The sequence below is a fragment of the Streptomyces sp. NPDC052020 genome, from assembly GCF_040680575.1.
GTDB lineage: Bacteria > Actinomycetota > Actinomycetes > Streptomycetales > Streptomycetaceae > Streptomyces.
Map to the genome: position 1 here is coordinate 1 of NZ_JBFAWY010000013.1, position 55,565 is coordinate 55,565.

General features: G+C 74.5%; 53 protein-coding genes (1 of these 53 running past the window's edge). 13 read left to right on the plus strand and 40 right to left on the minus strand.

Features of this window, described 5'->3' with window-relative positions:
* Positions 1–79: 79 nt before the first annotated feature.
* From AB0L74_RS15765 to AB0L74_RS15800, 8 genes are all read right to left on the minus strand, one after another.
* The gene (locus tag AB0L74_RS15765; protein WP_365651220.1) at positions 80–823 is read right to left on the minus strand and encodes a PIG-L deacetylase family protein; all 744 of its coding nucleotides are present in this window, start codon (positions 821–823) and stop codon (positions 80–82) included.
* Positions 824–889: 66 nt separating this feature from the next.
* Positions 890–2,194, minus strand: coding sequence for an alpha/beta fold hydrolase (locus AB0L74_RS15770; RefSeq protein ID WP_365651223.1), 1,305 nt, complete (start codon positions 2,192–2,194; stop codon positions 890–892).
* A 97-nt stretch (positions 2,195–2,291) separates the two neighbouring features.
* Positions 2,292–3,317 carry a LacI family DNA-binding transcriptional regulator gene (locus AB0L74_RS15775; protein ID WP_365651226.1) on the minus strand — a complete coding sequence of 342 codons (1,026 nt, stop codon included), beginning with the start codon at positions 3,315–3,317 and terminating at the stop codon, positions 2,292–2,294.
* A 143-nt stretch (positions 3,318–3,460) separates the two neighbouring features.
* Entirely contained in the window at positions 3,461–3,781 is a 321-nt protein-coding gene (locus AB0L74_RS15780) for an L-rhamnose mutarotase (protein ID WP_365651231.1), read from the minus strand.
* Positions 3,782–3,798: 17 nt separating this feature from the next.
* A complete protein-coding gene (rhaS, locus tag AB0L74_RS15785) occupies positions 3,799–4,884 on the minus strand; it encodes a rhamnose ABC transporter substrate-binding protein (protein WP_365651234.1) in 1,086 nt (361 codons plus the stop codon).
* 40 nt (positions 4,885–4,924) lie between these two features.
* Positions 4,925–5,929, minus strand: coding sequence for an ABC transporter permease (locus AB0L74_RS15790; RefSeq protein WP_365651237.1), 1,005 nt, complete (start codon positions 5,927–5,929; stop codon positions 4,925–4,927).
* On the minus strand, positions 5,922–6,956 hold the full coding sequence (locus AB0L74_RS15795; protein WP_365651240.1) for an ABC transporter permease: 1,035 nt from the start codon (positions 6,954–6,956) through the stop codon (positions 5,922–5,924). Before AB0L74_RS15795 ends, AB0L74_RS15790 begins: the two co-directional genes overlap by 8 nt.
* 145 nt (positions 6,957–7,101) lie before the next feature.
* Positions 7,102–8,616, minus strand: coding sequence for a sugar ABC transporter ATP-binding protein (locus AB0L74_RS15800; RefSeq protein WP_365651242.1), 1,515 nt, complete (start codon positions 8,614–8,616; stop codon positions 7,102–7,104).
* A 342-nt stretch (positions 8,617–8,958) separates the two neighbouring features.
* Here AB0L74_RS15800 and rhaI point away from each other — a divergent pair, with 342 nt between their 5' ends.
* The 6 genes from rhaI to AB0L74_RS15830 all read left to right on the plus strand — a co-directional run bounded on the left by rhaI (position 8,959) and on the right by AB0L74_RS15830 (position 16,703).
* Positions 8,959–10,119 carry an L-rhamnose isomerase gene (gene rhaI, locus AB0L74_RS15805; protein ID WP_365651245.1) on the plus strand — a complete coding sequence of 387 codons (1,161 nt, stop codon included), beginning with the start codon at positions 8,959–8,961 and terminating at the stop codon, positions 10,117–10,119.
* Positions 10,120–10,262: 143 nt separating this feature from the next.
* Complete coding sequence (locus tag AB0L74_RS15810) at positions 10,263–12,302, plus strand: bifunctional aldolase/short-chain dehydrogenase (protein ID WP_365651249.1); 2,040 nt, start codon at positions 10,263–10,265, stop codon at positions 12,300–12,302.
* A complete protein-coding gene (locus AB0L74_RS15815; RefSeq protein WP_365651252.1) occupies positions 12,299–13,762 on the plus strand; it encodes a rhamnulokinase family protein in 1,464 nt (487 codons plus the stop codon). Before AB0L74_RS15810 ends, AB0L74_RS15815 begins: the two co-directional genes overlap by 4 nt.
* A gap of 72 nt (positions 13,763–13,834) precedes the next feature.
* Complete coding sequence (locus AB0L74_RS15820) at positions 13,835–14,590, plus strand: (Fe-S)-binding protein (RefSeq protein ID WP_365651255.1); 756 nt, start codon at positions 13,835–13,837, stop codon at positions 14,588–14,590.
* Positions 14,587–16,065, plus strand: a complete 1,479-nt coding sequence (locus tag AB0L74_RS15825) for a LutB/LldF family L-lactate oxidation iron-sulfur protein (RefSeq protein ID WP_365651258.1) — start codon at positions 14,587–14,589, stop codon at positions 16,063–16,065. The genes AB0L74_RS15820 and AB0L74_RS15825 overlap by 4 nt, the downstream gene beginning before the upstream one ends.
* Positions 16,062–16,703 carry an LUD domain-containing protein gene (locus AB0L74_RS15830; protein ID WP_365651261.1) on the plus strand — a complete coding sequence of 214 codons (642 nt, stop codon included), beginning with the start codon at positions 16,062–16,064 and terminating at the stop codon, positions 16,701–16,703. The genes AB0L74_RS15825 and AB0L74_RS15830 overlap by 4 nt, the downstream gene beginning before the upstream one ends.
* A 109-nt stretch (positions 16,704–16,812) precedes the next feature.
* Here the strand turns inward: AB0L74_RS15830 and AB0L74_RS15835 are convergent, their stop codons facing one another.
* The 3 genes from AB0L74_RS15835 to AB0L74_RS15845 form a co-directional block, all read right to left on the minus strand.
* The gene (locus AB0L74_RS15835; protein ID WP_365651264.1) at positions 16,813–17,790 is read right to left on the minus strand and encodes a pyridoxal-phosphate dependent enzyme; all 978 of its coding nucleotides are present in this window, start codon (positions 17,788–17,790) and stop codon (positions 16,813–16,815) included.
* A 529-nt stretch (positions 17,791–18,319) separates the two neighbouring features.
* Positions 18,320–18,598 carry an FAD-dependent monooxygenase gene (locus AB0L74_RS15840; RefSeq protein WP_365651267.1) on the minus strand — a complete coding sequence of 93 codons (279 nt, stop codon included), beginning with the start codon at positions 18,596–18,598 and terminating at the stop codon, positions 18,320–18,322.
* Between the two features lie 70 nt (positions 18,599–18,668).
* Entirely contained in the window at positions 18,669–18,974 is a 306-nt protein-coding gene (locus AB0L74_RS15845) for a hypothetical protein (protein WP_365651657.1), read from the minus strand.
* A gap of 207 nt (positions 18,975–19,181) precedes the next feature.
* On the opposite strand from AB0L74_RS15845, the gene AB0L74_RS15850 reads away from it, so the two are divergent.
* A complete protein-coding gene (locus AB0L74_RS15850) occupies positions 19,182–20,846 on the plus strand; it encodes an alkaline phosphatase D family protein (protein ID WP_365651270.1) in 1,665 nt (554 codons plus the stop codon).
* Positions 20,847–21,019: 173 nt separating this feature from the next.
* Complete coding sequence (locus AB0L74_RS15855; protein ID WP_365651273.1) at positions 21,020–22,399, plus strand: alpha-lytic protease prodomain-containing protein; 1,380 nt, start codon at positions 21,020–21,022, stop codon at positions 22,397–22,399.
* 89 nt (positions 22,400–22,488) lie between these two features.
* Here the strand turns inward: AB0L74_RS15855 and AB0L74_RS15860 are convergent, their stop codons facing one another.
* From AB0L74_RS15860 to AB0L74_RS15885, 6 genes are all read right to left on the minus strand, one after another.
* Positions 22,489–23,583 carry a serine hydrolase domain-containing protein gene (locus AB0L74_RS15860; RefSeq protein ID WP_365651276.1) on the minus strand — a complete coding sequence of 365 codons (1,095 nt, stop codon included), beginning with the start codon at positions 23,581–23,583 and terminating at the stop codon, positions 22,489–22,491.
* Positions 23,580–24,503, minus strand: coding sequence for a hypothetical protein (locus AB0L74_RS15865; RefSeq protein WP_365651279.1), 924 nt, complete (start codon positions 24,501–24,503; stop codon positions 23,580–23,582). The genes AB0L74_RS15860 and AB0L74_RS15865 overlap by 4 nt, the downstream gene beginning before the upstream one ends.
* Positions 24,500–25,552: a hypothetical protein gene (locus AB0L74_RS15870; protein ID WP_365651282.1), complete on the minus strand. Its 1,053-nt coding sequence runs from the start codon at positions 25,550–25,552 to the stop codon at positions 24,500–24,502. Before AB0L74_RS15870 ends, AB0L74_RS15865 begins: the two co-directional genes overlap by 4 nt.
* On the minus strand, positions 25,549–26,274 hold the full coding sequence (locus tag AB0L74_RS15875; RefSeq protein ID WP_365651285.1) for a hypothetical protein: 726 nt from the start codon (positions 26,272–26,274) through the stop codon (positions 25,549–25,551). Before AB0L74_RS15875 ends, AB0L74_RS15870 begins: the two co-directional genes overlap by 4 nt.
* A gap of 22 nt (positions 26,275–26,296) precedes the next feature.
* Complete coding sequence (locus AB0L74_RS15880) at positions 26,297–26,485, minus strand: hypothetical protein (RefSeq protein WP_365651288.1); 189 nt, start codon at positions 26,483–26,485, stop codon at positions 26,297–26,299.
* A 204-nt stretch (positions 26,486–26,689) separates the two neighbouring features.
* A complete protein-coding gene (locus tag AB0L74_RS15885; RefSeq protein ID WP_365651291.1) occupies positions 26,690–28,153 on the minus strand; it encodes an ornithine decarboxylase in 1,464 nt (487 codons plus the stop codon).
* 192 nt (positions 28,154–28,345) lie between these two features.
* Here AB0L74_RS15885 and AB0L74_RS15890 point away from each other — a divergent pair, with 192 nt between their 5' ends.
* Entirely contained in the window at positions 28,346–29,536 is a 1,191-nt protein-coding gene (locus AB0L74_RS15890; protein ID WP_365651294.1) for an amidohydrolase, read from the plus strand.
* A gap of 60 nt (positions 29,537–29,596) precedes the next feature.
* Here the strand turns inward: AB0L74_RS15890 and AB0L74_RS15895 are convergent, their stop codons facing one another.
* Together AB0L74_RS15895 and AB0L74_RS15900 are read right to left on the minus strand one after the other, a co-directional pair.
* Positions 29,597–29,884: a hypothetical protein gene (locus AB0L74_RS15895; protein WP_365651296.1), complete on the minus strand. Its 288-nt coding sequence runs from the start codon at positions 29,882–29,884 to the stop codon at positions 29,597–29,599.
* Positions 29,885–30,036: 152 nt separating this feature from the next.
* Positions 30,037–31,752 carry a RecQ family ATP-dependent DNA helicase gene (locus tag AB0L74_RS15900; protein WP_365651299.1) on the minus strand — a complete coding sequence of 572 codons (1,716 nt, stop codon included), beginning with the start codon at positions 31,750–31,752 and terminating at the stop codon, positions 30,037–30,039.
* A gap of 270 nt (positions 31,753–32,022) precedes the next feature.
* Between AB0L74_RS15900 and AB0L74_RS15905 the strand changes: the two genes are divergently transcribed.
* Positions 32,023–32,760, plus strand: coding sequence for a D-Ala-D-Ala carboxypeptidase family metallohydrolase (locus AB0L74_RS15905; RefSeq protein ID WP_365651302.1), 738 nt, complete (start codon positions 32,023–32,025; stop codon positions 32,758–32,760).
* Positions 32,761–32,773: 13 nt separating this feature from the next.
* Here AB0L74_RS15905 and AB0L74_RS15910 read toward each other — a convergent pair whose 3' ends face one another.
* From AB0L74_RS15910 to AB0L74_RS15945, 8 genes are all read right to left on the minus strand, one after another.
* The gene (locus tag AB0L74_RS15910; protein ID WP_365651305.1) at positions 32,774–33,412 is read right to left on the minus strand and encodes a class I SAM-dependent methyltransferase; all 639 of its coding nucleotides are present in this window, start codon (positions 33,410–33,412) and stop codon (positions 32,774–32,776) included.
* A gap of 150 nt (positions 33,413–33,562) precedes the next feature.
* Positions 33,563–34,612 carry an LLM class flavin-dependent oxidoreductase gene (locus AB0L74_RS15915; RefSeq protein ID WP_365651308.1) on the minus strand — a complete coding sequence of 350 codons (1,050 nt, stop codon included), beginning with the start codon at positions 34,610–34,612 and terminating at the stop codon, positions 33,563–33,565.
* A gap of 130 nt (positions 34,613–34,742) precedes the next feature.
* Complete coding sequence (locus AB0L74_RS15920; protein WP_365651311.1) at positions 34,743–35,453, minus strand: ATP-binding cassette domain-containing protein; 711 nt, start codon at positions 35,451–35,453, stop codon at positions 34,743–34,745.
* Positions 35,446–36,480 carry an ABC transporter ATP-binding protein gene (locus AB0L74_RS15925; RefSeq protein WP_365651315.1) on the minus strand — a complete coding sequence of 345 codons (1,035 nt, stop codon included), beginning with the start codon at positions 36,478–36,480 and terminating at the stop codon, positions 35,446–35,448. The genes AB0L74_RS15920 and AB0L74_RS15925 overlap by 8 nt, the downstream gene beginning before the upstream one ends.
* Positions 36,477–37,376, minus strand: coding sequence for an ABC transporter permease (locus tag AB0L74_RS15930; RefSeq protein WP_365651318.1), 900 nt, complete (start codon positions 37,374–37,376; stop codon positions 36,477–36,479). Before AB0L74_RS15930 ends, AB0L74_RS15925 begins: the two co-directional genes overlap by 4 nt.
* A complete protein-coding gene (locus tag AB0L74_RS15935; protein ID WP_365651660.1) occupies positions 37,366–38,334 on the minus strand; it encodes an ABC transporter permease in 969 nt (322 codons plus the stop codon). The genes AB0L74_RS15930 and AB0L74_RS15935 overlap by 11 nt, the downstream gene beginning before the upstream one ends.
* Positions 38,335–38,366: 32 nt before the next feature.
* Complete coding sequence (locus tag AB0L74_RS15940; RefSeq protein ID WP_365651321.1) at positions 38,367–39,956, minus strand: ABC transporter substrate-binding protein; 1,590 nt, start codon at positions 39,954–39,956, stop codon at positions 38,367–38,369.
* Positions 39,957–40,116: 160 nt separating this feature from the next.
* Positions 40,117–40,614 (minus strand): GtrA family protein, encoded by a 498-nt coding sequence (locus AB0L74_RS15945; RefSeq protein ID WP_365651324.1) that lies wholly within the window; start codon positions 40,612–40,614, stop codon positions 40,117–40,119.
* Positions 40,615–40,703: 89 nt separating this feature from the next.
* Between AB0L74_RS15945 and AB0L74_RS15950 the strand changes: the two genes are divergently transcribed.
* On the plus strand, positions 40,704–41,069 hold the full coding sequence (locus tag AB0L74_RS15950) for a hypothetical protein (protein WP_365651327.1): 366 nt from the start codon (positions 40,704–40,706) through the stop codon (positions 41,067–41,069).
* A gap of 236 nt (positions 41,070–41,305) precedes the next feature.
* Positions 41,306–41,923 carry a MarR family transcriptional regulator gene (locus AB0L74_RS15955; RefSeq protein WP_365651330.1) on the plus strand — a complete coding sequence of 206 codons (618 nt, stop codon included), beginning with the start codon at positions 41,306–41,308 and terminating at the stop codon, positions 41,921–41,923.
* 30 nt (positions 41,924–41,953) lie between these two features.
* Here AB0L74_RS15955 and AB0L74_RS15960 read toward each other — a convergent pair whose 3' ends face one another.
* From AB0L74_RS15960 to AB0L74_RS16010, 11 genes are read right to left on the minus strand one after another with little or no spacing between them, the layout of a single operon-like run.
* On the minus strand, positions 41,954–42,985 hold the full coding sequence (locus AB0L74_RS15960) for an aromatic ring-hydroxylating dioxygenase subunit alpha (RefSeq protein WP_365651333.1): 1,032 nt from the start codon (positions 42,983–42,985) through the stop codon (positions 41,954–41,956).
* A gap of 1 nt (position 42,986) precedes the next feature.
* Positions 42,987–43,211 carry a recombinase-like helix-turn-helix domain-containing protein gene (locus AB0L74_RS15965; protein ID WP_365651336.1) on the minus strand — a complete coding sequence of 75 codons (225 nt, stop codon included), beginning with the start codon at positions 43,209–43,211 and terminating at the stop codon, positions 42,987–42,989.
* A 30-nt stretch (positions 43,212–43,241) separates the two neighbouring features.
* Positions 43,242–44,189: a PDR/VanB family oxidoreductase gene (locus tag AB0L74_RS15970; protein ID WP_365651339.1), complete on the minus strand. Its 948-nt coding sequence runs from the start codon at positions 44,187–44,189 to the stop codon at positions 43,242–43,244.
* A gap of 12 nt (positions 44,190–44,201) precedes the next feature.
* Positions 44,202–45,827, minus strand: coding sequence for a thiamine pyrophosphate-binding protein (locus tag AB0L74_RS15975; RefSeq protein WP_365651342.1), 1,626 nt, complete (start codon positions 45,825–45,827; stop codon positions 44,202–44,204).
* Positions 45,828–45,839: 12 nt separating this feature from the next.
* A complete protein-coding gene (locus AB0L74_RS15980) occupies positions 45,840–46,625 on the minus strand; it encodes an SDR family oxidoreductase (RefSeq protein ID WP_365651345.1) in 786 nt (261 codons plus the stop codon).
* Positions 46,626–46,642: 17 nt separating this feature from the next.
* Positions 46,643–47,386 (minus strand): SDR family oxidoreductase, encoded by a 744-nt coding sequence (locus AB0L74_RS15985; protein ID WP_365651348.1) that lies wholly within the window; start codon positions 47,384–47,386, stop codon positions 46,643–46,645.
* Positions 47,379–47,900, minus strand: a complete 522-nt coding sequence (locus AB0L74_RS15990; RefSeq protein ID WP_365651351.1) for a cupin domain-containing protein — start codon at positions 47,898–47,900, stop codon at positions 47,379–47,381. The genes AB0L74_RS15985 and AB0L74_RS15990 overlap by 8 nt, the downstream gene beginning before the upstream one ends.
* 4 nt (positions 47,901–47,904) lie before the next feature.
* Complete coding sequence (locus AB0L74_RS15995; RefSeq protein WP_365651354.1) at positions 47,905–48,711, minus strand: alpha/beta fold hydrolase; 807 nt, start codon at positions 48,709–48,711, stop codon at positions 47,905–47,907.
* Positions 48,708–49,511 carry an aspartate dehydrogenase domain-containing protein gene (locus tag AB0L74_RS16000; protein ID WP_365651357.1) on the minus strand — a complete coding sequence of 268 codons (804 nt, stop codon included), beginning with the start codon at positions 49,509–49,511 and terminating at the stop codon, positions 48,708–48,710. The genes AB0L74_RS15995 and AB0L74_RS16000 overlap by 4 nt, the downstream gene beginning before the upstream one ends.
* On the minus strand, positions 49,508–50,479 hold the full coding sequence (locus AB0L74_RS16005; protein ID WP_365651360.1) for a VOC family protein: 972 nt from the start codon (positions 50,477–50,479) through the stop codon (positions 49,508–49,510). The genes AB0L74_RS16000 and AB0L74_RS16005 overlap by 4 nt, the downstream gene beginning before the upstream one ends.
* Before the next feature lie 17 nt (positions 50,480–50,496).
* The gene (locus tag AB0L74_RS16010; protein WP_365651363.1) at positions 50,497–51,984 is read right to left on the minus strand and encodes an aldehyde dehydrogenase; all 1,488 of its coding nucleotides are present in this window, start codon (positions 51,982–51,984) and stop codon (positions 50,497–50,499) included.
* Positions 51,985–52,258: 274 nt separating this feature from the next.
* Here AB0L74_RS16010 and AB0L74_RS16015 point away from each other — a divergent pair, with 274 nt between their 5' ends.
* Positions 52,259–53,641, plus strand: coding sequence for an MFS transporter (locus tag AB0L74_RS16015; protein ID WP_365651366.1), 1,383 nt, complete (start codon positions 52,259–52,261; stop codon positions 53,639–53,641).
* 66 nt (positions 53,642–53,707) lie between these two features.
* Here AB0L74_RS16015 and AB0L74_RS16020 read toward each other — a convergent pair whose 3' ends face one another.
* Both AB0L74_RS16020 and AB0L74_RS16025 read right to left on the minus strand, forming a co-directional pair.
* Positions 53,708–54,976, minus strand: a complete 1,269-nt coding sequence (locus AB0L74_RS16020) for an amidohydrolase (RefSeq protein ID WP_365651369.1) — start codon at positions 54,974–54,976, stop codon at positions 53,708–53,710.
* A 146-nt stretch (positions 54,977–55,122) separates the two neighbouring features.
* A protein-coding gene (locus AB0L74_RS16025) for a glutathione S-transferase C-terminal domain-containing protein (RefSeq protein ID WP_365651372.1) crosses the window boundary here: on the minus strand, positions 55,123–55,565 show its 3' portion. The gene runs 451 nt beyond the window's last position; 443 of the gene's 894 nt are visible here — the last part of the coding sequence; the start codon falls outside the window, past its right edge — the gene reads right to left on this strand; its stop codon occupies positions 55,123–55,125.

Consider the following 55,565-nt stretch of genomic DNA (forward strand, 5'->3'; position numbering starts at 1 on the left):
TCTGGCCGGTGGACGCCAACCTCCGCCCCGAGGGCCGGAACGGCCCGCTGGTGCGCACCCTCAGCAGCCACGTCGCCTACTACCAGCGCTGGGGCTCGAAGGCCACCGCGGGGCGGCCCCCGAACCTCTCCCCCATGGCCTTGGCGCCCTCGGTGAGGAGGGTGCGGGCGTACGTCTCGGGGTCCTCGTCGGTCAGCGCCTCGATGTAGGCGCGGTGTTCCAGCAGGGAGCGGACCGCGCGCTCCAGGCCCGGGGCGGCGTCCACGGCGTGCGTGGGCGTGCCGGATCCGGCGACGGCGACCCACCGCACGCCGTCCCAGGGCTCAAGACCCCGCTCGGTGAGCTCGGGGAAGATCCAGCGGTTTCCGGCGTCGGCCGCCGCGTCGAGGGTGGCGCGGCCGACGGCCACGTGGTCCGGGGTGTTCCAGGCGACGCCGCCCCAGGTGTCCCGGTGGTTGAGGGTGATCACCAGCTCGGGCCGGTGGCGGCGGATGGCGGCGGCGATGTCGCGGCGCAGGGCGACGCCGTACTCGACGACGCCGTCCTTGTGGTCGAGGAACTCCACCCGGGACACGCCGACCACGGCGGCGCTCGCCCGCTGCTCCCGCTCCCGCAGGGAGGCGCACTCGGCGGGCGCCAGCGTGTCGATGCCCGCCTCGCCCCGGGTGGCGAGCAGGTAGGCGACCTCGCGGCCCTCGTCGGTCCAGGCCGCGACCGCCGCGGAGCAGCCGTACTCCAGGTCGTCCGGGTGGGCCACCACGGCGAGGGCGCGCTGCCAGTCGCCGGGCATGGGCTCCAGCGGTGTGATCGTCGGCTCGGTCATGTCCGCAGACTAGCCCGCGCCCCCGGGCTCGCACCTCCGGGTTTCCCCCGCCGTGCCCCCTTCCCCTCAGATCTCGTCGCGGGCGAGCGCCAGCAGCCGGTCCAGGACGCGGGGGCCCGCGACGCGGACGCCGTCGTGCTCGAACTCGTCGGTCACCCAGGTGCGCAGGCCCCGGATCGCGCGGGCCGTCCGCAGGGAGTGGGCGGTGTCGACGTACATGTCGTCGTGGTAGACGGCCGCCGCGACCGGCACCTCGTTGGCGGCGAGGCGGTCGGGGTCGTACAGGGGCCGCCAGCCGGTGCGGGCGGCGAGGAGCTCGGCGGTCTCGCGCAGCGGGCGCAGCGCCGGGTCGCAGTCGAACATCCACGGGTGGACCGACTCGCCGGTGAACAGCAGCGGGGCGTCGCCCGCCAGGCTCCGGGCGGCGTCGAACCGCGGGAACTCGGCGCGGACCCGCTCGGCCGACCAGGCGGTGGGGCGGTCGCCCTGGCCGTAGATGGACTCGTGGACCAGCGCGTAAAGGGGCCGGCCCGCGTACGACAGCAGGTTCTGCGCCTGCTCCTGGAACGCGTCGGACAGCTCCACGCCCCGCGGGGTGCGGACGAAGGCGTCCGCCAGGAGGTGGTGCAGGCGGTGGCTGCCGTCGCCGGTGCCCAGCAGGATGCCGAGGGACTGGAACGCCTCCACGGTGAGGCGGTAGCCGCCGGGCAGGGTCACGTCGTGGGTGAGCAGGTGGCCGGCGATGCGGCGGGCGCGTTCGACGTCCTGCGGGTAGCGGGCGTAGTGGGCGGCGACCTTGCGCTCGACGCGGGGGTAGGCCGCCCGGTAGACGTCGTCGGCGTGGGCGTCGAGCGAGGGCAGGCCGCCGGTGATCAGGGCGGTCTCCAGCCCCTCGGGGGCGAGGGACAGGTAGGTGACGACGCAGAAGCCGCCGAAGCTCTGGCCGTGGACGGTCCAGGGGGCGCCGCCGGTGACCTCGCGCCGGATCGCCTCGCAGTCCCGGACGATGGAGTCGGCGCGGAAGTGCGTGAGGTACTCGGCCTGGGCGGCGGGGCCGCCGCGCAGCGGGAGCGTCTGCCGGCTGGCGGGGGCGGAGGCGCCGGTGCCGCGCTGGTCGAGGAGGAGGACGCGGTACTCGCGCAGGGCGCGGTCGAGCCATGCCTGCCTGCCGACGGGCCGCATCGCCCCGAAGCCGGGGCCGCCGGTGAGGTGGACCAGCCAGGGCAGGTCGTCCCGGTGCGCCTGGTCGCTCGCGACGACCTCGCGCGCGTACAGCTCGATCGTCTCCCCCGCGGGGTCGTCGTGGTCGAGGGGCACGGTGAAGCGGCGGTCGGTGAGGACGACGCCGGGCTGGCGGTAGGTGACGCTCAACGGGGCTCCCGGAACGGATGGATCTTTCGGGCCGGGTCCCAGTTCAGCACACGGCCCCGCGGCCGCCCGCTCCGGGCCCGCGCGGGCGGGCGGCGGATCAGCGGGCGGCCAGGCTGGAGCGCCGCACCACCAGCTCCGGCTGGAGGACGACCCGGCGGTGCTCGTGGGCGCGGCCGGCGCCGCGCGACTCGGTCTCCTCCAGCAGCAGCCCGGCGGCGAGCGCGCCCATGGCGACGGCGGGCTGGCGTACGGAGGTGAGCGGGACGGCCGCCGCGGCGGCGAACTCGATGTCGTCGTATCCGACGATCGCCAGATCGTCGGGGACGCCGACCCCGGCGGCGTACATGGCTTGCAGGACACCGAGGGCGAGCAGGTCGTTGGCGCAGAAGACGGCGGTCGGCCGGTCGGCCAGGCCCAGCAGACGGGCGCCGGCGTCGCGGCCCGCGGCCACGTCGAGCCGTTCGGTGGGCAGCTCGCGCAGCGCCTCGGGTCCGAGGCCGGCCTCGGCGAGCGCGTTCAGGGCGCCGGTGCGGCGGTCGCGTACCTGGTTGAGGCCGGGCGGGCCGCTGACGTACGCGAAGGAGCGGTGCCCGGCGTCCACCAGGTGCCGTACCGCGAGGGCGCCGCCCGCCACGTCGTCGACGGAGACCGAGCACTCGGTGGCGCCCTCGGCGACCCGGTCGACGAGCACGAAGGGGATGCCGTGGCGCCGGAAGCCCTCGATGTTGCGGCCGGTCGCGTCGGCCGGGGTGAGCAGCACGCCCCGTACCCGCTGCTCGGCGAAGAGCGACAGGTACTCGGCCTCCTCGCCCGGGCTCTGGGCGCTGTTGCAGACCATCACGCCGAGCCCGGCCTCGCGCGCGGCCCGCTCGGCGCCGCGGGCCACGTCGACGAAGAACGGGTTGCCCATGTCGAGCACGAGCAGCCCCATGATCCGGCTGCGGCCCGCGCGGAGCTGGCGCGCGGACTCGCTGCGGACATAGCCGAGCCGGTCGATCGCGGACAGTACCCGCGCGCGGGTCTCGGTGGCGACCGTCTCCGGCCGGTTGATGACGTTCGAGACCGTGCCGACGGAGACTCCGGCGGCGCGGGCCACGTCCTTGATACCCACCGACTGGGCCATCGGGCAGGGACCTCCAGGGGTCGGGCTAGGGGGGGGCGGGCGACGGGCGGCGGCGCGGCCGGAAGACCTTCACATTACCGTCGTTCCGCCCCACCACGGCCAGGTGGTGCCTGACCGCCCCCGAGGGGACGGGTGCCCGCCGGTCAGGCGAGGTGGAAGACCTCGGTGAGGGGCTTCATCGCCTCGTCGGGTCGGGCTCCGTCGAGGGATTCGAAGAAGGGAGCCATCTCGGCCTGCCAGCGGGCGTTCACCTCGGTGGCCTCCATGCCGGCCTTGGCGGCCTCGAAGTCCTCGGTCTCCAGGTAGCCGACGAGCAGCCCGTCGTCGCGCAGGAAGAGCGAGTAGTTGTGCCAGCCGGTGGCCGTGAGCGCCTCGCGCATCTCGGGCCACACGGCGGCGTGCCGGGCCCGGTACTCGGCGATCCGGTCCTGGCGGACCTTGAGGAGGAAACAGACGCGCTGCATGACGTACCGCCCGATGGCTAGAAGTGGAACCGGTCGATGTTTCCGGCGTCGAACACGGTCGGCTTGCCCAGGTCGATCACGCCGTCCTCGCCGAGGGTGTACTCGCCCATCGCGCCGGCCCGGAAGGTCTCGCCCGCCTTGCCGGTGATCTGGCCGGAGGCGAGGGCGACGGCGGTGCGCGCGGCCAGCTCGCCGAGCCTGGCGGGGTCCCACAGGGCGAACGCCTCGACGGTGCCGTTCTTGACGTAGGTGCGCATGTCGTTGGGGGTGCCGAGGCCGGTCAGCCTGACCTCGCCCTTGTAGCGGGAGCCGGACAGGTACTGGGCGGCGGCCTTGATGCCGACGGTGGTCGGGGAGATGATCCCCTTCAGGTCGGGGTGCTCCTGGAGCAGGCCCTGGGTCTGCTGGAAGGACTGCTGGGCGTCGTCGTTGCCGTAGGCGATCTCGACGAGCTTCATGTCCTTGTACGCGGGCTTCCTCAGCTCGTCCTTCATGTAGCCGATCCAGGTGTTCTGGTTCGTCGCCGTCTGCGCCGCGGAGAGGATGGCGATCTCGCCCTTGTGGCCGATCTGGCCGGCGAGCAGCTGGACCTGGGTGCGTCCCAGATCCTCGGCGGATGCCTGCGAGACGAAGGCGTTGCGGCACTCGGGCCTGGTGTCGGAGTCGTAGGTGACGACCTTGACGCCGTTCCTCATGGCCTGCTTGAGCGCGGTGCACAGGGCGCCGGGGTCCTGCGCGGAGACGGCCATGGCGTCGACCTGCTGCTGGGTGAGGGTGTTGACGTAGGAGACCTGGCCGGAGGTGTCGGTGGCGCTGGAGGGTCCGGTCTCCTTGTAGTGCGACCCGAGTTCCTTCAGGGCCTTCTCCCCGCCCTTGTCGGCGACGGTGAAGTAGGGGTTGTTGACCTGCTTGGGCAGGAAGCCGACGGTCAGGCCCTTCTTGAGCGCGGCGTCCGGGTCGGCCTTGCCGGCGCCGGCGGCGGAGCCGCCCTCGTTCCTCACGTCCTCCTTGGTGGTGCCGCCGCAGGCGGTGGCGGCCAGGGCGAGACAGGTGGCGGCGGCGAGGGCCGCGCCGGTGCGGCGGCGGATCGACGGCTTGCGCATGGCGGATCGTCCTTACGGGTGGGCGGAAGGGGCTGGGGGCTCAGGGCACGGGTGTGGGCGGCGGGGCCGGGGCGGCCCGGCGCCCGGCCCGCGCGGCAAAGATCTGCCGTGCGAGGCGGGGACCGAGCACGGAGACGACGAGCAGGACGCCGGTGACGACGGTCTGCGACTGCGCGGAGACATCGAGCAGGCTCATCACGTTGTGCAGGGTGCCGAGCAGGAAGACCCCCGCGATCGCGCCGCCGAGCGTGCCCTTGCCGCCGTCGAAGTCGATCCCGCCGAGCAGGACGGCGGCCACGACGGACAGTTCCAGGCCGGTGGCGTTGTCGTAGCGGGCGCTGGCGTAGTGCAGGGCCCAGAAGACGCCGGTGAGGGAGGCCATCAGGCCGGTCACCGTGAACAGGACCAGCTTCTGCCGCCTGACGCGGATGCCGGCGAACCGGGCGGCCTCCGCCCCGGCGCCGATCGCGAACAGCGACCGCCCGAACGGGGTGGCGTGCAGCGTGATCACGGCGATGGCGAGCAGCGCGAGGAAGGGCACGAAGGCGTACGGGACGAAGGTGCCGCCGATGCGTCCGGCCGCGAAGTCCAGGTACGCGGCGGGGAAGTCGGTCACCGCGTCGGAGCCGAGCACGATCTGCGCGATGCCCCGGTAGGCGGCGAGGGTGCCGATGGTGACGGCGAGGGAGGGCAGCCCGAGGCGGGTCACCAGCAGTCCGTTGACCAGGCCGCAGACCGCGCCGAGCAGCAGGCAGAGCGGGATGATCGTCTCGATGGCCATGCCCTGGTTCCACAGGGCGCCCATCACCGCGCCGGACAGTCCGGCCGTGGAGGCCACCGAGAGGTCGATCTCGCCGGTGACCACCAGCAGGGTCATCGGCAGGGCGATCAGCGCGATGGGCAGGGTGTTGCCGAGGAGGAAGGACAGGTTGAGGGCGTTGCCGAAGCCGTCGACGAAGCCGAAGGAGAGCAGCAGGACGACGAGGAGGAGGGCCCCGACGACGGTGTCCCAGCGGATGGCGCGGGTGAGGGAGACATCAGCCATGGCGGGCGTTCCTCTTCTTCAGTGCGGTCGCCACGCGCAGCGCGACGATCCGGTCGGCCGCGATGGCGAGGAGGAGCAGGACGCCGTTGACGGCGAGCACCCAGACGGAGCTGACGCCGAGGGCGGGCAGCGCGCTGTTGACGGAGGTCAGCAGCAGCGCGCCGAGCGCGGCGCCGTAGACGCTGCCGGAGCCGCCGGTGAAGACCACTCCGCCGACCACCACGGCGCTGACGACGGTGAGTTCGTAGCCGGTGCCGGTACCGGAGTCGACGTTGCCGAAGCGGGCCAGGTACAGCGCGCCGGCGAGCCCGGCCAGCGCACCGCAGACGGTGTACGCGGTGAGGATCCGCCTGCGCACCGGGATGCCGGCGAGACGGGCGGCCTCGGGGCTGGAGCCGAGCGCGTACAGTTCGCGTCCGCCGCCGAAGTGCTTGAGCCAGTACGCCGTCGACACCAGGACGGCGAGCGCGATCAGCGCGAGCCAGGGCACCGCGAGGACGCCGCCGGAGCCGAATTTGACGAAGGCGTCCGGCAGATCGGCCGCCGTGATCTGGCGTGAGCCGACCCAGACCGAGTCGATGCCGCGGATGATGTACAGGGTGCCGAGGGTGACCACCAGGGCGGGCACCTGGCCGAGGCTGACCAGCAGGCCGTTGAGGAGGCCGAAGCCGACGCCCAGCAGCACCGCCAGCCCGACGGCGACGAGGGGGGCGCCGCCGCCCTGGAGGTACGTACCGGCGGCGAAGGCGCTGATGCCGAGGGTGGAGCCGACCGACAGGTCGACGTTGCGGGTGATGACCACCAGGGACTGGCCGGTGGCGACCAGGACCAGGATCGTCGCGTTCAGCAGCAGGTCCTTGACGCCCTGCTGGGACAGGAACGCGCTGTTGCCGGCCTGGGTGACGCCGATCATCACCACGAACACGGCCAGGATGGCCAGTTCGCGCACCTTGAAGACGCGCTCGGCCAGCCGGGTGGCCCGGGACCGGGGGGCGGCGGGGGTGGGGTCGGTCGTGGTCGCCGTCATGCTGCCCTCCGGGGGTTCGCTTCCGCGCCGCCGGGCGGCGGCGTCGCGGGCGGGGTGGCCGTGCGCCGTCCGGTGCGGTGCCCGTCGCCCGCCGCCCGCGGCGGCCGGCGGTGCCGCGCGCCGGCGGCCTCGCTGCGTACGTCGCTCACGCGGCCCTCCCGGTGGCCGCGGCCATCACCGTTTCCTCGGTGGCGTCGGCGCGGGCGATCTCGGCGGTCAGGCGGCCCTCGTGCATGACGAGCACCCGGTCGGCCATGCCGAGGACCTCGGGCAGGTCGGAGGAGATCATCAGGATGGCCACGCCGTCGGCCGCCAGGGCGCTGAGCAGCCGGTGCACCTCGGCCTTGGTGCCGACGTCGATGCCGCGCGTCGGCTCGTCGACGATCAGCACCTTGGGGCCGGTCGCGAGCCACTTGGCGAGGACGACCTTCTGCTGGTTGCCGCCGGACAGGGTGGAGACGGCGTCGGCGAGCCGGGAGTACTTCACCCGGAGCCTGGCGGCCCAGTCGAGGGAGCGGCCGCGCTCGGCGCGCCGGTCCATCAGCCCCGCCCTGACGGTCGTACCGAGCCCGGTCAGGCCGATGTTGCGCTCGATGGACAGGTCCATCACCAGGCCCTGGGCGCGCCGGTCCTCCGGGACGAGGGCGAGCCCGGCGGCCATGGCGGTGGACGGCGCGCCGTTGACCAGGGGCTTGCCGTCCACCTCGACCGCACCGGCGTCCCATCGGTCGATGCCGAACACCGCCCGGGCCACCTCGGTGCGTCCGGCGCCGACCAGGCCGGCCAGGCCGACGATCTCACCGCGCCGCACCTCGAAGGAGACGTTGGTGAAGACGCCCTCCCGGGTGAGCCGGCGCACGCTGAGGGCGACGTCGCCGGGGGTGACGTCCTGTTTGGGGTAGAGCGCGTCGAGGTCGCGGCCGACCATGCGGCGCACCAGATCGTCCTCGGTCATGCCCGCCAGCGGCTCGGTGGCGATCCAGGCGCCGTCGCGCAGGGTCGTGACGCGCTCGCAGATCCGGAAGATCTCCTCCAGGCGGTGGGAGACGAACAGCACGGCGGCGCCCTGCCCGCGCAGGGAGTGGACGACACCGAAGAGGCGGGCGACCTCGCCCCCGGTGAGGGCGGCGGTCGGCTCGTCCATGACCAGGACGCGGGCGTCGAAGGAGAGCGCCTTGGCGATCTCGACGATCTGCTGGTCGGCGATGGACAGGCCGCGGGCGGGCCGGTCCGGGTCGAGGCCGACGCCGAGGCGGCGCATCAGATCCGCCGTGGCGGCGCGGGTGGCCTTGTGGTCGATGCGTCCGAGGGACCGCCGGGGCTGACGGCCCATGAAGATGTTCTCGGCGATCGACAGGTCGGGGAAGAGCGTCGGCTCCTGGTGGATGACGGCGATGCCGGCGTCGCGGGCGTCGCCGGGGCCGTGGAAGACGACGGGGCGTCCGTCGAGCAGCACCCGGCCGGAGTCCGGCCGGTGCACCCCGGCGAGCGTCTTGATGAGCGTCGACTTGCCGGCGCCGTTCTCCCCGGCGAGGGCGTGCACCTCGCCGGGGAACAGCTCCAGGCGGACGTCCCGCAGGGCGCGGACCGCGCCGAAGGACTTGGAGACGTCCCGGAGCGCCAGGACCGGGGCCGGACCCGTGTCGGACGGGTGGGTCATGGTTGGGCTCCTCGGCGACGTCGGCGGGACGGCCCTCACGACGTCGTGAAAGGTTTCAACTGGGTTGCCGGGACGTTAGGCAAGGTCGGCATGGCGCGTCAATGGGTCCGGCTCGAAAAACTTTCGATAACCAGAGGCTCAAAAGAAACATGGTGAGCGGTCGGAGCTCCGAGGGGTTGACACCCCCTCGGGTGCCTCATAGCTTCAGCCCCTGAATCGTTTCACTTCGCGTGTCCTCCCGCTTGTTCCACGCGTGTCCTCACGCTGGTCCGCGCGCGTTCTCACGCTTGTTCCCGTCGCCGTGCCCGTGGGCAGGGCGACCCGATGCCACAGGAGCCCCCAGTGACCGAGCTCGCCGCGGTGAAGGCCGCGTTGAAGACCCAGGCAGTCGAGACGCCGTCGTGGGCGTACGGGAACTCGGGCACCCGGTTCAAGGTGTTCGCGCAGGCGGGCGTGCCGCGCACTCCGTTCGAGAAACTGGACGACGCGGCCAAGGTGCACGAGTTCACCGGCGTCGCGCCGACCGTGGCCCTGCACATCCCGTGGGACAGGGTCGAGGACTACGCCGCCCTGGCCAAGCACGCCGAGGAGCGCGGGGTGCGGCTGGGCGCGATCAACTCCAACACCTTCCAGGACGACGACTACAAGCTCGGCAGCGTGTGCCACCCGGACGCGGCGGTGCGCCGCAAGGCGGTGGACCATCTGCTGGAGTGCGTCGACATCATGGACGCGACCGGGTCGCGGGATCTGAAGCTGTGGTTCGCCGACGGCACCAACTACCCCGGGCAGGACGACGTGCGCGCGCGGCAGGACCGGCTGGCAAAGGCGCTGGCCGAGGTGTACGGGCGCCTCGGCGACGGGCAGCGGATGCTGCTGGAGTACAAGCTCTTCGAGCCGGCCTTCTACACCACCGACGTGCCGGACTGGGGCACCGCCTACGCCCACTGCCTCAAGCTGGGGCCGAAGGCGCAGGTCGTCGTCGACACCGGGCACCACGCGCCCGGCACGAACATCGAGTTCATCGTGGCGACACTGCTGCGCGAGGGGAAGCTCGGCGGGTTCGACTTCAACTCGCGGTTCTACGCGGACGACGACCTGATGGTCGGGGCGGCCGACCCGTTCCAGTTGTTCCGGATCATGTACGAGGTGGTACGCGGGGGCGGCTTCACCTCCGAGGTCGCGTTCATGCTCGACCAGTGCCACAACATCGAGGCGAAGATCCCGGCGATCATCCGTTCGGTGATGAACGTGCAGGAGGCGACCGCGAAGGCCCTGCTGGTGGACCGGGAGGCGCTGTCCGCCGCGCAGCGGGCCGGGGACGTGCTGGAGGCCAACGCCGTCCTGATGGACGCGTACCACACCGACGTGCGTCCGCTGCTGCGGGAAGTGCGGGAGGAGATGGGACTGGACCCCGACCCGATCGCCGCCTACCGGGCCTGCGGATGGGCCGAGAAGATCGTGGCCGAGCGGGTCGGCGGCCGGCAGGCCGGATGGGGGGCGTGAGCGTCCGCCGGGTCCGCCCCCCGCGCGGACCCGGCCCCGGCACGGCCGGCCGCGCCCCCGCGGCACAGCCGCCTATCGAAACAGCACCCCGCCCCTTTCGGGGGCTCCGCCGCTCCTCCTCGTCGACAAGGAACTGACCCGACATGGCACCCCACCCCGAAGCCGCCGCCCTGCTCGCCCGCTCCCACCGGCTCGGCGCCGACCCCCGCAACACCAACTACGCCGGGGGCAACGCCTCCGCCAAGGGCACCGCCACCGACCCCGTCACCGGCGGTGACGTGGAGCTGATGTGGGTCAAGGGCTCCGGCGGGGACCTCGGCACGCTCACCGAGGCCGGCCTCGCCGTCCTGCGCCTTGACCGGCTGCGGGCCCTGAAGGACGTCTACCCGGGCGTCGAGCGCGAGGACGAGATGGTCGCCGCGTTCGACTACTGCCTGCACGGCAAGGGCGGCGCCGCGCCCTCCATCGACACGGCGATGCACGGCCTGGTGGAGGCCGCGCACGTCGACCACCTCCACCCCGACTCCGGGATCGCGCTGGCCTGCGCCGCCGACGGGGAGAAGCTGACCGCCGAGTGTTTCGGCGACACGGTGGTGTGGGTGCCCTGGCGGCGGCCCGGTTTCCAGCTGGGCCTGGACATCGCGGCGGTCAGGGCGGCCAACCCGCGGGCGATCGGCTGCGTCCTGGGCGGGCACGGCATCACGGCCTGGGGCGACACCAGCGAGGAGTGCGAGCGCAACTCGCTGCACATCATCCGCACCGCCGAGAGGTTCCTCGCCGAGCGGGGCAGGCCGGAGCCGTTCGGCCCGGTGATCGAGGGGTACGAGCCGCTGCCCGAGGCGGAGCGGCGGGCGCGGGCGGCGGCGCTGGCGCCGTACGTCCGGGCGCTCGCCTCGAAGGACCGGCCGCAGGTCGGCCACTTCACCGACTCCGAGGCGGTGCTGGACTTCGTCTCCCGCGCCGAGCACCCGCGCCTGGCCGCGCTGGGCACCTCCTGCCCCGACCACTTCCTGCGCACCAAGGTCCGGCCGCTCGTCCTGGACCTGCCGCCGGCGGCTCCGCTGGACGAGGCCGTGGCCCGGCTCAAGGAGCTGCACGCCGCCTACCGCGAGGAGTACGCCGCCTATTACCACCGGCACGCCGAGCCGGACTCCCCCGCCATGCGCGGCGCCGACCCGGCGATCGTGCTGGTGCCGGGGGTGGGCATGTTCAGCTTCGGCAAGGACAAGCAGACCGCGCGGGTGGCCGGCGAGTTCTACGTCAACGCCATCAACGTGATGCGCGGCGCGGAGGCGGTCTCGGCCTACGCCCCGATCGAGGAGTCGGAGAAGTTCCGCATCGAGTACTGGGCGCTGGAGGAGGCCAAGCTCCGGCGGATGCCGAAGCCCAAGCCGCTGGCGACGCGGGTGGCGCTGGTGACGGGCGCGGGCAGCGGCATCGGCAAGGCGATCGCGCACCGGCTGGCCGCCGAGGGCGCCTGTGTCGTCGTCGCCGATCTCAACGGCGAGAACGCGGCGGCCGTCGCCGAGGAGCTCGGCGGCCCGGACAAGGCGGTCGCGGTGACCGTGGACGTCACCTCCGAGGAGCAGATCGCCGAGGCGTTCCGGGCCGCGGTGCTGGCCTTCGGCGGCGTCGACCTGGTGGTGAACAACGCGGGCATCTCCATCTCCAAGCCGCTGCTGGAGACCTCGGCGCAGGACTGGGACCTCCAGCACGACATCATGGCCCGCGGCTCGTTCCTGGTCTCCCGCGAGGCGGCCCGGGTGATGATCGCGCAGCGGCTGGGCGGCGACATCGTCTACATCGCCTCGAAGAACGCCGTCTTCGCCGGCCCGAACAACATCGCCTACTCCGCCACCAAGGCCGACCAGGCCCACCAGGTGCGCCTGCTGGCCGCCGAGCTCGGCGAGCACGGCATCCGCGTCAACGGGGTCAACCCGGACGGCGTGGTGCGCGGCTCCGGGATCTTCGCGGGCGGCTGGGGCGCCAAGCGGGCGGCGGTGTACGGGGTGCCGGAGGAGAAGCTGGGCGAGTTCTACGCGCAGCGGACGCTGCTCAAGCGGGAGGTGCTGCCGGAGCATGTCGCGAACGCCGTGTTCGCGCTGACCGGCGGCGATCTGACCCACACCACCGGCCTGCACGTCCCGGTCGACGCCGGCGTCGCCGCCGCCTTCCTGCGGTGAGCGCCCGCGTGAAGTCGTACGCCGCGGTCGACCTCGGCGCGTCCAGCGGACGGGTCATGGTCGGCCGCGCCGGGCCCGACACGCTGGAGCTGGCCGAGGCGCACCGCTTCCCCAACCGGCCGGTCCGCGTGCCCGAGGGGCTGCGCTGGGACGTCCTCGCCCTGTACGCGGGCGTCCTGGACGGGCTGCGGGAGGCCGCCTCCCGCTGCGGGGGCCGGATCGACTCCGTCGGCATCGACAGCTGGGCCGTGGACTACGGCCTGCTCGACGCGGACGGGGCGCTGCTCGGCAACCCCGTGCACTACCGCGACGGCCGCACCGAGGGCGTCGCGGAGAAGGTGTGGACGACCGTGCCGGCCGAGGAGCTCTACGCGGCGACCGGGCTGCAACACGCCCCCTTCAACACCCTTTACCAGCTGACCGCCGCCCGCTCCACGGCCCAATTCGCCCAGGCGCGGCGCCTGTTGCTGATACCGGACCTGCTGACGTACTGGCTGACCGGTGAGCAGGGCACGGAGCTGACCAACGCCTCCACCACCCAGCTGGTCGATCCGCGCACCCGTGACTGGGCGCGGGGCGTCGCGGAACGGCTCGGTGTCGACCTCGGCCTGTTCCCGCCGCTGCGGCACCCCGGCGATCCGGCGGGTCTGCTGCGCCCGGACGTGCTGGAGGAGACGGGGCTGACCGGGCCGGTGCCGGTGACGGCGGTCGCCTCGCACGACACCGCCTCCGCGGTGGCCGCCGTGCCCGCCACCGGCGCGCGGTTCGCCTACATCTGCACGGGCACCTGGTCCCTGGCGGGCCTGGAGCTGACCGCGCCGGTGCTGACGGAGGAGAGCCGCGCCGCCAACTTCACCAACGAGCTGGGGCTCGACGGCACGGTCCGCTACCTGCGCAACATCATGGGGCTGTGGCTGCTCCAGGAGTGCGTCCGGGCCTGGGGCGGGACGGACCTGGGCGGGCTGCTGCGGGAGGCGGCCAAGGTGCCGGCGCTGCGGTCGGTGGTGGACGCGGGCGACGCGGCGTTCCTCGCGCCGGGCCGGATGCCGGAGCGGATCGCGCAGGCGTGCCGTGCCTCGGGGCAGCCGGTGCCCGGCTCGCCCGCCGAGGTCACGCGCTGCATCCTCGACTCCCTCGCCCTGGCCCACCGCAGGGCCGTCCAGGACGCGCAGCGGCTGGCCGGCCACCCGGTCGACGTGGTGCACGTCGTGGGCGGCGGCACCCGCAACGCCCTGCTGTGCCAGCTGACCGCCGACGCCTGCGGGCTGCCGGTGGTGGCGGGCCCGACGGAGGCGGCGGCCCTCGGGAACGTCCTGGTCCAGGCCCGGGCCCACGGCACGGCGGGCGACCTGGCCGGGATGCGGGAACTGCTGGTGCGCACCCAGCCGCTGACCCGGTACGCGCCGCGCGGCGGCACGGCGCGCTGGCGGGCGGCCGAGGCCCGACTCGCCGACCGGTGAAGGGGGTCTCCCCCGGCCCCGGCCCGCCGATTACCCTGCACACGTCCGATGATCAACTCACGAGGAGCCGCGATGCGTGTCGCCCTGTTCCTGACCTGCGTCAACGACACGCTGTATCCGGACACCGGCCGCGCGGTGGTGAGACTGCTGACGCGGCTGGGCGTCGACGTGGACTTCCCCCAGGCCCAGACCTGCTGCGGCCAGGCGCACTACAACACCGGCTACCGGCACGAGGCGGAGCCGCTGGCCCGGCACTTCGCCGAGGTCTTCGGGGAGTACGAGGCGATCGTGACGCCCTCGGGGTCGTGCGGGGCGATGGTGCGGGAGCTGTATCCGCGCATGGGTGAGCGGGCGCGGGCGGAGGGCCGTGGGGGCACCCTCGCGGCCACCGTGGCGCCGGTGGTGCCCAAGACGTACGAACTGACGGAGTTCCTGGTGGACGTGCTGGGGGTGACGGACGTCGGCGCGTACTACCCGCACACGGTGACGTACCACCCGACCTGCCACGGGCTGCGCGCCCTGGGCCTGGGCGACAGGCCGCTGAAGCTGCTGCGGGCCGTGAAGGGGCTGGAGCTGGTCGAGCTGCCGGGCGCCGAGGAGTGCTGCGGGTTCGGCGGCACCTTCGCGGTGAAGAACGCCGACGTGTCGGCGGCGATGGGGACGGACAAGGTGCGCAACGCCGAGTCGACGGGCGCCGAGGTGCTGTGCGCGGCGGACAACTCCTGCCTGATGCACATCGGCGGGACGATGTCCCGGCTGCGGGTGGGCATGCGGCCGGTGCACATCGCGGAGATCCTGGCGAACACGGAGGAAGGGGCGGCCGTATGAGCGGCACGTATCTGGGGATGCCGGCCTTCCCCGAGGCGGCGCGCACCGCCGTACGCGACCGGACGCTGCGCGGCAATCTGCGCCATGCCACGCACACCATCCGCGCCAAGCGGGCCAAGGCCGTCACGGAGGTCTCGGACTGGGCGGAACTGCGCGAGGCGGGCAGGCGGATCAAGGACCACACGCTGCGGCACCTGGACCGCTATCTGGTGCGGGTGGAGGAGGCGGTGACGGCCGCCGGCGGCACGGTGCACTGGGCCGCCGACGCGGACGAGGCGAACCGGATCGTGACCGCCCTGGTCAAGGAGACCGGCGAGTCGGAGGTCGTCAAGGTCAAGTCGATGGCCACGCAGGAGATCGGCCTCAACGAGGCCCTAGAAGCCGAGGGCATCCGCGCCTACGAGACCGATCTGGCCGAGCTGATCGTGCAGTTGGGCAAGGACCGGCCCTCGCACATCCTGGTCCCCGCCATCCACCGCAACCGGGGCGAGATCCGGGACATCTTCCGCGAGGAGATGGGCGCGTGGGGCCGCCCGGCCCCCGGGGGACTGACCGACACCCCCGCCGAACTCGCCGAGGCCGCCCGCCTGCACCTGCGGGAGAAGTTCCTGCGGGCCAAGGTCGGCGTCTCCGGCGCCAACTTCGTCGTCGCCGAGACCGGCACGCTGGTGGTCGTGGAGTCCGAGGGCAACGGGCGGATGTGCCTGACCCTGCCGGAGACGCTGATCTCCGTGGTCGGCATCGAGAAGATCGTGCCGACCTGGCGGGACCTGGAGGTGTTCCTCCAGACCCTCCCCCGCTCCTCGACGGCCGAGCGGATGAACCCGTACACGTCCATGTGGACCGGCACCACCGACGAGGACGGCCCGCGCGCCTTCCATCTGGTGCTGCTGGACAACGGCCGCACCGACACCCTCGCCGACGAGGTCGGCCGTCAGGCGCTGCGCTGCATCCGCTGCTCGGCCTGCCTGAACGTGTGCCCGGTGTACGAGCGGGCCGGCGGCCACGCCTACGGCTCGGTCTACCCGGGACCGATCGGCGCCATCCTCAGCCCGCAGCTCAGGGGCACCGGCAGCGACATCGACGCCTCCCTGCCCTACGCGTCCTCGCTGTGCGGCGCCTGCTACGAGGTGTGCCCGGTCGCCATCGACATCCCGGAGGTGCTGGTGCATCTGCGCGAGCGGGTGGTGCAGGGCGGCCCGGCGACCCGCCGGGGCAACAAGGTCCTGCTGAAACCGGCCAAGGGGCATGCCGCCGAGCGGGCGGCGATGCGGGCGGCGCAGTGGGCCCTCGCGCATCCGGGTGTGCTGCGCACGGGGCAGCGGCTGGCGTCGCGCACCCGCCGCTTCCATCCGCGGACGCTGCCCGGCCCGGGCCGGGCCTGGACCGGCAGCCGGGACCTGCCAGCGGTCCCCGCGGAGCCGTTCCGCGACTGGTGGCAGCGCACGCGCGGTGGAAAGGACGGCACCAAGTGAGCGGCAGGGAACGGATCCTGGGCCGGGTGCGGCGCGCGCTCGCCGACGTCCCGCGCGACGACACCCCCTACGAGCGGGCGGTCGCGCGCGATTATCTGCGCGAGCACGGCGAGCGGAGCACCGAGGAGACGGTGGAGCTGCTCGCCGAGAACCTGGCGGACTACCGGGCGGTCGTGCACCGCTGCGCGGACGGGGAGCTGCCGGAGCTGCTCGCGCGGCTCATGGCCGAACGCGGCTCGCGCAGCGTGCTCGTCCCGCCGGGGCTGCCGCCGCACTGGCTCGCGGCGGTGGACGCCACCCGCGTCCCGGACCGCGCCGACGGCACCCCGCACGACCTCGACCGCGTCGACAGCGTGATCACCGGGTGCGCGGTGGCGATCGCGGAGACCGGCACCCTCGTGCTGGACGGCGGGCCCGACCAGGGCCGCCGCCGCATCACGCTGATCCCCGACCACCACATCTGCGTGGTGCGGGTCCCCGGCCAGGTCGTCGCCTCCGTGCCGCTGGCCCTCGAACGCCTGGACCCGGCCCGCCCGCTGACCTGGATCTCCGGCCCGTCCGCGACCAGCGACATCGAGCTGGACCGGGTGGAGGGGGTGCACGGGCCGCGGACGCTGGAGGTGGTCCTGGCGGGCTGACGCCGCGGCGGGCCCTGGCGGACGGCGGCGGTGCCGTCCGCCAGCGGCCGGGGCCGGTCTCCGTCCGCCACGGCATCCGCCACGGGCGGCACGGGCGGGGCCGACGGTGTCAGTTCCCGGTGCCGCACAGCCGGGCGAACCGGCCGGCGTCGATGTTGCCGCCGGAGAGGATCACTCCGACGCGCCCGGGGAGCCGGCCCGCGCGACCGGTCAGCAGGGCGGCCAGCGGGGTGGCGCCACTGGGCTCCAGGACGATCTTCAGCCGTTCGAACGCGAACCGCATCGCGTCCCGGATCTCGTCGTCGGAGACGAGGACGACCCCGTCGAGCAGCCGCCGGTTGATCGAGAAGGTGAGTTCTCCGGGGGTGTGCAGGGCCTGGCCGTCGGCGATGGTGCGCGGGACCGGTACGGCGACGCGCCGGCCCGCCTCCAGGGAGCGCTTGGTGTCGTCGCCGGCCTCGGGCTCGACGCCGATCACCCGGGTGCCGGGGTGCAGCCCCTTGACGGCGGTGGCGCTCCCGGCGATCAGCCCGCCCCCGCCGACGGGTGCGATCAGCGCGTCCAGCGCCCCCGTCTCCTCGATGAGTTCCAGCGCGGCGGTGCCCTGCCCGGCGATGACGTGCGGATGCTCGTAGGGCGGGATCAGGGCGAGGCCCCGCTCGGCGGCCAGGGCCTCGGCGAGGGCCACGCGGTCGCCGGTGTAGCGGTCGTAGGTGACGATCTCGGCGCCGTAGCCCGCGGTGGCGTCCCGCTTGGACGGCGGGGCGTCCTCGGGCATGACGATCACCGCGGTGGTGCCGAGCTCGCGGGCGGCGAGCGCGACGGCCTGGGCGTGGTTGCCGGAGGAGTAGGCGGCGATGCCCCGGGTCAGCCGCCCGGGCGTGAGGCGGCAGGCGGCGTGGTAGGCGCCGCGGAACTTGAACGCGCCGACGCGCTGGAAGTTCTCGCATTTCAGCAGGACTTCCGCGCCGGCCAGCGCGTCGAGGGTCCGGGACCGCAGGACGGGAGTGCGGTGGGCGATCCCCTTCAGGTGCGCGGCGGCGTCGCGGACGTCGTCGAGGGTGACCGGCGGGGTGGGAGTCGTCACGCGTGTCCTCCGATGGGGGCGTCGGGAGCGTCGGCGGTGGGCCGGTGGCGGGGCGGGCCCGGGAGAGGCGGCCGCGGCGGACGCGCGCGGCGCCGGGCCACACGGCGGCGTCCCGGGCGCCGGAACGCCCGGGTCGCGGAAGGGCCGGGGGCTCCGGCGGACCGGTCCGGAACCGGCCGTGACCGGTTCACCACCGGGGGGAGCGCGGCGCCCATGGTGCCCGTTCCGCCTCCAAGGCCGTTCGCCCGCCATGGCCTCCCCGTCCGCTCGGCCGTCCGGCGCCGTCAGCCTACGCAGCCGGTGATGGGACTGTCAGTCCGTTGGTCCGTCCCGGGTCCGGCGCGTCAGCCGCGCCGCGCTTCCGTTTCCGGTGGGGCCGGGCGGCCGGCCGGCAGCCAGCGGGCCGCGTACCCGCACAGCCCGCCGGTGTGGGTGCCGCGGGCCACGTATCCGAGGTGGCCGTCGGGGCGGACCAGCGCGTGGGCGGTGCCCCGCCAGGGGCCGCGGTCGCCGATCCGGTGTACGGCGATCAGCTCCTCGCGCCCCGCCAGGAGCGGGGCGAGGCGCTCGTCGGGCCACCGGTGCGGCGGCCCGGCCAGCAGCAGGTGCCAGGCCGGGGCGGCCGTACGGGCCTGAAGGCCGCGCGGGAGGTCGGGCAGCCGGTCCCCCGCACGCGGCCGGACTCGCGGGCCGGTCCGGGCGCGCGGTCCACGATGCGGAACGGGACCTTCCAGGCGTGGAGCTGGAGCGCGAGCGCCAGGCCGGTGGGACCGGCGCCGACCACCAGGACGTCCAGCGGTGGCGTCATACGTTCACGGTAGCCGGGCCCGCGCGGTCCGTCCGCCCGGCCGGGGTCCGTCCGCCCGTACGGGGCCGCCTCAGGGCCGGGGATTGGTGCGCCGCCAGGGGCGGCGGGCGTCCGCGCCCCGGCGGCCCGCCGCGGCGGCGCAGCGCGGGCAGACCCGCTGGACGGCGTCGGCCGCGCCGCCCGTCTCGGGCAGGATCTCGGCCCAGGGGACGGCCGGGAAGCGGGAGAGCTGCGAGCGGTGCAGCGCCAGGCCGCACACGGTCTGGTTCATCCCCTGCTCCCAGGCGTGCACCTCGCCGGCGGGCAGCCACCGCCCGTCCTCCTCGTCCCACCAGCGACGGGAGGCCGCCACCTCGTAGCGCCGTGTCCTGGCCATGAACTCCCCGACCACCCTCTCCGTCGTCCGCTCCACGGGGCCGGGTGCCCCTCGCAGGAGGCCCCCACACACGGACCGGGACCGGTCGGCCGGACGCACCCCCGTACCGCCTCTTGTGTGACTACTACGCACGTCTTATCCGATTTCACGCAGTTTGTCTGCCTAGCATGCGTGATCCGCGTCCTGCCCCGTACGAGAGGACACCAGATGGCGCCCACGGGCCGTCACAGAGCACTGGCCGAGCACGCCTTCTCCCCGCACGACGCCGTCCTGCGCGCGGCCGCGCGGCACATCGGCCGCCGGCGCTTCCTCACCGTCACCGCGGCGGCCGCCGCGCTCGCCTTCACCACCAACCTGCCGGCCCGGGGAGCCGTCGCCGCGCCCCAGCGCGGCGCGGCCCGCGTCAGCAAGGATCCGTTCACCCTGGGCGTCGCCTCGGGCGACCCCCTGCCCGACTCCGTGGTGCTGTGGACACGACTGGCCCCCGAGCCGTTCCAGGAGGACGGCGGGCTGGGCGAGGAGCGGATCACCGTGGAGTGGGAGGTGGCCGAGGACGAGCGGTTCGCCCTCGTCACGCAGCGGGGCACCGCCGAGGCCCACCCGGAGTACGCCCACAGCGTGCACGTCGACGTCCGGGGCCTGGAACCGGGCACCCGGTACTACTACCGCTTCCGCACCGGGACCTGGATCAGCCCGGCGGGCCGCACCCTGACCGCGCCCGCGGCCGGTGACGGTGCCACGGCGCTCCGCCTGGCCGCCGTCGCCTGCCAGGCGTACCAGGACGGCTACTACACGGTCCACCGGCACCTGGCGCAGGACGACGTCGACCTCGTCTTCCACCTCGGCGACTACCTCTACGAGTACGCCGTGAACTCCGTCGGCGGAGAGCGCCGGTACACCGACATCACGCTCCCGGACGTGTTCAACCGCGAGACCATGACCCTCGCGGACTACCGGCTGCGCTACTCCCTCTACAAGAGCGACCCGGACCTGAGGGCGGCCCACGCCGCGCACCCGTTCGTCGTCGCCTGGGACGACCACGAGACCGAGAACAACTACGCCGGGAGCATCCCCGAGAACACCGTCCCGCCGGAGGAGTTCCTGGTGCGCCGGGCCGCCGCCTACCGCGCGTACTGGGAGAACCAGCCGCTGCGCGCCGCGCAGCTGCCCCAGGGGCCCGACGCCCAGCTGTACCGCCGGCTGCACTGGGGCACACTCGCCCAGTTCGACATCCTCGACACCCGCCAGTACCGCTCCGACCAGGCGTACTCCGACCGTCCGCATCCGCCGGGACCGGAGTCGGACGACCCCGCGCGCACCATGACCGGGGACGCTCAGGAGCGGTGGCTGATCGACGGGTGGCGGGCCTCGTCGGCGCTGTGGAACGTGATGCCGCAGCAGGTGTGCTTCTCGCAACGCAAATTGGACACGACCGCCGACGCCCCCATGTCCATGGACGCCTGGGACGGCTACCGGGCCTCGCGCAACCGGATCGTCGCCGGCGCGCAGGCGGCCGGTGTCGACAACTGGATGGTCCTCACCGGCGATGTGCACGTCGCCTACGCCTTCGACATCAAGGAGAACTTCGACGACCCGCAGTCGAGGAACCTCGGCACGGAGATCACCTCCACCTCGGTGTCCAGCGGCAAGGACGGCGCGGAGAAGCCCGCCAACTGGGACACCTACATGGCGGCCAACCCGCACATGAAGTTCTACGACGGCAGGCGCGGCTACGCGCGGGTCGAGCTCGGCCGGGAGGCGGCCAGGATCGACTTCCGGACCGTGTCGGCCGTCACCACGCCCGGCGCCCCCATCACCACGGCCGCCTCCTTCGTCACCGAGGCGGGCGCCCCGGGCCTGCAACCCGCGTGAACCGGCGGGCGGTCCGCATCGCGGGCCGCCCGCCCGCCCGGCGTACCGCACATGGCACCCCCCGCGTCCCCCATAGCGCGAATGAGGGCCGTCGCGGGCATCGGCATGGATCTTTCCGGCAAATCCCCTAGGGCTTCGCCGCAGTCTCACCTAATGAGAAGGAGTTGCTTCGCATGGCCGGCAGACTTGCCACGGGACGGCGCCGCGCCGCCGCCCTGACCGCCCTCGGCGCCCTCGCCCTGACCGCGGCCCCCGCCGCGGCGGGGGTCGCGCCGCCGCCCGCGCCGGGCCCCCTGCCCAGCGCCGCCCAGACGCTCGGCGCCGACAAGGCCTCCGCCCAGCTGCTGCGCGCGTTGCAGCGCGATCTGCGGCTGACGCCCCGGCAGGCCGCGGCCCGGCTGGTCAACGAGGCCGAGGCGGGCACCCGCGCCGGCCGGCTGCGCACCATGCTGGGCGAGCGCTTCGCGGGGGCCTGGGTGAGCGGCGCGACCTCCTCCGAACTCACCGTCGCCACCACCGACTCCGGGGACGTGCCCGCCATCGAGGCCCAGGGTGCCAAGGCGGTGGTGGTCGGCCGGGCGCTGAGCGAGCTGCGGGCGGTCAAGGCCCGGCTGGACGCCACCGCCCGGCGGGTCGAGACCTCCGGCACTCCGGTCTGGTACGTCGACGTGCGGGCGAACCGGGTCGTGGTCCAGGCCGTGAACGAAGCGGCCGCGGCGGCGTTCGCCGAGGCCGCCGGCCTGCGGGGCCGGGACGTGGGCGTCCGCCTGTCGGCGAACCGGCCCCGGGCGCTGGACGACATCGTCGGCGGGGACGCCTACTACGTCGACGACAGGGTCCGCTGCTCGGTCGGCTTCTCCGTCACCAAGGACCAGCAGCAGGGCTTCGCCACGGCCGGCCACTGCGGCGGGCCGGGCGCGAGCACCACCGGCTACAACATGGTGCCCCAGGGCACGTTCCAGGCGTCCACGTTCCCCGGCAAGGATATGGCCTGGGTCGGCGTCAACAGCGGCTGGACCGCCACGCCGGACGTCAGGGCGGAGGGAGGCCGACGTACCCAGGTCGCCGGCTCGGCGCAGGCGCTCGTCGGGTCGTCGGTCTGCCGCTCGGGCTCCACCTCCGGCTGGCACTGCGGCGTCATCGAGCAGCACGACACCAGCGTCAGCTACGCGGAGGGCACCGTCGACGGGCTGACGCAGACCACGGTGTGCGGCGAGCCCGGGGACTCCGGCGGCCCGTACGTCGCCGGCGCCCAGGCGCAGGGGGTCGCCTCCGGCGGCACCGGCGACTGCACGAGCGGCGGCACCACGTTCTACCAGCCGATCAACCCGCTGCTCGCCGACTACGGCCTCGTCCTGACGACCACGTCCTCCCAGGCCGCACTGCCCGCTCCGCAGAACGGCGCGGCGTCGGGCGCGTGGGCGGCGGGCCGCGTCTACGAGACCGGCACCACCGTGACGCACGGCGGGGTGCGCTACCAGTGCTTGGGGGAGCACCAGGCGCAGGGCCCGTGGACGCCCGACGCCACGCCGGCCCTGTGGCAGCGGATCTGAGTGTGCGTCCACCGGTGCGGGGGCCCCGCTCCCGCACCCGCGCCTCGGGAGGGCGTCCGTCCACGGGACGGGGCCTTCGAGGAAGGGCTCTAGCCCTCGGCGAGCAGCGCGTAGGCCCCGGCCAAGAACGGGTCGTGCGATCCCCGGACCCGGCGGGTGCACACGGCGGCGAGGGCGGTGCCCGTGTCCGGCCGGAAGCCCAGGAACGCCTGCTGTCCCATGGTCGCTCCGCCGTGGAAGTACATCGGCCCGCCGTCGGTGGGGTGCCGGAACCACGCCACCGTGTGCACGTGCCGGTGCCCGCGTCCGCGCCGGACCACGGGGGTGCGCACCGCGCGCAGGGCACCGGCCAGGGGGGAGCCGGAGGGGTGGAGATGGGCTTCCAGGAAGCCCAGCAGGTCCTGCGGTGTGGCCCGGACGGCCCCGGCCGCCGGGAAGCCGCCCGCGTCGAAGGCCGCGATGGCCGTGCGGCCGTCCTTGCCGTGCCCGGTCGCGTCGGTCCTGGGGTCCTCCGCGCGCAGGGCCGTGCCGCTGAGGCCGAGCGGGCGCAGGACGTGCGCGGTCAGCAGGTCCTCCCACGGCGTGCCGGTCACCGACGCGAGGGCGTGCCCGAGCACGGCGACGCCGAAGTTGGAGTAGTGCCAGCGTGTGCCGGGGCGGTGGCGGGGGCGGTGGCGCAGGAAGGCGGCGGTGACCCGGGCGGCCGGGTACCGGGCGTAGGGGTTGGTGTGCCAGGCGGGCAGGGCCCGGACGAAGAAGTCGCGCGGCAGGGCGGGCAGTCCGGCGGTGTGGGTGATGAGGTGGGCGAGCGTCACCGGGTCCGGGCCGGCCGGCCGGCCCGGGTCCAGGCAGGCGGCGGCGGATTCGCCCCCGGTGAGCGTCCCGCGCCGGATGAGCCGGGCCAGCAGCAGCCCGGTGAACGTCTTGCTGGCCGACCCGATCTCGTAGCGCAGGTCCGGCCGGGGAACCTCGGGGGGCGGGGCGGTGCCGCCGCTGTGGACGATGCGGCGGCCGTGCCGGGAGACGGCGAAGACGACGTCGGGCGCGTCGGCCCCGGCGACGGCGGCGGCGATCCGCTCCCGCAGCGCCGCGTCGTCGTGCGTCCGCGGCGGTACGGGGACGGCGGCGGCGTCACCGTCGTCGTCGAGCGGGTCGCCCGGCCAGGGCGCGGCGGGGGCCGTCACGAGGCGGCCCGCGCCAGCTCGGAGAAGGCGCGGGACGTGGCCAGTGCCGAGGCGAAGGCGGCGACCAGCGTCGGGTGGTAGACGATGTCGAACACCTCGTCGGGGTCACCCTCGGGCATCGTCCGTACGGCGGGCATGGCGCCGTCCGGCTGCTGTGCGGCGGCGAAGGCTTCCCAGGCCCGCTCGTCCAGGGCGGGGTGGGGCAGGCAGGCGTCGACGACGAGGAGTTCGCCGAGCAGGTCCCAGCGTTTGAGGTCCAGCCAGTCGTCGATCCAGACCGGAAGCCAGGTGGAGAGATAGCCGGCGAGGCGCGGCGGCAGGCCGTCCGGGTTCTCTCCCCAGTCGGTCAGGTGGAACACCGTGTGGGTGATGTCGTAGGCGATATGGCCCTCCACCGTCCACGGTTCGGGTGTGCGGGCCAGCCAGGTGGCGGCGACCGCCTCGTCCTCGGGCGGCCGCACCGGCGTCAGGCCGAAGCGGCGCTGGAACGCGGACAGGCCGAGCCGCCGGTTCGGCTTCACCTCGAAGGCGGTCCAGCTGTCGATGCGGTGGTTGAGGCGGGCCGCCCGCTCCATCTCCGGCTGGCTGTAACCGAGTTCCCGGTACGGCAGGTACACCTCGAACGGGATGGGCGAGATGGGTTCCGTGCGCTGCCCGCGCACCAGCATGCGGCCGCCGTCCAGCGTCTCCCGCCAGGTGTGGTCGACCAGCCGGCGGGCCAGCTGGGCCTGGCGCGCCCCGGCCACGCCCTCGCGCAGCAGCACCCTGCAGATGAGGGACACTTCTCCGACGGGTTTGAACCGCTCCAGGAAGCCGATCTCGGGGTCCACGTCGGGCTCCAGCCGGAAGCCTTCGCGGTGAGCCCACAGCCATTCCAGGGCACGGAGCCCGACGGTGTGGATCAGGCTCATGGCGGTCATCCGAGTGCTCCTTGTCCGCCGAACCGGTACGGTGCCGCCGCCGGGCGCCGGACGCGGCCGTCACGGGCGTCCGGCCCGGTTCCGTCCGTCCGGACCGCGTCGGCGCGTCCGAGGGTCACGGCCGCGGCGAAGGCGGCCATCAGAGTGGAGTGATAGCTGCGGGCGAACTCCTCCTCGGGGCCCGGCGAGGCGGGGCCGCCGCCGGTCCCGCCGGGCCGGTCGTGGGAGGGCGGGCCCACCTCGGGGATCGCGCCCGCGGGGTCCTGGGCGGCGGCGACCCGGTGCCATGCCTCCCGTGCGTCCGGTCCGGGCACCGCGTCCGGTCCCGGCAGGATCGCCGCCACGACGAGCAGCTCGCACGTCAGATCCCACATCCGGGCCTCCACACAGGTTCCGAGCCAGGGCGGCAGCCAGTGCGTCAGATAGGCGGCGAGGTCCGGGGGGAGGCCGTGGGCGGCACACCCCCAGTCGGTGAGGTGGTAGACGACGTGGGTGAGGGCGTATCCGGAGCCGGCCTCGAAGGTCCATGGTTCGGGCAGTCCGCCCAGCCAGGTGTCGCGCAGCACGCGCTCGGCCTGCCCGGCGGGCCGGATGCCGCCGATGCCGCCGCGCCGCTCGGCGGCGAGCAGGCCCAGGCGGCGGGTGGGGTTCTGCTCGGTGAGCCGCCAGCCCCGGGTGCGGGCCACCGTGGCGGCGGACGCCTCGTATCCGGGGTGGCCCAGGCCCGCGGCGGCGAAGGCCGCGTACACCTCCAGGGGGTAGGCGGCGAAGGGTTCCTCGCGCTGGAGACGGAGGAACAGCTCCCCCTCGCCGGTCTGCCGCCACGCGAACACCAGCAGCTCGCGGGCGCGGGTGTGCAGCGGGTCCGCCGGGGGGAGGCGCCGGGTCACCGTGGCGCACACCTGGGCGAGTTCGCCCAGCGGCTTCCAGGTGCGGTTCACCCGGCCTTCGGCCGACAGCGCCTCGTCGTCCAGTGCGAAGCCGTCGCGGTGCGCGGACACCCAGTCCAGCGCCCCGTGCGCCACCCGCCGGATCTCCCCCGTGCTCACGGCCGTCCCGCCAGGGATCCGGTCCGCATCAGCCCGGCCGCCCGCACCTGGAGCGCCACCCTCGGGTCACTGCCGCCCATGAGGTCCACGAATTCCAGCCCGGCCTCCAGACCCAGCGTGGCGGGCACCCCGTCGAGCAGGGCCAGCCACCGGCCCGCGCCGGCGGCCTGTCCCCAGTCCCGGCGGCGCACCGCCCGGACGAAGCCCCGGGCGACGTCGACCGGCCGGCGGCGGGCGGCGCGGGCCACGGCGCAGTCGTCGCCGGGCACCGCGAGGGCGGCCAGCACCGACAGCTGGTGGGTCAGGGTCTGCCACGGGGCGAGGTCGAGCCAGGCGGCTTCGGGTTCCGCGCCCGCCGGGTCCCCGGCGCCGGCGTGCGGTTCGCCGAGGGGGGACGTCAGCCGCCCCAGGGTGCGCCGCATCGCCCAGTGGCTCCACCGGACGGTGGGGGCGGCGCCGGCGCTGGGCGGGTGAGCCTCGACGGCCTCGCGGAACACGGCGAGTTCCCCGGGGGCGGGCGGCGTGCCGAAGAGGATGTGCGGCAGCATCAGGTCCGCTCCCAGCACCCGTGCGGCCGCGACCATGAGGCCGTCCCCGGCCCCGGCCGCCACCGCGTCACCGGCCACCGGGCCGTGGCCCCCGCCCCTGAGGGCGGAGGCCACGTTCGTAGCCAGGTCCTGCACCGCGCCCCGCAAGAGGGTCGAAGTGCCTGACTGTTCCATCCGGCTGCTCCTGTCGATCCGGTCAGCCCTTCTTCGGGCGCGGGGTCGGCGGCGACAGCAGGACCCCGCCCTTGCCTTCGGCTACCACAAGAGCAGCGCACTGACGGCTGTCGCGGTAGACGCCCTCGGGCTCCGCCGGGTCGAGCGCCTCTTCGAGGTCGACACCTTCGAGACCGGTGGCTTCCTCGACCAGCTTTTCGGCGGAAGGCATATGACCATCTCCCTCATGTTTGTCCATTGCCTTCGCCCTCCAAGTGTCCCTCACATCCAAAAAGATGCCGAATTTCCTAAAAACAACATAAGTACTTTTTCAACGACGGAGGCAGATACTGCGTGACGCGGTGATTGACGGCCGCACATACGTCAAGCCCCGCCCTGGGGGCGGGGCTTGACGGTGTCTGAGGAGCGGCCGGTGTCAGGTGCGCGCCACCACGCGCAGCGTCCGCACCGAGGGATCGGCGGCGTCGGGGATCAGGACCCCGTGCTCGACACCGCTGCGCAGGTAGTCGAGGACCTCGTCGGTGATCACCTCGCCGGGGGCCACCACCGGTACGCCGGGCGGGTAGGGGCTGATCATCTCGGCGGCGATCCGGCCCGCGGCGCGCTCGGCGGGTACGTGCTCGACCGGTGCGAAGAACGCCTCGCGCGGCAGCATGGCCTGCTCCAGCTCCAGGGCCGAGGGGGCGGGCAGCCGTACGGGCGGGCGCCGCTCCAGGGAGCCGGCCGCCTCGACCAGGGCGTGCAGGGCGTCCAGGAGGACCTTCTCGGTCTCGTCGTCGTCGGCGTGGGTGACGGAGGCGCTGATGCGGCAGGTGTCGGACCCGCCGACGTCCACGTGCCGCTCGGCCCGCAGCCACTCGGCCGCCTGCATGCCGCTGATCCCGAGGCCCCGCACGTCGATCACGATCTTCAGCGGGTCGTAGGCGGCGGCGAGACCGGCGTCGACGACCTCCCGGCCCATGGGGGCGAGTCCCGGAAGGTCCGCCGCCGCCTGCCGGATCCGCTCCGCGCGGCGCAGCGCGCCGTCGAGGAGCTCGTGGCCCCGCTCCACCATCTGCCTGCGCCAGCCGTCGAGCGTGGCGTACACCAGGGAGGACGCACTGGTGGTGCCGAGCAGGTCCTCGCGCTGTTTGAGCGCCTCCGGCGACACCCGGTCGTACTGGAGGTGGAAGACGGAGCTCTGCTCGATGGCGCCGCCCATCTTGTGGACGCTGGTCACCACGAGGTCGGCCTCGGCGTCCATCCCCCACGCGGGCAGTTCCGGGTGGAAGGGCAGGTGGGCGCCCCACGCCTCGTCGACGATGAGGGGCACGTCGAACTCGTGGCAGACCCGGGCCACGCCGGCGATGTCCGCGCAGGTGCCCCAGTCGGTGGGCGTGATCAGCAGCATGCCCTTGGCGTCCGGGTGCTCCTGGAGGCGGCGGCGCACGTCGTCGGGTTCCGGCGGGTGGGCCAGGTGCCGCTCGGCGTCGAACTTGGGGTGGACCCAGATCGGTTCGACGCCGTTGACGACGACCGCCGCGATGACGGACTTGTGCGCGTTGCGGGACAGCAGCAGCTTCTCGCCGGGCCCGGCCACGGCCAGCATGGCGGTCTTGACCGACAGGGAGCTGCCGCAGGTGGAGAAGAACGCCCGCTCGGCGCCGACCGCGTCCGCCATCAGGTCCTGGGCCTGGCTCAGTACGCCCTGCGACTGACGGCGGTCGTCCAGTCCGTTCAGGGACAGCACGTCGGACCGGAACACGTCGATCCCGACCACGTCCGCCACCCGGGGATCGACCCCGCGGCCCTGCTTGTGCCCGGGTGGGCCGAAGACCACGTCCCCCCGGCGCCGGAACTCCTCCAGCGCCTCCAGCACGGGTACCCGCGAGTGATCCATCGTTCCTCCCATGTCGCGTCGTGCCCCAACCGGCGGCCCGTACCCGGTTCACCGGCTGTCGGCGGCCCCGTCCGGGGACACCGTTTCCGTGTTGACGCCGCGCGACCGCCGAAACCCGGGGAGTGTCGCCGGGCGGGGCGGTGGAACCCGTGGCCGGTACGACGAGACCCGTCCGACATAACAGGAGGCCGCGTGGCCCGCACGCTCAACGAGGTCCACCGGGACGTCCGCCAGGCCGTGACCGACCGGGCCGGGCCGCTGTGGGAGGTCGCCCTGCGGCTGCACGCCGACCCCGAGTACGCCTTCGCCGAGCACCGGGCGGCGGCCCTGCTCACCGGCGAGCTGGAGCGGGCCGGTTTCGCGGTCGAACGGGGCATCGCGGGGATGCCGACCGCGTTCGCCGCGCGTTCGGGCCGGGGCCGGCCCGCCGTGGCGCTGCTGCTGGAGTACGACGCCCTGCCCGGCCTCGGCCACGCCTGCGGCCACAACCTCATCGCCGCCGCGGGACTGGGCGCGGCGCTCGCGCTGCACTCCGTACTGGAGGGCACCGCCGGGTGTGTGACGGCCGTGGGCACGCCCGCCGAGGAGGGCGGCGGCGGAAAGGCCGTCGAGGTGGACGCCGGGGTGTTCGACGGCGTGGACGCGGCGCTGATGTTCCATCCGGGGGTGTACAGCTGGCAGTGGGCGCCGCTGACCGCGCAGGCGCAGTACACGGTGGCGTTCCACGGACGCGCCGCCCACCCCACGGGCAACCCGACGGAGGGCGTCGACGCGCTGGCGGCGCTGGTCGAGCTGTTCAACGTCCTCGCCGTGCTGGGGCGGCGCCTGCCCGAGGCCTCGCATGTGCAGGGCATCGTCACCCACGGCGGCACGGCGACCAACATCGTCCCGGAGTACGCGGAAGGGCGCTTCGGGCTGCGCGCGGCCACCACGGGGGGCCTGGAGGAGCTGGCCGGGCGGCTGCGTCAGGCCGCGGAGGGCGTCGCCCGGGCCACGGGCACGCGGGCGGAGGTGGCGCAGGCGACGGTCCGCTACGACCACTTCCGGGACAGCGCCGTGCTCTCCGGCCGGTTCGCCGGGCATCTGTCCCGGTCCGGGCTGACGCTGACCCGGCCCGCGCCGGGCGTGTATCTGGGATCGTCGGACATCGGCAACGTCAGCACGCGGGTGCCGGCCATCCACCCGTTCGTCGCGATCATGGGAGAGGACGGCTCCGACCACACCCCGGAGTTCGCGGCGGCCGCCGCCTCCGGACGGGCCCGCGAGGTGCTGCTCGCCGCGGCACAGGCACTGGCGTGCACCGCCGCGGACGTGCTGCTGCGGCCCGGGCTGCGCGAGGAGGCGTGGGCTGGGCACCGGGCGGCCGCCGCCGAGGGGGGCTGAAGACGGCCCGGCCGCCCGTCCACGGGGTCCGTGCGGGACGTCGCCCGCGCGGGCGCGCGCTCAGGCGCCCCCGGCTCCCCCGTCGCGGCCTCGTTCGCGCTTCTCCCGCTCGTCGTCGGCGCCTTCCGGGCGGACGGCCTCGGGCTCCCGGCTCTCGATGCCCTCCAACGGGTTGCCCGCCGTCGTGCCGTGCTCGGTCTGGTAGCCCTCCTTGGCGCTCGCGGTGCCGCGCACCGTGCGTTCCCGCGCCTGGCTCTCGGAACCCGAGTGCGCGCCCGGTTCGTCCTGGTCCCGCGCCCGGCTGTACCGGTTCTCCCTCGGCTCCCGGTGGTCGTCGTGGCCGGTCATCTCCGCTCCTCCGGTCGGTGGTGCAGGTGGTAGCGGGGTTCCCCGGGGGCGGGCCCGGAAACGGCGCCGCCGGTCGGGCGCGGCCGGACGGCGGGCACCACCGCCGGACGGCACCCCGCCGTCCCGGAGGCGGTCGCACGGGCCGTTATGGCTCAGCCGGTGCCCCGCTCCCCCGGCGGGTCCAGCACCGTCAGCAGGTCGTCGCGCTGGGCCAGTGCCGCCAGGGACAGGGTGCGGTAGCCCGCGCGGTCGAACAGGACGGTGATGCGGTCGCCGTCCTCGCTCAGCACCGAGCCCTCGCCCCACTCCCCGTGCCGTACCCGGGCCCCGACCGGGAACGCGGACGCGGCGGGGTGCCGGGGCCGTTCCGTCTCCCCCGGGGCGCCCGGCCCCTCCGCCTCCTGGGCCTCGCACACATCGCAGGTGCCGCACGGCGCCTGGTACTCCTCGCCGAAGTAGCCGAGCAGGAACCGCCGCCGGCAGCCGGTGGTCTCGGCGTACGCCCGGGCCATGTCGACCCGGGAGCGGTCGGTGCGGCGGTGCGCCTCGGCGGCCTCCTCGGCCTGCTCGGCCGCCTCCTCGGGCGGGGTGCCGCGCTCCGGGCGGATCTCGCCCTCCTCGCCGGTGGCGACGGCGCCGGCCTCCTCCAGCAGGTTCACCGCCGCGGTGACCCGGTTGCGGGACAGGCCGGTCTCCCGGCGCAGCCGGTCCAGGCCGGCGGGGTCGTCGCGGTGGTCGTGCACGGCGTCGGCGACCTCGGACAGGGTGTCGTGGCCGGGGGTGCGCCCGGCGAAGTACGTCCGCATGCCGGTGTCCTCGGACCGGTAGTGGAGCACGGCGAGCGCCGGCCGGCCGTCCCGGCCGCAGCGGCCGATCTCCTGGTAGTAGGCGTCGAGTGAGCCCGGCAGCGCGGCGTGCAGCACGAACCGCACGTCCTCCTTGTCGATGCCCATGCCGAAGGCCGAGGTCGCCACCACGACGTCGGCCTCGCCGCCGAGGAAGGCGTCGTGGATCCGGGCCCGCTCGGCGGCGCGCAGCCCGGCGTGGTACGCCTCCGCGGCCAGGCCGAGCGCGGCGAGTTCACCGGCGTAGTCCTCGGTGTCCCGGCGGGTCGCGGCGTAGACGATGCCCGGCTTGGGCTCGGCCGCCGCGCGTTCGACCACGGCCAGGCGCCGCTCGTCCTCGTCGAGGAACCGGCGGACCTCCAGCCGGATGTTCGGCCGGTCGAAACCGGCCACCGTCAGCCGGGGCCGGCGCATGCCGAGCCGTTCGGTGATCTCCGTGCGCACCGGCGGGGCCGCCGTCGCGGTCAGGGCGAGCACCGGGGGCCGTCCCAGCCGCCGTACGGCCTGTTCCAGGCGCAGGTAGTCGGGGCGGAAGTCGTGCCCCCAGGAGGACACGCACTGGGCCTCGTCGACGACGAACAGGGCGGGCCGGGCGGCGGCCAGCCGTTCCACGACCTCGTCCTTGGCCAGCTGTTCCGGCGACAGGTACAGGAAGCGGACGTCGCCCCGGCGCACCGCGTCCCAGGCGGACGCGGTCTCGGCCGCGCCGAGGGCGGAGTTGAGGGCGACGGCGCCGGGGGCCCGGTCGCCCTCGGGCAGGCCGGCGATCTGGTCGCGCTGGAGGGCGAGCAGCGGGGAGACGACCACGACCGGCCCGGACAGCAGTACGCCGGGGACCTGGTAGACGGCGGACTTGCCGGATCCGGTCGGCATGACGACGAGGGTGTCCCGTCCCTGGAGGACGGACTCCATGGCCTGGAGCTGCTCGGGCAGCAGGCGGTCCCAGCCGAACACCTCGGCTGCTGCCTCGCTGAGCCGGGCGGCGTTCGTCCCGTTCTCCGCCGCCCCCTTTCCGACGCCCATGGCCGCTCCTCCGTTCGCCGCCCGCGCGGACCCGGGTACCCGCGGCGGCCCCGGCCAGTCGGCAGGTCTTGTGCCTCTCGGCGCCGGAGAGGAACAGGACGTGCCGCGGTCCCGGCATCGGCCGCCGGTGCGCGCTCCGCGTTCTTGCCCGCGCCCGCCGCGTGCCCCACGGTTGACGCCCGTCACAGGAGAGCGTCATGGTTGACGCGCGTCACAGGACACCGTCCGCACCGACCGCGCCCGGCTTTCACGTCACCGCAAGGGGATCACATGGTCACTCGCGCCGTCAGAGTCGCCCTCACGTTTGTCATGATCATGGCCGGTATCGGGGTGGGTACCCTGGCCACCGCCGGCACCGCGCACGCCGACGGCTGCTACACCTGGAGCCGCACCCTGTCCCAGGGCGCCTCGGGCGCCGACGTCACCCAGTTGCAGATCCGCCTCGGCGGCTACCCGGGCTACGGCTCCGTGCTGGCCGTCGACGGTGTGTTCGGACCGGCGACCACCGCCGCCGTCAAGCGCTTCCAGACGGCGTACGGCCTCACCGCGGACGGCATCGCCGGCCCGGCCACCTTCAGCAGGCTCTACGCCCTCCAGGACGACGACTGCACCCCGGTCCACTTCTCCTACAGCGAGCTCAACGACTGCAACACCACCTGGTCCGGCGGCGCGGTCAGCGCGGCGACCGCCAAGGCCAACGCCCTGCGCACCATGTGGAAGCTGGAAGCCCTGCGGCACGCGCTGGGCGACCAGCCGATCACGGTGACCAGCGGCTTCCGCTCCCGCGCCTGCAACGACGCCGTCGGCGGCGCGAGCGACAGCCGCCACCTGTACGGGGACGCCGCCGACCTCGGCGCGGGCCCGCACTCCCTGTGCACCCTGGCCAAGCAGGCCCGCAACCACGGCTTCAACGGCATCCTCGGCCCCGGTTATCCGGGACACGACGACCACACCCACACCGATCACCGCGCCGCCCGGTTCTGGTCCGCGCCGACCTGCGGCATCTGAGCCCGGGCCCCTCCTACCGCCCCCGCCGCAGGCGCCAGACATGGTCGTCGCGGAAGCCGTCGGCCCCGTCGGCCGAGACGCTCTGCCTGCGGACCGTCTCCATGGTCTCCACGGTCCACCGGCCGTCGGGCAGGGCGAGCTCGGCCATGACCCCGTCCAGCGTCGGGAAGGCATGGGCGAAGGGCGGTTCGCTCTGCCAGGAGGGCCAGCCCGCGTGCAGGACGATCAGCAGGGTCCCGCCCTCGGCGACGGCCGCCGCGGCGCTCCGCAGCACCGCCTGCTGGTCCAGCTCGACGGGTGACTGGAGGTAGTGGGCGCTCACCAGGTCGAAGGTGCCCTCGGGGAACGACCGGCCCAGCTCGTGGCGCTCCCAGGTCACCCGGTCGGCCACGCCGGCCTCGGCGGCGTGCCGGGCGGCGCGGTCGAGGGCGGTGGCCGAGATGTCGACGCCGGTGACGCGCCAGCCCCGCGAGGCCAGCCACACGGCGTCGGCGCCCTCACCGCACCCGAGGTCGAGGGCGCTCGCGGGCGCCAGACCGGCCGCCTCCCGCACCAGCAGGTCGTTCGGGCGCCCGCTCCAGACGGGGCCCGCCTCGCGGTAGCGGGCCTCCCAGAAGTCGGCGGGGCGGGACGGGGCCGGGGTGTCGCTCATGGCGCCTCCTCGATACTGACGCGGGCCGGTCCGCCGGGACCGCTCGGGCGGTCCCGGCGCCTCGCCTCCGAGCCTGTACCGGCCCGCCCGGCGCCGTCGAATCACCTTGCCGTTTCCGCAAACCCGGGGAGACCCGGCCGAAGCCCCCGGTCAGGCGAACGCGGGCATGATCCGCTCGTGGATCAGGCGGAGCTGGGTGTCCACGTCGGCCACGTCCGGAAGGTCGCGGCCGGTGAACGCCTTCACGAGCGTGCGGTCGGTGAGGGCGCAGATCACGTGGTTCACCCCGGCGGGGGCGATCTCCCGCCGGATCTTGTCCAGGCACTCCTCCGGCGTGCCCGCCACCGAGAGGCGTTCGGCGACCTCCGGTGTCGTCAGCTCGATGCCGCGGGCGAGGTCACCGGCGGCGATGGCCTCGATGACCGGCTTGAGCTCGCCCGGCTCCACCCCGTTGCGGCGCAGCTGCTCCTCGGGCATGGAGGAGGCGTAGATGCCGACCATGCTGCGCGCCGCGTCCTTGGCCGCCGCGGAATCGGGGCCGGTGGCGAAGACGACCCAGGCCCCGATGTCGAGCGACTTCCAGTCCCGGCCCGCGCGCTCGGCGCCGGCCCGGATGTGCCGGACCGCGTACTCGTATGCCTCGCGGGTGTAGCTCAGGGCATGGTGGCAGCCGTCGGAGAGCTCCCCCGCCGCCTCGAAGGACTTCGGCCCGCGCATCGCGCCCAGCTTCAGCGGCACCCGCTCCTGGACGGGGCGGGCGAAGGTGAACAGCCCGTCGTAGGCGTAGAACTCGCCGTCGAAGGTGATGCTCCCCTCGTCCAGCAGGGTGCGCACCACGTGCAGGGCCTCCTTGACCCGGGACAGCGGCCGGGTGCGGGCCCAGTCGATCCGGTACTGCGCCAGCAGCCCGAAGTTCCCGCTGGACAGCACCCCTTCGGCGCGTCCGCCGGACAGCTCGTCCAGGGTCGCGAGGGCCTGCGCGATCAGGGTCGGCTCCCGCAGCGTCACCGGGGAGACGCTCGGCCCCAGGCGGATCCGGCGGGTGCGGCCCGCGGCGGCGGCGAAGAGCAGCCACAGGTCCTTGTGCCAGGTCTCGTCGGCGGCGTAGCAGGCGTGAAAGCCCAGTTCGTCGGCGAGCCGGATCGATGCGAGCGACTCGGCGAGGGGGTAGTCGGGGAGCATGGCATAGCTGAACTTCACGGACGCCTGCCTTCCGATGGAGCGATCGGCGGTTACGGGTGGGTCGTGCTCCTGTCTTCCCCGAGGATGTGGAGGGCCGGCGCCGCCTGCCCAGAGGAACACGCGTGTCGGGTCGTCCCCGCCCGGGCCGTCACCGGGCGGGGACCGCGTCCGGCACCGGCTGTGTGTCTCCCTCCGGGCGGGCGGGGGCCGACAGCGTCTCCCAGTGGACCGTGCGGTCGCACCAGCGGTCCAGCAGGGTGCGGTCGTGGCCGACGGCCAGCAGGCCCGCGCCGGTGGCGGCGCGGTAGTTCTCGACGACGGCGACCAGCGCGGCGGTGGTCGAGGCGTCCAGCATCGCGGTCATCTCATCGCACACGAGCCAGCGCGGGCGCAGGACGAGGGCGCGGGCGAGACAGGCGCGCTGGAGCTGGCCGTCGCTGACCTCGTGCGGCCGCCGGCCCAGCAGGTCGGGGGTCAGGCCGACGCCGGCGGCCAGTTCGGCGACCCGTTCCGCCAGGCCCTCGCGCCGCCCGGTGGCGCGCAGCGGTTCGGCGATGAGGTCGCGCAGCGGCAGCCGCGGGTCGGCGGAGAGCCTGGGCTGCTGGAAGACGACGCCGAAGGCGGTGCGCAGCTCGCGCGGGGCGCGGTGGCGCCAGTGGCGCACCGGTGCGCCGTCGAGGACGAGGGTGCCGGAGTCGGGGCGGTGCAGCAGGGCCGCGACCCGGGCCAGGGTGGACTTGCCGCAGCCGCTGGGGCCGAGCAGGCCGACGGCCTCGCCCGGGGCGATCGTCAGGGAGACGTCCCGCACGACGGGTGCGTTCTTGACGTATCCGGCGGTGATGGCGCGCAGTTCAAGCACGGTCGGCGGTCTCCGGGGCGAGCGGGTCGGCGGCGAGGGCCCGGGTGCCGGGCTCCCGGTGCGGGTGGTGGCAGGCGACCGCGCCGGTCAGCGGCGGCGGTACGGCGCAGGCCTCGGTGGCCCGCTCGCAGCGGGCGGCGAAGGCGCAGCCGTCGGGAAGGTCGCCCAGTTCGGGCGGCAGGCCGGGGATGGGGGTGAAGGCGCGGTCGGGGAGGGCCTGGAGCAGGCCGCGGCTGTAGGGATGGCGGGGGCCCAGGGCGCCGAAGAAGGCGGCGGCGTCGGTGAGTTCCACGATGCGGCCCGCGTACATCACGGCGACGCGGTCGGCGATGCGTTCGGCGGCCGCCAGGTCGTGGGTGATCATCAGCAGGGCCCGGCCGCCGCCGGTGCCGGCCTGCCCGGCGCCCTTCTCGTCCACGTGCCGCCGCAGTTCGTCCACGGTGCGGTCGACCAGATCGCGGTCGAGTCCGGTGGTCGGCTCGTCGGCGAGCAGCAGCGGCGCGTCCCCGACGAGGGCGAGGGCGGTCGCGGCGCGCTGGGCGAGGCCGCCGGAGAGTTCGTGCGGGTGGTGGTCGAGGTGGCCGGCCGGGAACGCGGCCCGCTCGGCGGCCTTCCCGGCGGCGGCGCGCAGGGCCGCGCGGCCCCGCACTCCCGTCAGCTCCGCGATCGCCTCCTGCAGTTGGGAGCGGACGGTGCGGACGGGGGTGAGGTGGGCGGCCGGGCTCTGCGGGACGAGGCCGATCAGCCGGCCCCGCACGGTGCGGGCGAGGGTCCGCTCGCCGGCGGCGAGCAGGTCCGTCTCGCCCAGCAGCGCCTGCCCTGCGGTCTGCGCGTTGCCGGGGAGCAGGCCGAGCAGGGCGGAGGCGAGGACGGACTTGCCGCAGCCGCTCTCCCCGATCAGGGCCAGGCATTCGCCGGCCGCGACGTCGAAGTGGGCGTCGGTGACGGCGGCGACGCGCCGCCCGCCGGGCATCAGGAAACGCACCGACAGACCGCGCACCGACAGCACGGGGGCTCGCTCGGTCACAGCATCAGCTCCGATCGCCGGCGGGGGTTGATCCGCTCCCGCCAGGCCCCGGCGAGTCCGGCGATGGCGAGGGTGGGGACGATGATGAACAGGCCCGGGAAGAGGGTGGGCCACCACTGGCCGGCGAGCAGGGAGCCCCGCGCGGTCTGGATGAGGGTGCCGAGACTGGCGGTGTGGGCGGGCAGCCCCAGCCCGAGGAAGGACAGCGCGGACTCGTGCCACATGGCGTGCGGCACCATCAGGACGGCGGCGAGGCCGGCCTGGGGCAGCACGCCCGGCAGCAGGTGCCGTACCGCGACGCGCCACCGGGAGGCACCGCCGGAGACGGCCGCGTCGATGTACGGGCGGGCACGCAGGGACATCACCTCGGCGCGGACAATGCGCGCGGTCGACAGCCAGTGCGTGAGCGCCACCGACACCACCACCGGCCACACTCCCGGCCGGAACATGGCGACGATGAAGATGCCGAGCAGCAGGTGCGGCACGGAGGAGACGGTGTCGACGACCCGCATGACCGCGCGGTCGGCCCATCCGCCGAGGGCCCCGGCGGCGGCCCCGACCGCGGTGCCCACCACGGTCGCCGTCAGCGCGGCGGCCACGCCGACCAGCAGCGAGACGCGCAGGCCGTAGACGCAGCGCAGCAGCAGGTCCCGGCCGACGTCGTCGGTGCCGAAGGGGTGGTCCCAGGACGGCGGCAGCAGCTTGGCGGCCAGATCGACGGCCTGCTGGTCGAGCTGGACCAGCGGGGGGACGAGCAGGACGGCGAGGACGGTCACCGCGACCAGCGCGGCGGAGACCCGCACGCGCAGGGTCCGGGTGGAGCGGCGGTCGGTGCCGCGGGACCGCCAGGCGGCCCGGGCGGGGGCGTCGGCGGGCGCCGGTGCGTCACATGTCACTGAACTTCACCCTCGGGTCGAACAGTCCGTACAGCAGGTCCGCGAGCAGGTTCCCGGCGAGTACGGCGGCGGTGGCCAGCGTCGTCAGCGCGGCCAGCAGCGGGAAGTCGACGGCGGTGGCCGCCTCGACGGTGGCCGCCGCGATGCCCGGCCAGCTGAAGACGCTCTCCACCAGCAGGGCGCCGGTGATGAGTTCGGGGACGCGGGAGCCGATCAGTGTGAGCACCGGCAGCAGGCCGCAGCGCAGGGCGTGGCCGAGCAGGACGGTGCGTTCGCTCAGGCCCCGGGCGCGGGCGCCGCGTACGGGGTCCTCGGCCAGGGCGTCGGCGACGCCCTGGCGGACGTAGAGGGCGAACCACGGCAGCTGGGAGACGGCGAGCACGCCGGCGGGCAGGACGATGTGGCTCGCGACCTGTCCGGCCGTGACGTGTTCGCTGGCGGTGTCGGTCAGGCCGCCGGCCGGGAGCACGTCCCACTGGAGGGCGAACAGCCACACGGCGAGCAGCGCGATCCAGAAGACCGGTGCCGCCTCCAGGCCGTAGGCGAGCGAGGTGACGGCCCGGTCGGTGACCGAGCCGGGGCGGCGGGCCGCCAGCACCCCGAGCAGGGTGCCGAGGAGGACGGCGGCGCCGAACGCGACGGCACACAGCAGCGCCGACCAGCCCAGGCGTTCGCCGATCACCTGCGCGACCGGCTGCCGCATCACGGTGGAGTGCCCGAAGTCGCCGGTCAGCGCGGACGTCAGCCAGTCCCACCACCGGGTGACGAAGGGCTCGTCCACGCCGAGATTGTCCCGCAGCCGGTCCAGCGTCCGCTGGTCGGCGCCGAGCGCGGCCGTGCCGGCGTACGCCTTGACGGGGTCGAAGGGGGAGGCGGCGGCGATCGCGAACACGCCGAAGGTGACGACGGTCAGGACGGGGGCGGCGAACAGCGCCCGCCGCCCCGCCAGCCGTGCCATCGCTCCCCAGGGAAGGGTCCCGGGAGTGCGGGTCATGACGTCGGCTGCCAGTCCTCGACGTTCCACCACGGGCCGCTGGCGAAGCCGTGCTCGTGCGGTTCGCGCTGGGTGGTCAGCCCGTTCCAGCGGTCGGCGAGGACGTACAGGTGGTCGATGTGGGTGAGGAAGGTGTAGCCGGGGTCCTCGACGAGCTCGCGCTGGATCTTGTCGTAGGCCGCCTCGCGCTCGGCCGGGTCCTGGCTGCGGCGGCCCGCGTCGAGCGCCTCGTCCACCGCGGGATTGTGGTAGCGGGCCATGTTGTTGAACCCGTCGCCGGCGAGGGAGGAGTGCAGCAGGGTGTACAGGCCGAAGTCGGGGTCGCCGACGCTGCCGAAGCCCGCGAGGACCGCGTCGTCCTTCATCCGCGGCTCGATGACCTCCCAGGTGGCGCTCTCGGCCTTCACCTCGATGCCGGCCTTCTTGGCGTCGGAGGCGTAGGCCAGGGCGTGGTCCTGGCGGACCTTGTCGCCGGAGGGGTAGAGCAGGGTGAAGGCGGCCCGCCGGCCGTCCTTGACGCGGATGCCGTCCTCGCCGGGCTTCCAGCCCGCCTCGTCCAGGACGCGCTTGGCCCGGGCGAGGTCGTAGGGGCGGGCGATGTCCTTGGCGAACCACGGGTCGTCGCCGGGCAGCGGTCCGTACGCCGGGCTGCCCGCGCCGTCGAGGATCTTGTCGACCATGGCCTGGCGGTCCACGGCGGCGTCGAGGGCGCGCCGGATGGCGAGGTCGCCGGTGACCTCGTTGGCGGTGGGCAGGGTGACGGCGCGGAAGTCGTAGGTCTTCGCCTCGTAGGTGCGCCGGTTCCCGTCGTCCTCGAAGGTGGCGGCGAGGTTGGGCGGGAGGACGGCGCCGTCGAGGTCGCCGGAGCGCAGCCGGGTGGCGCGGACGTCGTCGTCCGGGATGATCGCCATGGTGAGCGTCTTCACCTTCGGTGCGCCGCCCCAGTAGCGGGGGTTGGCCTTGAAGGTGAGCTTCTCGCCCTTGCTCCAGTTCGTCAGCACGTACGGGCCGGTGCCGACCGGCTTGGTGTTGAAGGAGCCGGTGTTGGGGTCCTGCCCGCCCGCGATGTGCTCGGGGACGATGGGCAGCACGGTGCGGGCGGCGAAGGCCGCGTAGGGGTACTTGAGCCTGAAGACGACCTTGCCGTCGCCGGCGGCCCGGACGTCCTGGACGGCGTCCAGTTCGCTCTTGGCGGTGTTGTTGGTCCTGTCGTCGAGGACGGTCCGGTAGGTGAAGACCACGTCCCTCGCCGTCAGCGGTTCACCGTCGCTGAACTTCACGCCGTCGCGCAGGGTGTAGGTGTACGTGCGGCCGCCGTCGGTCACCTTCGGCAGCGCCGACGCCAGGGCGGGCTTCAGCTTCAGGCCGGCGTCGCGGGCGAGCAGCCCGTCGAAGATCTTGGAGTTCCCGTCCTTGCCGTAACCGAGGAGCGGGCTGAGGGTGTCGGGCTCGGAGGCCACTCCGATGACGACGGACTGAGCGGACTCGCCCTCCCCGTCCGCTCCGCTCCCGGGCGCCGAGCAGGCGGCGACTGCGGCGGCCAGCGCCGCCGCGACGGCGGCTCTTCGTATCCGACGGGACGTCATGTGCCTCACACCCTAGTTGCTCTGGAACTGTTGTTGCGCATCACTCGCAATAGCGGCGGCAACAGAGTACTGGAGTGCGACGCGCCAGGTCACCTGGGTTGAGGGCCCGCCGCATCGAGAGCGTTACCGGCGGCCACCACCGGCCGGGGCGGGGCCCGCGTCAGGCCCGGCGGCGGGCGGGGCGGCGGAAGACGGCCAGCCGCAGCACCAGGAAGCGCACGACGGTGACCGCGACGGAGGCGGCGGCCAGTACGGCGGTCTCGGCGGCCGGCGAGGCGCCGGGCACGGCGTGCCGGAATCCCAGCACCGCGCCGGAGGTGAGCAGGTAGCCGAGGAGGAAGAGCGCGCCGGCGCCGAGGTGGGCGCGGAGCGGGGGCGCCGCGGTGTGGCGGAACGTCAGCCGCCGGTTGGCCTCGGTGTTCAGCACCGTCAGCACCAGCAGCGACACCAGATTGGCCGCGGCCGGCGGCCACCAGTCGCGCAGCAGCCAGTACAGCAGCGCCTGCCCGGCGGTGGACACGGTCCCGATCGCGACGAAGCAGCCGGCCTCCCACGACAGCACGGAGCGCCGGGCGGGCCGCCCGGACACCGCGGGCCGGACGGGCCCGCTCTCGCGCGAGTCGGCCGGGCAGGGTGTGCGGTCGGGGGCGGGGGGCATCGGTGGTTCCTCCGGCAGGCGGCGGGGACGGGGGACGGAGCGTGTACGGTGACGCGGAGCCGACCAAGGGAAGGGGGCGGGAAGCCGAAGTGAGCCGGATACTCCGTGTCTTCACCGTCGGTGTCCTGATCGTGAGCGCCACCGGTTACGCGGCCACCGAGTACATCACCCGCAGCGTCCCCACGCCCACACCGCCCAGCCCGTACGCGTCCGAGCCACCGCCGCCGGACTGCCGGGAGCCGGAGAAGCTGCCCGCCGACTGTTCCCTGCCCGGTGACGGCTGCCCGCCGGAAGGCGCCCGGGACGGGTTCGGGCAGGCGACGGCCACGGCCACGGCGGTACCGTCCGCTCCGCCGGTCGCCACCGCCTGGACGTACGTGCTGCCCAGCGGCTCCCCGGAGGACGTCCAGAACTTGTACGGCTGCTTTTCGGACGCTCTGGTCATCAAGAAGTGACCGTCCCCCCGAGGCGACCGCCGGCCGTCGCGGTGCACAGCCCCGGCGGCGCGGACGGTGCCGCACGGCCGGGGATCCGGACCCTCGGGAACCCCGGGGCGGGAGGCGGGCGGCATATATTTCAGGGCTAAGATTTCCGTGGGCCCCGCGCAGGGCCGCGCCGCGCACGGGCGCGGGTGCACGGGGGAATCGCGCGCCGGCCCGCAGGAGCTGGTGCACACCGGGAGGGACGGTACATGGCCGGGAAGAAGGCGGCGGACCGGCGGGATGCCGTCGCGGGGATCATCGAGGACTGGGCCCGCGAGCGGCCCGAGTTGGACACCTCTCCCCTGGAGGTCCTGGCCCGGCTGCACCGCACCTTCCTGCGCTACCAGGCCGGGCTGACCGACGCCATCGAGCGGCACGGGCTCGCCGTGGCCGGTTTCGACGTGCTCACCGCCCTGCGCCGGGCCGGCGCGCCCTACCGGCTCACGGCGGGTCAGCTCGCCGACTCCGGCCTCATCTCCTCGGCGGGCGTGACCCTGCGGATCGACCGGCTGGAGAAGGACGGCCTGATCGTGCGCGAGCGGGACACCGAGGACCGCCGGGTCGTCTACTCGCGGCTCACCGACGCCGGGCTCGCCAAGGTGGACGAGGTGTTCGCCGAACATCTGGAGAACGAGCGCCGGATGCTCGCGGAGCTGTCCCCCGCGGAGCGGCGTCAGCTGGCCCGGCTGCTGTCCAAGCTGGAGCGTTCCATCATCGCCTCCGCCCAGGAGGCGGAGGAGGGGGGGGCGCTGACCCGGCGCCGTCGACGGCGCCCTACGGATCGGCGGGCGCCCCGGACGGCACCGGCCCGGTCGCGGGCGGACTGAGCGCGCCCGCCCGGCGGCCGGCGGCCCGGCTCATCCGGCCGGCCGGTCCCGGGCGCCGGCCGCCTGGGCCTCGGCCTGCTGCCGGTACAGGCGGCGCAGGCGGACCACGCCCAGGTCGTGCTGGTAGAGGTTCTCGGCCTGGTCGGCGTCGGCCGGCATGGCCTCTAGCATCACCCGGTCCTGCTCCAGCACCTCCCAGTGGCGCTCCTCGATGAGGGTGCGGTACAGGAAGCGCCAGGTGTCGCGCTGCCAGCCGGACACCTTGCGGTAGCGCCAGAAGAAGACACCGGTGCGTCCGGCGTCGACCGGGCAGGCCATGCCGACGATGCCGAAGGCGCCGCCGGGGCCCGCGGAGGGCGGATAGGGAATGGACAGGTCGACCCAGTCGACGCCGGTGCGGCACAGCTCGACCCAGTCGAAGTTGAGGCCGCGCTGGTCGGTCTTCTCGAAGAAGTAGCCGCGGTCGGTCTCGCGGATGCGGAACGTGGCCCGGGTGTCGCCGTCGTACATGGTGTGCGACTCGTGGTGCAGGAAGGCGCCGTGCATCGGGTCGAGGAGGTTCTCCATGGCGAACCGCCACGGCACGTTCCACTCGGCGTAGCAGAGGAAGGACGCGATCTCCGGGTCGGTCAGCGGCTCGGGCAGGGTGAGGGCGGCGGGTTCGGGGTGCCGCTCGTCGCCGAACCAGGCGAGGATCGCACCGGCCGCCTCGCGGACGGGCAGGGAGGTGACGAGCTTCCTGCCCTCCAGGGTGCAGCCGGGCAGGCCGGGCACCAAGGAGACGGTGCCGTCGCCCCGCACCTCGACGCCGTGGTACCAGCAGGCGACCCGGTCGCCGAGGTGCTTGCCGAGGGAGAGCGGGGCGCCGCGGTGGGGGCAGCGGTCGGCGAGGAGAAAGAGGGCGCCGTCGGCCGCGCGGAACAGCAGCCACCGTTCGCCGAGGGCGGTGACCCTGCGCATGCCGCCCGGTTCGACGAAGCGGGAGGGGACGACGGGGTGCCACTGGTTGCGCAGGCCGTGGGCGTAGACGTGGTCCGCGGTGACGTCGGTGGTGAGGGTCATCTCAGGCTCCCAGGCGGTGCATCTCGGCGCGGAAGGTGTCCTCGGTCCAGGGCGTGCCGTCGGGGGTGCGCACCTGGCGGGCGTTGAGCCCGGCGACCACGTCGGCGAGGTCGTGGCCGTCCCGGGCGAAGATCTCTTCGAGGGTGCGGGCGAGCCTGAGCTCGTACGGGGTGGGTTCGCGGGTGCGGGACTGGTGGGGGTCGAGGTAGGGCCAGGCGGTGGTCATCGGGGCTGCCTCCGGCGGTCGGTGGGTGGTCTAGAGGTCCAGGACGAGGCGGTCGGAGGCGCAGCGCGAGACGCAGATCATCATGGTCGCGCCGGCCGCGTGCTCGGCCTCGGAGAGCAGGAAGTCGCGGTGGTCGGGGGTGCCCGCGAGGACGCGGGTCTCGCAGGTGCCGCAGACGCCGTCGCGGCAGGAGGAGGGGACGGCGACGCCCGCCGCCTCGACGGCTTCCAGGACGGAGGTCCCGGCGCCGACGGTGACGGTCACTCCGGAACCGCGGCACTCCACCTCGAAGGCGGTGTCGTCGCCGGTGCGTTCGACGGCCGGGGCGGCGAACCGCTCCAGCCGCAGCCGCTCCCGCGGGCACGCCTGCTGCACGGCGGCGAGCAGCGGCTCGGGGCCGCAGGCGTACACCAGCGCGTCGGCCGGGAGGCCGTCGAGGGCGGCGGCCAGGTCGATGTGGCCCCGCTCGTCCTGCGGGACCCGGGTGATCTCGCCGCCGGTGAGGCGGGCGAGTTCGCAGCCGAAGGCCATGGAGGCGCGGGTCCGGCCGCCGTGCACCAGGCGGTACGGGATGCCGTTCCGGTCGGCCTGCCGGGCCATGGCCAGGATCGGGGTGATGCCGATGCCGCCGGCGATGAAGACGTAGGACCCGGCGGGCTCCAGCGCGAAGTGGTTGCGGGGGCCCGCCGCGCGGACCCGCTGCCCGGGGCGCAGCCGGGTGTGCACGTACCGCGAACCGCCGCGCGAGGCGGGCTCGTCCAGGACGGCGATCCGGTAGGCGGCGGGGTCGTCCGGGTCGCCGCACAGGGAGTACTGGCGGACCAGGCCGCCCACGTGCAGGTCGAGGTGGGCGCCCGGCTCCCAGGCGGGCAGGGGCTTGCCGGCCGGGTCGGCCAGCTCGACGGACAGCACGCCCTCCGCCTCCCACGTCATACGGCGTACGAGGAGTGCGCGCTCCTGGTCTTCGGTGACGCTCATCGGGTGGCCTCCCTACGCGGTGGGGATCTTCACGGGCGGGGTGAACGGGGTCTTCATCGGGCCGAGCGCGGCGAGGTCCACCTCGACGAGCACCGGCCCGCCGCAGACGAGCGCCGCCTCGATCACCGGCCGGGCGTCGGACTCGGCGGCGATGCGGGCGTACGGCAGTGAGCAGGCGGCGGCGAGCCGCGCGAAATCGGGGGTGTGCAGGTCGACACCGGATCGGCGGTCGCCATAGCGGTCCTGGGTGTTGCGCAGGACGCCGTAGCCGCCGTCGTTGAAGACGAGCAGGAGGAGGCGGGGCCGCTCCTGGGCGAGGGTGAGCAGTTCGCCGAGGTGGACGGCGAGTCCGCCGTCCCCGGCGACGACCACGGTGGGCGCGCCGGGGCGGGCGAGGGCGGCGCCGATGCCCATGCCGAGGCCCTGGCCGATGCCGCCGCCGCGCGGGAAGACGTTGGCGCGCGGGTCGTGGACGGGCAGGAGCCGGTTGCCCCAGGTGGAGGAGGGGATGGTCACGTCGCGGGCGACGACCGTGCCGGGCGGCAGGGCGGCGGCGAGCGCGTCGCAGATCGCGGCCTGCGGTCCGATGGCCTCGCGCAGGGCGGCACGCACCTCGTCGCGTACGGCGGTGACGCGGGCGGTCCAGCCGGTTTCGGCCGGTGCGGCGGCCGGGGTCAGCTCGGGCAGCACGTGTCGGGCGTCGCCGTGCAGGGCGTGCCGGGCCGGGTAGACCCGGCCGAGGGCGGCGGCGTCGGCGTCGATCTGGATGTGGGCGTCGGGGAGCGTGAGCGCGTAGTCGGCGGTCTCGTTGGAGCGGAAGTGGGTGCCGACCGTGACCAGCGCGTCGGCGTCGGCCAGCAGGGCGCGGACGGCGGGCGCGGTGGCGAAGTTGCCGATGACCTGGGGGTGGTCCTCGGGGACGGTGCCCCGGCCGGAGTTGGAGGTGATCAGGCCCGCGCCGGTGGCCTCCAGCAGGTCCCGCACCTCGCGGCGGGCCCGGGTGGCGCCGCCGCCCGCCCAGACCAGGGGGCGGCGGGCGGTGGCCAGCAGGTCGCGCGCGGCGGCGAGCCGGGCCGGGCCGGGCTCGGGCACGGGGGCGGCGGGAAGCGCCGTACCCGTGTCCCGCTGGGCGGCGTACTGGAGGTCGACGGGCCATTCCACGCTGGCCGGGCCGCCGGGGGTGGCGAGGGCCGCGGCGGCGGCCTCCCGCAGCAGGCGGCCCGCGCTCGCGGTGTCCGGGACGGTCGCGGCGTACGCGGAGACCGCGGTGAGCATGCCGAGCTGGTCCCGGGTCTCGTGGATGAAGCCGCGTCCGCCGCCCAGGAAGCGGCTCTCGATCTGCCCGGTGACGTGCAGGACGGCGGTGCCGGCGGCGAGCGCCTCGATCAGGGAGCCGGCGGCGTTGCCGGCGCCGGTCCCGGTGGAGGTGAGGGCGCAGCCGAGGGTGCCACGGGCCCGGCCCCAGCCGTCGGCGGCGTTGACGGCGGTGGCCTCGTGGCGTACGGGCACGAAGCGCAGGTCGCGGTCGACGGCCTCGACGAGGGGGAGGTTGTGCACGGACACGATGCCGAAGACCGTGTCGATGCCGAGTTCCCTCAGGACGGCGACGAGGAGGTCGCCTCCGGTGCGGTACGTCATGCGTGCTGCCTCTCAGAGGATGCCGCGGCCGACCCCGCCGCAGACGTCGATGGCGGTTCCGGTGATGTACGAGGCGCGCGGCGACAGCAGCGTCACGATCGCGTAGGCGGCCTCCTCGGCGCGGCCGAGGCGGCCCAGGGCGATCCCGCGGTCGGCGGCGAGCCGGGCCTGCCACTCGGGGTACGTCAGGCCGGAGCCGTCGGCGGCGTGGCGGCGGGTCCACTGGCCGGTGTCGATCAGGCCCAGGCAGACGGAGTTGACGCGGACGCCGTCCGCGGCGAGTTCGGCGGCGAGGGACTTGGAGAGGTTGAGGATGCCGGCGCGGGCCGCGCTGGTGGTGACGAGGCGGGGTTCGGGCTGCTTGGCGAGGACCGCGTTGACGTTGACGACGCTCGCCGCGTCCGAGGCGCGCAGGTGGGGGCGGGCGGCCCGGAGGGGGTGGAGGACGCCGGCGAACTTCAGCTCCAGTTCGTCGCGCCAGTCCTCGGCGGTGGTCTCCTCCAGCCGTTTCATGCGCGACTGGCCCGCGTTGTTGACCAGGCCGTCGATCCGGCCGAACCGGTCGGCGGCCCGCTGGACGAAGCCGTGCACGGCGTCCGCGTCGCGCACATCGCACCCGGCGGTCAGCAGCCGGTCGCCGGCGTCCAGCCGGGCCGCGGCCTCGGCCAGGCGTGCGGTGTCCCGGCCGCAGGTGGCGACGTTGGCCCCTTCGCCGAGCAGTGCGCGGACCGTGGCCAGGCCGACGCCCGAGCTGCCGCCGGTGACCAGGACGGTCCGGTCGGCGAGACCCAGATCCATGGGGTTCTCCTGAGGTGTCAGTGCATGGTGAAGCCGCCGTTGACGGCGATCACCTGTCCGGTGAGGTAGCGGGATTCCTCGCTGAGCAGGAAGGAGACGAGGCCGACGAGGTCGCCGGGCCGCTGGGGGCGGGAGATCGCGCGGTGGGCCGCGTAGAGCGCGTGGCGGGCGGCGGGGACGGTCTCGGTGGCCTCGCACTCGGTGAGGCCGGGGGCGACGGCGTTGACGGTGATGCCCTGTCCGCCCAGTTCACGGGCCATGCCGCGGGTCAGGGCGATGACCGCGCCCTTGGAGGCGAGGTAGTGGGCCAGGCGCGGGGAGCCGTACAGGGCGGCGTCGGAGGCGATGTTGACGATGCGTCCGGGGCGGGCGAGCAGGGGGTGCAGGGCTCTGGCGACCAGCCAGGGGCCGCGCGCGTTGACGGTCATCAGGCGGTCCCAGTCCTCGATGCCGATGTCCTGGAACTCCTTGCCGCCCACGCCGTTGGCGAGGGCCGCGTTGTTGACCAGTCCCCACAGCGGGCCGGACTCCCCCACGGCGTCGGCGAGGCGGGCGACGGAGTCGGGGTCCGCCACGTCGCAGGGCACGAACCGCGCCAGGCCGCCGGCGTCCCGGATGGCGGCGGCGGTGCGCTCGCCCCACTCCTCGTTCCGTTCGGCGACGAGGACCCGGTGGCCGTCGGCGGCGGCCCGGCGGGCCATGGCCTCCCCCAGGCCACGGCCCGCCCCGGTCACGACGACCGTCCTGATGCCGTCAGTCACGGCTGACGCCGTACAGCGGCGAGTACTCGGGGTAGGTCGGCACCTGCGGCTTCCGCGTGCCGATGATGACGCAGAACAGCGCGTCGGTGTCGCCCTCGTTCTTCAGCGAGCGGGTCACGCCGGCCGGCACCACGATCATGTCGCGGTAGCCGAGGGTGCGGTACTCCGCCTCGTCCGGGCCGCGGTGGATGCCCACGCGGACCTGCCCCTCCAGGACGAAGAAGGCCTCCTCGACGTCGTGGTGGGTGTGGGCCGGGCCCTCGGCGCCGGGCGGCAGCAGCATGTTGGAGAAGGTGAAGCCGCCGGAGGGGAGGATCCGCCGGTCGTCCTCGTGGTCGCCGGTGGCGCCGGAGCCGACGTAGCGGATCTGGGCGCGGCGGTACTGCGGGCCGGCCTTCTCCTGGAAGGAGAGGGTGCCCCAGTCGGGTTCGCGGGAGTCGCGGGTGGCGATGAGGGAGTCGGTGTACTTCGCGAGGTCGCCGCCGTTGTCGTACGCGGTGGTCGTCAAAGGCATGGGGTCAGCCCTTCCGGTGGGTGTGGTGGCTGCGGTCGGTGACGATGTGCAGGTGGGACAGGACCCAGGCGTTGAAGCGCTCGGGCTGTTCCTGGTTGGCCAGGTGACCGGCGTCCTTGACGATCACGCAGGCGGTCTTGTGCAGGCCCCCGGCCAGCGCCTGGGCGGCGTCCGGGCCGGTGACCCGGTCCTTCTCGCCGCACAGCACCAGCGTGGGCGCGGTGACGCGCGGCAGGTCGGCGCGCAGGTCGGCGGCGGCCATCGAGGCGACGGCGTGGGCGTAGCCGGGCAGGCGCACGGAGGCCGCCATGGTGTCGACGACGCGCCGGACGAGTCCGGCCGGCGCGTCCTCGGACACGAGGCGGGGGCCGCGCTTCTCGGCGAACGCCCGGGGGCCGAGGGCCTCCAGTTCCGGCACCCGGGCCCGCATGGCGGCGGCCTTCGCCGGATCGGTGCCGGAGCCGGGGCTGGAGTCGGCGACGATCAGGGAGTCGACGAGGCGCGGGTGGCGGACGGCGAGGCGCAGGGCGATCACGCCGCCCCAGGACACGCCGAGCACATGGGCACGGCCGCCGCGGGCGCGGATCACCTCGGCCGCCGCGTCCGCGAAGTCGTCGAGGCCGAGCGGGCCGTCCGGGTCGGGGGACTTCCCGTATCCGGGGGCGTCCCAGGCGGCGACGCGGAATCCGCCGGACAGCTCCGCGAGCTGGGGTGCGAAGGAGGCGGACGACGAGCCGATGCCGTGCAGGCAGAGCAGCAGCGGGCCGGAGGTGCCCGCCTCCTCCACGTGCGCCGGGGCGACGGCGGTCACAGGATCTGCCCCGGTCGTCCGGCGATCGCCCCGACGGAGCGCAGGACCGCGTGCGGGACGACGCGGCTGGTGGCGGGGTTGTCCGCGTCCGGGGTGTGGGACACCTCGAAGCGGTAGGCGCCGTGCGGGCCGGACGCCTCGATGACGTGCCGGGTGCGCACCGCCGCCGGGTCGGCGACGACCCGGACCCGGACGGCGTCCAGGTCGCCGACGGCCAGGGCCACGGAGGCGGCGACGTTGGTCGAGCGGGGGAACTTGACCGGCACGTCCCGGGCGGTGCCCGCCATGACCTCCACCGGCTGGGTGGCCGTGCGCAGCCGGTGGAGCGACTCCTCGCTCATCCAGGGCTGTTCGAGGGTGGCGGGCAGTTTGGTGGTGGTGAGCAGGACCTCGTCGAGGGGGCCGAGGGCGCGCACGGCCTGGAGCAGGTCGAGGCCGCCGACGGCGCCGCCGGTGAAGTACACCCGGCCGGGCCCGGCGCTCAGCAGCCGCTTGGCGAGGTCCTCGTCGGTGAGCGCGCCGGTGGAGGCGACGAGCAGGTCGGTGCCCGAGGTGAGGACGCGTTCGCCCCAGGCGCGGACGACGCCTTGGCCCGCGGCCTCGACGACCAGGTCGGCGCGGTCGATCGCGGTCTCGAAGGAGACCTGCTCGGCCGGGGCGGCGTCGCCCAGGGGCCGGTTGTCGACGACGCAGGCCAGGGTGGCGCCGGGGACCTCGCCGGCGGCCAGGGCCGTGCCGACGACGCGGCCGATCGCGCCCCAGCCGGCCAGGGCGACCCGCACGGGGGCGAGGGTGCTCATGCGGGGGCTCCTTGCGGGAGGGCGGGGCCGGCGTCGACGGGCGGGAGGACGGGGCCGCCGTCGGGGGTGCCGGCCATGTGGGCGCGGATGAGCCGGGAGGGCGGCCCGGCGGTCCCCCACAGGTCGGACAGTTCGGGGACGCGCCGCCACACCTTGCAGATCCACCGGTCCTCGACGACCTGGGCGACCTCGGAGGTGTACTCGCACACCAGGCCCGTGGGGTCGGTGAAGTAGGAGAAGGTGTTGTTGCCGGGGCCGTGCCGCCCCGGGCCCCACTGCGGGACGACGCCGTGGTGGCGCAGCCGCCCGATGCCGCGCATGAAGTGGTCCAGGGAGGCCATCTCGTAGGCGACGTGGTTCAGGGACACCCAGTCGGCCTGGTTGAAGGCGACGCAGTGGTGGTCGCTGTTGCAGCGCAGGAACGCCATCTGGTGCTCGGACCAGTCGGAGACGCGCAGCCCCAGCACCTCCCGGTAGAAGGCGACGGAGGCGTCGATGTCGGGGGTGTTGAGCACGACGTGGGTCACGCCGACCGGCACGGCGGCGTCCCGGCCGCGCGGGGGGACCGCCCAGGTCTCGGCGGACAGCTCGATCAGGCGGCCCTCGTGGTCGTGGAAGCGCAGCCCGTATCCGCCGCCGACCTGGTCGAGCGGGCCGGGACCGGCCACCGGCACGAAACCCCGGCGCTCCAGGCGGCGGGCGGCTTCGTCGATCTCCGCCGGAGTGGCGACGGCGAAGGCGAGTCTGCCGAGGCCGATCCGGTCGGCGCGGGTCAGTTGCAGGGCGTGGTGTTCCTCGCCGGTGCCGCGCAGCCAGCTCGCGCTGTGCCCGGCCTCGACGACCTCCAGGCCCCACGCCTCCTCGTAGAAGCCGGTGGCCTCGGTGAAGTGCGGGGTGAGCAGTTCGACGGAGCGCAGGGCGCGCAGGCGGGCAATCGGGGGGTCGGGAAGGGCGGGGTGCTGGGACATGACTCTCTCCGGGGTGGTCAGCCGGCCCAGGGCAGGGGGGTGGTGGCGGTGCCCCAGTACAGGGACTTCTGGCGCTGGTAGGCGCGGATGCCGTCGCGCCCCTTCTCGCGGCCGAGGCCGCTCGCCTTCGTGCCGCCGAAGGGCGTGGAGACGCTGAACTGCTTGTACGTGTTGATCCAGACGGTGCCGGCGTCGATCCGGCGGGCGATCCGCCAGGCCGCGCGGTGGTCGCGGGTCCAGATGCCGCAGGCGAGCCCGTAGACGGTGTCGTTGGCCCGGCGGACCAGGTCCTCCTCGTCGTCGAAGGGCAGCGCCACCAGCACCGGGCCGAAGATCTCCTCCTGGCAGGCGCGGGAGTCGTGGGGCAGCCCGTCCAGGACCGTGGGCAGGTAGTAGGCGCCGCCCTCGTACTCGGGGCCCTCGGGGGCGGCGCCGCCGCACAGGACCCGGGCGCCTTCCTCGCGGGCGAGGCCGACGTAGGCGGCGACGCGGTCGCGGTGCGCGGGGTGGACGAGCGGGGCGACCTGGGTGCCGGGGGCCGTGCCGGGGCCGACGCGCAGTGTGCCCGCCCGTTCGGCGAGGGCGCCGACGAAGTCGTCGTAGAGCGGCCGCGCCACGAACAGCCGCGAACCGGCGACGCAGGACTGCCCGGTGGAGGAGAAGACGCCGAACATCACGCCTGCCAGGGCCTGTTCCACGTCGGCGTCGGCCAGCACGATCGTGGGGGACTTGCCGCCCAGTTCGAGCGAGACCGGCATCAGCTTCTCGGCGGCGGTCCGGGCCAGGGCGCGGCCGGTCGCCGTGCCTCCGGTGAAGGCGACCTTGCCGACGTGCGGGTCCCGCACGATGGCGTCGCCGACCACCCGGCCCGGCCCCGGGAGGACCGCCAGCAGGGCGGTGGGCAGGCCCCGTTCCTCCAGCGCCCGGGTGACGATCCGGCCCAGGGCCAGCGAGACCAGCGGGGTCCACTCGGCGGGTTTCAGCAGCACCGCGTTGCCGGCCGCGAGGGCGGGGGCGAGTTTCTGGGCGTCACTGGCGGCCGGCGAGTTCCACGGGTTGATGGCGCCGACGACGCCGATGGGTTCGTGCACGCTCATCGTCAGGTACTCCCCGCGGGACGGGGTGAGCGCGTCCTCGGCGGTCTCCAGGGCGGCCGCGGTGTACCGGAAGGTGCCGGCCGCGCTGGCGACCAGGGCCCGCGTCTCGGTGAGCGCCTTGCCGGTGTCCGCGGTCTGGAGGGCGGCCAGGTGCTCGGCGTCCTCCTCGATCAGCGCGGCCACGCGGTGCAGCAGCCGGGCCCGCTGATGCGGGAGCAGATCGCGCCAGCGGGGATCGGCGGCGGCCTGTGCCCCGGCTTCGGCCGCCGCCGCCACCTCCTCGGGCGTGACGGCGTGCACCGTGGCCAGGCACCGGCCGGTGGCCGGGTCGACGCTCCGCGCCGGGGCGCCCCCGCCGCGCCGCCACCGGCCCGCAACGAGCGCTTCGTCTGGGGGTGTTGGGAGCATACGGGGCCTCCTGAGCGGGATCTACGGGAGCGCTGCTTGAGTAAGCGCTTGAAATCTAAGGGCTTAAATATCTCGGCGCAAGAGGCCGGACGCGAACACTTCTCCGATTGAATCGCTGCTTCAGACCTTGACGCGATCCTGTCGGCGGGCGATACAACTTAAGCACTTAGAAGCTAGGCGCTTACCTGACGTTCCGCTCTGTTTCCCGCCCGGGCCTTGCCGCACATCTCGCGCTTCACGTCCCCCGCCCCCCTGCGACCAGCGGAGTACCAGCATGACGACCGAAGCCGTACCCGACAGCTCCCTGGGAGCCTCCATAGCCGCCCGCTTCGAGCGGCTGCCCCTGTCCCGCTGGCACGTCACCGTGCGGCTCGTCGTGGGAGCGGTCACCTTCTTCGAAGCCTTCGACCAGCTGCTGATCGCCTACGCACTGCCGGACCTGCGCGGCGAATGGGGGCTGACCACCTCCGCCTCGACGCTGCTGCTGACCGTCGGCTCGGTCGGCATGCTCGTCGGCGCCCTGCTCTCGGGACGCGTCGCCGACCGCGTCGGACGCGTCCGGGTCATCACCCTGTGCGTGGCCGTCTCCAGCGTCGCCAACCTGGCTCTCGCCCTCGCGCCCTCGCCGGAGGTCTTCATGGCGCTGCGGTTCGTGCAGGGCCTGGCCATCGGCGGGGAGGTGCCGGTCGCCGCCACCTTCATCGCCGAGATCACCCGCAGCCACCGGCGGGGCCGCTTCGTGCTGCTGTACGAGCTGGTCTTCCCGGCCGGCCTGACCGTGGGCGCCCTGGCCGCCGCCTGGCTGGTGCCGGTCCTCGGCTGGCGGTGGATGTACGCGCTGGCCGCCGTGCCCGGCGTGCTGGCCGTGGTCGTCCACCGGGTGGTGCCCGAATCGCCCCGCTGGCTCGCGGACCGCGGCCGGTACGAGGAGGCCGCCGCCGTGATGACGCGCATCGAGACCGCCGTCGAACGGGCGACCCGCGCCCCGCTTCCCCCCGTCCCCGCCGCCCCGCCGGCCGGGACCCCGGCCGCCTCTTCGGCCTCCGGTCTGCGCGGCCTGTTCACCGGCCGCTACCGGCGCCGCACCCTGGTCGTCGGCGCGTTGTGGTTCACCGGGTACTTCGTCAACTACGGCATCACGTCCTGGCTGCCGACCATCTACCAGAACCGGTACGGCCTCTCCCTGGCCGACGCCCTGCTGTACTCCACGGTCACCTCGTGCGCGGGACTCGCCGGCTGTCTGGTCGCCGCCCTCACCGTCGACCGCGCCGGCCGCCGCCGGGTGATCACCGGCTGCCTCGGCGGCTCGGCGGCCGTCCTGTTCGTCCTCACCCTCCTCGGGGCCGGCACCGCGCTCCAGGTACTGGTATGGACCTCGCTCGCCGCCGTGTTCTTCTTCGGCTCCAACATCTGCCTGTACCTGTACACGCCCGAGCTCTTCCCGACCCGGATGCGGGCCCTGGGCAGCAGCGTCGGCGGGGCGCTCAACCGGGCCGGGGTCATCCTGGGCCCGATCGTCGTCGGCGCCGTCTACGCCGGCGGCAGCATCGAGACGGTCTTCCTGACGCTGGCCGCCGTCTCGCTCGCCGGTGCCGTGGTCGCGGGCCTCGGCGCGGAGGAGACCGCGGGGCGGCGGCTGGAGGAGGTGTCGCCGTAGCGCCTCACCGGGGCCGGCAGCGGGACCGGGACCGCTTCGCCCGGCCCGCTCCCGGCCGGCCGCGACTCAGGTGCCGCCGTCCGCGCCGAGCCAGGTCAGGGCGGCGACGGCGAGCGCCTTGATCCCGGTGTCCAGCGTCGGCTGGATCACGGGCGCGAACGCGGCGGAGTGGTTGACGGGGACGTCCTGCCGGACGGTGCCCCGTTCCTCGGCCGCCCGGTAGGCGTCCGGGTCGATGCCGCCGATGCCCCAATAGGCGAAGGGGGCTCCCAGCGCCCGCGGAATGGCGCTGAAGTCCTCGCTGGCGGTCTGGAGTTCGATGGTGTGCGCGTCGTCCCCGAAGCAGGCGCGGAACGCCTCGGCGAGACGCTCCGCGACCTCGTGGTCGTTGACCGTCGGGGGAAAGGCGTTCAGGCGCTCGATCAGCGGCTTCTCGGGAGCGCCGGACGCCGCCGCCTCGGCGTCCACGCAGCGGCGGATCGCGTCCAGGACCTGCCGGCGGGTCGCCTCGTCGTAGGTGCGGACGTTCAGCTCGATGACGGCGGTGTCCGGGATGACGTTGGGGCTCGTCCCGGCCGTGACACCGCCGACGGTGAGGACGGCGGGCGTGGTGGCGGCCAGTTCGCGCGAGACGATGGTCTGCAGGCGCACCACGCACAGCGCGGCCATGACGACGGGGTCCACCGCCGCCTGGGGCATGGAGCCGTGCGCCCCGCGCCCGTACAGGGTGACGCGCAGACTGTCGGCGGCGGACAGGAAGGAGCCCGGCCGCACCCCGACGTACCCGGCCGGGTACGGCAGCACATGCTGGGCGAAGGCCACGTCGGGGCGGGGCACCCGCCGGGCGAGACCGTCGTCCAGCATGGCCCGGGCGCCGTCGCCGTTCTCCTCCGAGGGCTGGAAGAGGGTGATCAGGGTGCCTCGCCAGGCGTCCGGGGCACGGGCCATGAGCTGGGCGAGGCCCAGCAGGCAGGTGACGTGCATGTCGTGGCCGCAGGCGTGCATGACCGGCCGCTCCCGGCCGTCCGCGCCGGCGGCCGTGGCGGTGGAGGCGTAGGGAAGGCCGGTGGCCTCCCGGACCGGCAGCGCGTCCATGTCGGCGCGCAGCAGCACGGCCGGCCCCTCCCCGCTGGTGAGGACGCCGACGACTCCGGTGGTGCCGATGCCCTCCGTCACCTCGTAGCCCCACTGGCGCAGCAGCCGCGCGACCCGGCCGGCGGTGCGGTGCTCCCGCCCGCCGGGCTCGGGGTGGGCGTGCAGGTCCCGGTAGAACTCCTCGGCCGCCGGGCGGATGCCGTCGAGTCCGGCCAGGACGCGGTCGATCGGTGCCGTCATGACTCCTTGCTTCCCGCGGCCGCCCCCACGGCGCCCGGGGCCCGCACGGAATCACCCGTTTCCCCCTAACCCCGGGCCCCGCGCCCGGTGCCGCTCAGGCCTGCGGGGCCGGACCACGACCCGTACGGCGCACGGCCCGCCCGCGCTCAGACGGCCCCGGTCCGGACCGCCTCGTGGGCGTGCGCGGTCCAGTCCACGATGCCCAGGGCCGCCCCCGCCGCCTCCAGCCCCCGGCACTGGGCCCGGTGCCTGCGGGCCATGCCGTCCAGGTCGAGGCGCGGCCCGAAGGCGGGGTGGGCGGCCAGGCGCCGGGCGTACGCCCACAGGTGCCGGTGACCGGCGACGCGCTGGACCGCGGCGGCGTCCAGGTGCCGGCGGTGCACGACGTCCAGGTGGACCAGGGCCGCCCACAGCCGCACGTCCGCGGCGGTCAGCTCGCCGCCCAGCACGTACTCCTGGGAGGCCAGCCGCCACTCCAGCGTGTCCAGCGCGCGCAGCAGGGCGCTAAGGGCGGCCTCGCGCTCCGCCGCGGTGGCGTCGGCCCGCCCGGCGCGCTGGGCCGCGTCGTCGATGCCGTGTCCGCACAGGC

What these genes read in the sequence shown, in the direction of transcription:
- AB0L74_RS15765 (WP_365651220.1), bottom strand. Translation starts at nt 823, where the DNA reads ATGACCGAGCCGACGATCACACCGCTGGAGCCCATGCCCGGCGACTGG.
- AB0L74_RS15775 (WP_365651226.1), bottom strand. Translation starts at nt 3,317, where the DNA reads ATGGCCCAGTCGGTGGGTATCAAGGACGTGGCCCGCGCCGCCGGAGTC.
- AB0L74_RS15780 (WP_365651231.1), bottom strand. Translation starts at nt 3,781, where the DNA reads ATGCAGCGCGTCTGTTTCCTCCTCAAGGTCCGCCAGGACCGGATCGCC.
- rhaS (WP_365651234.1), bottom strand. Translation starts at nt 4,884, where the DNA reads ATGCGCAAGCCGTCGATCCGCCGCCGCACCGGCGCGGCCCTCGCCGCC.
- AB0L74_RS15790 (WP_365651237.1), bottom strand. Translation starts at nt 5,929, where the DNA reads ATGGCTGATGTCTCCCTCACCCGCGCCATCCGCTGGGACACCGTCGTC.
- AB0L74_RS15795 (WP_365651240.1), bottom strand. Translation starts at nt 6,956, where the DNA reads ATGACGGCGACCACGACCGACCCCACCCCCGCCGCCCCCCGGTCCCGG.
- AB0L74_RS15800 (WP_365651242.1), bottom strand. Translation starts at nt 8,616, where the DNA reads ATGACCCACCCGTCCGACACGGGTCCGGCCCCGGTCCTGGCGCTCCGG.
- AB0L74_RS15810 (WP_365651249.1), top strand. Translation starts at nt 10,263, where the DNA reads ATGGCACCCCACCCCGAAGCCGCCGCCCTGCTCGCCCGCTCCCACCGG.
- AB0L74_RS15820 (WP_365651255.1), top strand. Translation starts at nt 13,835, where the DNA reads ATGCGTGTCGCCCTGTTCCTGACCTGCGTCAACGACACGCTGTATCCG.
- AB0L74_RS15825 (WP_365651258.1), top strand. Translation starts at nt 14,587, where the DNA reads ATGAGCGGCACGTATCTGGGGATGCCGGCCTTCCCCGAGGCGGCGCGC.
- AB0L74_RS15840 (WP_365651267.1), bottom strand. Translation starts at nt 18,598, where the DNA reads ATGACGCCACCGCTGGACGTCCTGGTGGTCGGCGCCGGTCCCACCGGC.
- AB0L74_RS15845 (WP_365651657.1), bottom strand. Translation starts at nt 18,974, where the DNA reads ATGGCCAGGACACGGCGCTACGAGGTGGCGGCCTCCCGTCGCTGGTGG.
- AB0L74_RS15850 (WP_365651270.1), top strand. Translation starts at nt 19,182, where the DNA reads ATGGCGCCCACGGGCCGTCACAGAGCACTGGCCGAGCACGCCTTCTCC.
- AB0L74_RS15855 (WP_365651273.1), top strand. Translation starts at nt 21,020, where the DNA reads ATGGCCGGCAGACTTGCCACGGGACGGCGCCGCGCCGCCGCCCTGACC.
- AB0L74_RS15865 (WP_365651279.1), bottom strand. Translation starts at nt 24,503, where the DNA reads ATGACCGCCATGAGCCTGATCCACACCGTCGGGCTCCGTGCCCTGGAA.
- AB0L74_RS15875 (WP_365651285.1), bottom strand. Translation starts at nt 26,274, where the DNA reads ATGGAACAGTCAGGCACTTCGACCCTCTTGCGGGGCGCGGTGCAGGAC.
- AB0L74_RS15880 (WP_365651288.1), bottom strand. Translation starts at nt 26,485, where the DNA reads ATGCCTTCCGCCGAAAAGCTGGTCGAGGAAGCCACCGGTCTCGAAGGT.
- AB0L74_RS15885 (WP_365651291.1), bottom strand. Translation starts at nt 28,153, where the DNA reads ATGGATCACTCGCGGGTACCCGTGCTGGAGGCGCTGGAGGAGTTCCGG.
- AB0L74_RS15895 (WP_365651296.1), bottom strand. Translation starts at nt 29,884, where the DNA reads ATGACCGGCCACGACGACCACCGGGAGCCGAGGGAGAACCGGTACAGC.
- AB0L74_RS15900 (WP_365651299.1), bottom strand. Translation starts at nt 31,752, where the DNA reads ATGGGCGTCGGAAAGGGGGCGGCGGAGAACGGGACGAACGCCGCCCGG.
- AB0L74_RS15905 (WP_365651302.1), top strand. Translation starts at nt 32,023, where the DNA reads ATGGTCACTCGCGCCGTCAGAGTCGCCCTCACGTTTGTCATGATCATG.
- AB0L74_RS15910 (WP_365651305.1), bottom strand. Translation starts at nt 33,412, where the DNA reads ATGAGCGACACCCCGGCCCCGTCCCGCCCCGCCGACTTCTGGGAGGCC.
- AB0L74_RS15935 (WP_365651660.1), bottom strand. Translation starts at nt 38,334, where the DNA reads ATGGCACGGCTGGCGGGGCGGCGGGCGCTGTTCGCCGCCCCCGTCCTG.
- AB0L74_RS15940 (WP_365651321.1), bottom strand. Translation starts at nt 39,956, where the DNA reads ATGACGTCCCGTCGGATACGAAGAGCCGCCGTCGCGGCGGCGCTGGCC.
- AB0L74_RS15945 (WP_365651324.1), bottom strand. Translation starts at nt 40,614, where the DNA reads ATGCCCCCCGCCCCCGACCGCACACCCTGCCCGGCCGACTCGCGCGAG.
- AB0L74_RS15955 (WP_365651330.1), top strand. Translation starts at nt 41,306, where the DNA reads ATGGCCGGGAAGAAGGCGGCGGACCGGCGGGATGCCGTCGCGGGGATC.
- AB0L74_RS15960 (WP_365651333.1), bottom strand. Translation starts at nt 42,985, where the DNA reads ATGACCCTCACCACCGACGTCACCGCGGACCACGTCTACGCCCACGGC.
- AB0L74_RS15965 (WP_365651336.1), bottom strand. Translation starts at nt 43,211, where the DNA reads ATGACCACCGCCTGGCCCTACCTCGACCCCCACCAGTCCCGCACCCGC.
- AB0L74_RS15970 (WP_365651339.1), bottom strand. Translation starts at nt 44,189, where the DNA reads ATGAGCGTCACCGAAGACCAGGAGCGCGCACTCCTCGTACGCCGTATG.
- AB0L74_RS15975 (WP_365651342.1), bottom strand. Translation starts at nt 45,827, where the DNA reads ATGACGTACCGCACCGGAGGCGACCTCCTCGTCGCCGTCCTGAGGGAA.
- AB0L74_RS15980 (WP_365651345.1), bottom strand. Translation starts at nt 46,625, where the DNA reads ATGGATCTGGGTCTCGCCGACCGGACCGTCCTGGTCACCGGCGGCAGC.
- AB0L74_RS15990 (WP_365651351.1), bottom strand. Translation starts at nt 47,900, where the DNA reads ATGCCTTTGACGACCACCGCGTACGACAACGGCGGCGACCTCGCGAAG.
- AB0L74_RS16000 (WP_365651357.1), bottom strand. Translation starts at nt 49,511, where the DNA reads ATGAGCACCCTCGCCCCCGTGCGGGTCGCCCTGGCCGGCTGGGGCGCG.
- AB0L74_RS16005 (WP_365651360.1), bottom strand. Translation starts at nt 50,479, where the DNA reads ATGTCCCAGCACCCCGCCCTTCCCGACCCCCCGATTGCCCGCCTGCGC.
- AB0L74_RS16010 (WP_365651363.1), bottom strand. Translation starts at nt 51,984, where the DNA reads ATGCTCCCAACACCCCCAGACGAAGCGCTCGTTGCGGGCCGGTGGCGG.
- AB0L74_RS16015 (WP_365651366.1), top strand. Translation starts at nt 52,259, where the DNA reads ATGACGACCGAAGCCGTACCCGACAGCTCCCTGGGAGCCTCCATAGCC.
- AB0L74_RS16020 (WP_365651369.1), bottom strand. Translation starts at nt 54,976, where the DNA reads ATGACGGCACCGATCGACCGCGTCCTGGCCGGACTCGACGGCATCCGC.